This window comes from Collinsella aerofaciens (genome assembly GCF_015546965.1).
In the GTDB taxonomy this organism is placed as follows: Bacteria; Actinomycetota; Coriobacteriia; order Coriobacteriales; family Coriobacteriaceae; genus Collinsella; species Collinsella aerofaciens_X.
The window spans coordinates 288,358-346,028 of the sequence record NZ_JADMUF010000001.1; the positions used below are offsets into that span (position 1 = coordinate 288,358).

Sequence of the window (57,671 nt, forward strand, 5' to 3'; positions counted from 1 at the left end):
GGTGACTTTATCGATCGACGCCATCTGTCAAAGCTCATTGAATGCATCTATCCATCAGCCGCCATTGCATGGTTTCTCTATATGTGGCTTTGCCTGGGGAAGCCCCATCCCGCATGGGCCATCCTCATCACGATTCCCGTCATAAAGGCGCTCATGCGCTGGTGCCGCAAACAATGGAAGCACCGCAAGCGAGCCTAAACCATCCCAGCCCGACAGCAGCATCCAACTAGTACTCCCCCGCCCATCCCCCCTAAGTTGCGGTGATATAGTTCCGGTTTTAGCCTTGAGTAATCGAGTTTAGGAACTATTCCACCGCAACTTACGAATGATCGGAGCGGCTACAGCACAAGCGTCGGCGTTCGTTTGATGGTCCGCCACGAAAAGGGGCTATCTACTACGTTTAACTCGATGGGGCCAACCATGACCGCCTTTTTCGAAAATCGACAGGCCTTCTACCTGCGGTTTTATTTTTCGTTTTCCCGGCATGGTTGAGGGTATCCAATTAAACGTAGTAGATAGGCCCGTTTTGTGGCATACGACCCATTCAAGCTCAATCTCGAAGGCTGAAGAGAGCCTCTCATCCATGCCTGCGAGCGAAAACCAAATAGAATGAAAGGCAAATGGAAAGCCCGTTTGACGAGCGGAGGACATATGCGCGACGTAGCCGAAAGCGACTGGAAGCTGTTTAAGAAAATGCTTCCCCAATGGCAAGAACGTTATATGGAAAAGCTCATCGGCCAGTACGTTGAGATGCTGAACGGCGACAGCGAAGCGTCCAGTAGATTTTGGGCACTGGAAGAGCGCCTCAATAGAGACAAGCTGTCCTCAGGCGTAATTGCAAACGACATTCGCCGCAGCACAATGCACCGCGAGATAGCCAATTTGCTTATCGACAGCGTGATCACCCTTGACGACCTTGACGGTTTTACCGAGGACATTAAGAGCTGTGCGCAACACTGGATTGGCCAGTAAGAGCACTGAACGACAGACATCCCCAGCAAAAACGGGGCAAACGCCGGGTCGCCCGTAGGTGCCCGGCGTTTGGCCAGGTAAAACCTGCCAAAATAAACCTGTCCCTTTTTTGCAGGCTACTCGGCACTCTTGAGGGCGCCGACCATGTCGATCTTGTTGAGGGTACGATTGGTGGCGAGGTTGACGATAAACGTAAAGCCAAAGGAAAGCACCACGGCGAGCACGAAGCTCAGCGGCTCGACTTCAACGTCAAAGTACAGCGACGGCATCTGCAAAATGTAGGTAAAGCTCTCGGCAAGCAGGCCACCCAGTGGCACGCCCAGTGCGGTGCCAATCGCCGTGAGGATCAACGTCTCCTTGTTGACGTAGTGGTGCACCTCGCCGCGACGGAAGCCCAGCACCTTAATGGTCGCCAGCTCGCGCTCGCGCTCGGAGATATTCGTGTTGGACAGCGTAAACACCACCACAAACGATAGGCACGCTGCCATAAAGGTCACGAGCACCACGACAGAATTGATAATCGTAAAGTTCGCCTCGTAGTTCTGCCAATGTTCGGCCGTGCTCGAGATGGTGAGCCAACCGTCGCTCTTAATTTTCTTGCTAAACACAATCTGGTCGGCCGACGAACCCTTAAGCAGCACAAAGACGCCGTTGAGGCGTGCGCTTCGACCGAACGCACGCTCATAGGTACTCTGCGTCATGTAAAGCGTGTTGCCCAGATAATTGAGCGAAATGTCGTTGACTTTGACCTTGGCGACGTTGAGCGACGAATCCTGGACGTGTGCTGTATCGCCCGGCTGAATCCCCAGCACCAGCTGCGAGCTCTTGCTTAAATACACGTCCCCGTCACGCAGGGCGAGCGGTTCTTTGGACTCATCCTCCAGGCGCACGTAATCGCCCAAGTCACCCGTGCGGTCGTCGGGAATCACGATCAGCTGCACGGTCTCGCTCTTGCCGCCAAATGTAAAGGTGACGTTGTCGGTCATAATCGGCAGGGTCGAGGTCACGGTCACGTCGGAATCCTTGGCCGCGCTGCGCTCATCCAATGCCGCGCACGTCTGCGAAAAATCGTCGGGATTGGCGACCGCCAGCAAGTCATAGCGCGTGACGTGGCCGTACTGCTTGGGCGACAGCGCGACCGACGTATCACGAATGCCCATGCCGCAAATCACAAGCGCCGTGCAGCCCGCGATGCCAAAGATGGTCATAAAGGCACGTTTTTTATAACGGAACAGGTTACGCGCTGCCACCTTGTTCAAAAAGCCCATGCGGCGCCAGATAAATCCGATACGCTCGAGCAGAATGCGTGAGCCGGCACGCGGCGCCTTGGGACGCATGAGCGAAGCCGGCGTCTCGGCCATCTCGTGGCGGCAGGCGATAATCGTGGCGCCCACCACGCCCACAGCAAACAGCGCCACAGAAACGATTGAGGACACGATGTCGTACGAAAGCAGCATCTGGGGCAGTGAGTACATGTCGTCGAACACCGTAAACAAGAACAGCGGCAGGCCCACAAAGCCGATGATGTTGCCGAGCACGCCGCCGATCAGACAAGCCCACAGCGCATAGTCCACGTATTTGGACAGGATGCGCCCGCGCGAATAACCGAGCGCCTTATACAGGCCGATGAGCGTGCGCTCCTCCTCAACCATACGCGTGGCGGTGGTGAGGCTGATGAGCACGGCGACGATAAAGAAGATGAACGGGAACACCGTGGCGATGGCCTCAATTGACGAGCTATCGCTCTCGACGCTCGAGTAGCTTGCGATATTGCCGCGATCCTGGATGTACCAGGTGCATTCGCCCAGGTCAGAGAGCTCGGCGCGGGCATCGGCAAACTGTTGGTCGGCGGCGGCGCGGCGCTGGTCCAACTCGGCCTGAGCCTGGACGCGCTCCTCACTGCCCTCGGCCATACGATCGATGTTGCCCTGTTCAATCCCAAAGAGCATATTCGCCTGGCGCTCGGCCGCATCCAAGCTTGCCGGCGTGTCGACCGTCAACTCCTGAGCGCGCGCCTTCTCACGCTCCTCGCGGATCTTCTCGATATTGCCCTTGACCTCATTGATCTTTGCCGCGTAGGAATCCGAATAGGAGTTGAGGCTCTTGGCTCCCTCGACGATCACGTGGACCGCGGAGTAGGAAGAAGATGTCGCGGCATCCTCGCTCACATAGAACTTATAGTCCGCCGCCGAAGCAGCGCGAAAGGCGTTGACTGTCGAGTCAGAACTTACATCAGTGGGGTCGAGGACCTCGGCCGTAATGGTGTAATCGCCCGCGGCAAACTGATCCTTGGCACTTTGGTTCGACGAGCTTGCGTCATTGGCGGCAAAACTCACGGTATCGCCGATTTTCTTGCCCGATGCCTTCAGGAACTTCGAAGTCACCGCGACTTCATCGGCGCTCTCGGGCAAATCGCCGTTCACGAGCACCGGCTGATCGATGTTCTCCTTGGAGAGACTCTGCACGACCACGCGCTCGCGCGTTGTACCCACGGCGGTGTAGGCGGTCTCGGTGTAGATGCCCTCGGCCGTCTCGACACCATCGACCTCTTGGATGGAGGCGAGATCATCGTTGGTCAGGCCATAGGTCGACTGGACGTTGATATCGTAGACATTCTGCTGGTCAAAGTAGGCGTCGACCGAATCGCACAGATCCTCGCAGCCCGCCTTAAGACCGCACATCACACTCACGCCGAGCGCGGTGATGACCACAATGGACAGGAAGCGCTTAAGGCTGCCTCGGATTGTGCGGTAGATGCCACGGCGAAAAACCGTCGGCACCATATCGTTTGAGCTTTGGGCAGTGCGGTAGGTCGTAAAATCCTGCTCGCGCTCCGTGTTCTGCGCGTCGCGGCGTAGGCTGTTTTGGCGGTCCTGGTCCATGGGCGCTACCACTCGATCGTCTCGATCGGCACGGGATTTTGCTGGACCGTCTCGCTCTCCACGCGACCGTTCTTAAAGCGGATCAGGCGATCGGCCATGGGTGCTAGCGCGGAGTTATGGGTGATGATGATGACCGTAATGCCCTGCTTGCGGCAAGTGTCCTGTAGCAGCTGCAAGATCTGCTTGCCGGTTTTATAGTCAAGTGCGCCCGTGGGCTCGTCGCACAAAAGCAGCTTGGGGTTCTTTGCCAGTGCGCGGGCAATGGACACGCGCTGCTGCTCGCCGCCCGAAAGCTGTGCCGGAAAGTTGCCCAGGCGCTCGCCCAGGCCAACCTGGCAAAGCGTTTGCTCGGCATCGAGCGAATCGGGGCAGATTTGCGCCGCAAGCTCGACGTTTTCGAGCGCCGTCAGGTTGGGGACCAGATTGTAGAACTGGAAGACAAAGCCGACATCGGCGCGGCGGTATTCCACGAGCTGAGCCTCGTTGGCGGAGCTCACGTCGCGCCCGTCCACCGTCACGGTGCCGGAGGTTACCGTATCCATGCCGCCCAGGATGTTGAGCGCCGTGGTCTTGCCGGCACCCGAGGCGCCCAGGATAATGGCGAGCTCGCCACGCTCAACGGTAAAGCTCGCGCCGTCGAGTGCATGAATGCGGGCATCGCCCTCGCCGTATGCTTTGATGACGTCTTTGAATTCGATATAAGCCATCGATCGGTTCCCATCTGGTCGGATAACTCTTTAGTATTACCCATTTCGCACCGACCAAAAAGGGACAGGTTCATTTTGGCAGGTTTTATATGGGGAAACGAAGGTATCGCGTCGCGCAGGCGGGCGTAGGGCTGTCCAAGGCGATTGACCCAGACCTCGCCCACCGCTATGATGCCGCTGCGGAATGAATGTCTCCGCTGGGTGCGCCAGCCAAGCTGCAACGTCACCCTAAACCGCCTTGTTGCTGATGACTTCTGCTGTTACGTGGTGCCTCTTAGGCATCGCGCCGCGGCAGGAGTCTTTTTTGTTTTGGAGGAGAAATGTCGGGAAGCGGCGAATCGAGCAGAATTAAGCGACTGGTCAACAGCTATGGTGGCCTCGTGCTTATGGGTGCCGTCGGAATCCCCATCGGCGTTATCGTTGGCGCCATCTGTGCCCTTTTTGGTCGCGTGCTTCTGACAATCGGCGCCTTCCGCGATGAGCACATTACGCTGCTCCTTCCCTTCCTCGCTCTCGCGGGCCTTGCCATCGTGTTTGCCTACCGCACTTGGGGCAAAGGCACCGACCGCGGCATGAGCCTGGTGTTCGACGTAGGCCACGGACGCGAGGACGCTATCTCTCCGCGCCTGGTGCCGCTCATTATGCTGAGCACGTGGGGGACGCACCTCTTTGGCGGCAGTGCGGGACGCGAGGGCGTGGCCGTGCAGATCGGTGCAACCGTCTCACATTGGATTGGCCGACGCCTACCCTTCCGAGATCCCGGCAACACGTTTTTGCTTATTGGCATGGCCGCCGGCTTTGCCGGGCTCTTTCGAACGCCCTTCGCCGCCACGGTCTTTGCCATCGAGGTACTGGTCGCAGGACGCCTGGAATACCGTGTGCTGCTTCCCGCACTCGCAGCCTCGCTCGCCGCAAGCATGACCTCCGGCGCCTTGGGACTCGAAAAGTTTCAGGTCGCCGTTGCCGCCTCATACGCGCTTGACCTCCCCGGTCTTGGACGGCTTGCGGCGCTGGGCATCGCGTTTGGCATGGTGGGCGGCGCCTTTGCCTGGTGCCTTGCGCACGCCAAAACCCTTGCGGCGCGGCTGCTCCCCAACCCCTATGCCCGCATCGCCGTTATGGGCATCGCGCTTTCGGCGATTCTGTTCGCACTGTGGCAGGGTCGATATTGCGGACTTGGTACCAACCTGATATCGGCAGCGCTCAGCGGTGACGGCAAGGCCACCATCATGCCCTGGGACTGGGCGCTCAAATTTGCACTCACCATTGCCACGCTTGCCGCAGGCTATCAGGGTGGCGAGGTAACGCCGCTGTTCTCCATCGGGGCCAGCCTTGGTGTCATACTCGCCGGGATTCTCGGCATGCCCGTCGAGCTCTGCGCCGCGCTGGGTTATGCCGCCGTCTTTGGCAGCGCCACTAATACGCTGCTCGTGCCCATCCTTATTGGCTGCGAGGTCTTTGGCTTTGGCAATCCGCCGATGTTCTTTATTGTCTGCGTCGTGGCTTACCTGTTTAACATGGACAAGTCGATCTACGCTCTGCAAGAGCGAGCGTAGAGGGCCACTCTCCCGCCGGCGTTTCCCCAGATAAAACCTGCCAAAATAAACCTGTCCCTTTTTGGCAGGTTTTAGAAGCGGACGGTGAAGGTAATCTGATTGCCGTGGCCGCAGACAGAAGCGCTCCCGCCATGAGCCTCGGCGATAGCACGCACAACGGATAGTCCCACACCCGAGCCGCCCGTCTTGGAGCTGCGCGACACGTCCGCACGATAGAAGCGGTCGAACAATCGATCCGGGTCGCCTTCGGGCAGCTCGTCCACGGCGTTCGATACGACAAGTTCGGCGACGCCCTTACCCTGACCGCGCGAGACGGCACGCAAGCTCAACTCAATTACACTGTCCTCGCTCGCATAGCGCGTGGCGTTGTCCAGCAGCAGCTCAACAACCTGCGCCACTGCCGCGGCATCGGCATGGGCCCGCACGCCACTCGCAATCGACGTCGACAGCCGCTTTCCACGCGAAACCGCCACCGACTCAAACGGCGCCGCAGCCTTGTCCACGGCCTCCGAAAGATCGATCGCCGCCATGGTAAAGCCGGCTGAACCCTCGTCCATACGTGCCAGGAACACTAGACGCTCCGTGAGCGCCGTCAGCCGCGCGACCTGCTCGTGAATGCTCTGCGTCCACTCGCTCGCGCCGCTTTCAATCTCTTGTACCTCGTTCGCGGCATCAATCACAGCCAGCGGCGTCTTGATCTCATGGCTTGCATCGGTAATGAACCGCTTTTGCTTGCTGTAGCTCTCGACCATCGGTCGAATCACCGCGCCCGAGGCACCCGCCACAATTGCCAGCACCGCCAGCCAGCCAATGCAACTGATTGCCACGCTCGCGCTCAAAAACGAATGAAAGCTTGCAAGCTCGCGCGAGCAGTCCACGAACACATAGGTTGTCTCGTCGCCCTGAACCGTAACCGTATAGCGGTAGTTACCAGAAAAGCCCGAGTTCCAGCCCTTGGAATATAGTCCTGCAGCGATGCGGGCGGCACGCTTGGCACCCACCGCGGCAATGCGGGCCGTGTTGACATCGGTCACCTGCCCGCCGGCAATCGACACCGTAAAGTAGCGCGTGTCGAAGGGAGACTCCGCCGTCATGCCTTCGAAGTGCCTGATGCGAACGCCCGCCTGACTATCGCCGGCATCCTTGCCATTAGCGGGATCGTCTTTAGGCTCGTCTCCCCAATCGATACCGTCCTTGCCCGCCAGGATATAGTCCAGGCGAGCATCGGCCATCTTGCAGACATGCGAATAATTGACGATGTTGATGCCGACGATGATGAGCGTGAGCACGACGGTCACGGCACCCATGGCAACCAAGATGAACTTGCGACGCAGGCGGCGGCCCATTGCACTGGCAGCATCGGCGCGCCCCGGATTGCCCGAGTCCGCGCCCATGCCGAGCTTTGCCGCCATGCGCTTCCACCACGCGCTCGCGCTCACGCTTATTCGCCTTCCTCGACAACCTCGAGCGAATAGCCCTGGTTGCGCGATGCGCGAATGGCCACGTCGGCACCAAGCGCCGTCAGCTTTTTACGCAGGTATGAGATGTAGACCCACACCACGTTGGCACCTTCGAGCGCGTCCTCGCCCCAAACCTCGAGCATCAGACGCTCGGTGGGCATGCGCGTCCCGGCGTTGCGCATAAAGAGTTCCATAAGCTGAAACTCACGATTGGCTAGGTGTTCCTCGCCCAAGGGACCCACAAGCGTGCAAGCCGCCGTGTCGAGGCGCACGTTGCCCACGCTGAGCGTCGTGGCGTCAATTGCCGTCGCGGCACGCGTCATGGCACGGATGCGAGCGAGCAGTTCCTTGGCGGCGAACGGCTTAGTCAGGTAATCGTTGGCGCCGGCATCCAGACCCTCGACCTTATCGGACACCTCGCTTTTTGCCGTGAGCATGATGATGGGCAGGCGTTTACCGGCTTCACGCGTGCGTTTGAGCACCTCGATGCCATCCATGCCGGGCATCATGATATCTAGGATTGCGGCGTCATAGTCGTTGGCGAGCAGATATTCGAACGCCGTCAGACCGTCGAGCGCCGTATCGACCTCGTAGTCGCTATGTTGAAGAATCGCGGTGAGGGCGCGGGAGAGGCCGGGTTCGTCCTCGGCAAGCATCAGCTTCATGGTTGTTCCTTTGGCGCACGGCTCTACAGGTTTCGATACCGCCGATGATAGCGCACCGCCAGCCGTCTTAGCGCAGCCTTAGCTGCTCAACCTGCGCGTTTTCAAATACGCAGGATTTGGCTTAACCAAACTTAAGGCGCAGATGCCGAGCGCTTGGACACATGCCGGTCGCGAAAGGACAGCGACTCGTCCCTTCGCGGCGCCTTCGTCATGCAAAGTGCCCTGGCGTTATTCCTCGTACGCGCCCTCAAGCCGCAGCAGCCACTCCTTACGGTCGAGGCCGCCGGCATATCCGTTAAGCGAGCCGTCGGCGGCAACCACGCGATGGCACGGCACAATGATCGAAATGGGATTCCGCGCGACCGCAGCCCCCACGGCACGGGGAGACACAACAGGTGCTTCGTTTCCCGGTACACGATGTCGAGCCGCAACACGCTGGGCGATCTCGCCATACGTAGCGACCTCGCCACGCGGGATAGAAAGCAGCTCAAACCAAACCTCGCGCTGAAACGCCGTACCAATCATATGCAACGGCGGCGTAAACCGAGGCTCCTGCCCCGCAAAATAAGCATTCAGCCACGCCCAAGAACGCTCAAGCACCGAAGAGGCAGCGCCATTCGCTGGATTCACCGAAGACATTCCCCCAGCTCCGGAAACCGCATCGGCACCTTCGACATGCTCCACATCCTCTTTGAGCAACGTAGAGCCAAAGTGCTCCTGTCCCTCAAACCAAAGCCCCGTCAAACCGCGGCCATCAGCGGCAAGCAGGATTTCGCCCAAAGGCGAAGCAAACGTCGTCGTGACCACCAGCGGCTCCTTTCAAAACTCCGCACCATAATACCGCGAATTGTGCAGACAACCCCAATCGACCCCAAAGTCACCTTAGGCAGCAGGCGCGACAGCGCCGCCGCTGCCGCACGATCCCAAAGTCACCTAAGGCAGCAGGCGCGAACGCGCCGCAGCTGCCGGCCGCGCTCCACAGTCCCCCAAGGCGGCAGGCGCGAAGCGCCGAGGCCGCTGCCGGGATCAGGGCCCGCAACGGCCACGTGCTCCCCATCAGCCCAGCGGCCCCAACCAACAACGGCCCCATCGCAGGCCGCTCGCAGCAGCGTCACCGCAGGCGGGGGCCGGGCTTGGTTTTCAGAACACTCCGCAGACCAGTGTGGCGCCTTGTCCGCGGCTCCGAAGGAGCAGGACAAGGCGCCACACATGGTCGAGGACGTTCTGAAAACCAAGCCCGGCCACCGCCGGACAGGTCACACTACTCGCAGAGCAGCTTAGCGATCTGGACGGCGTTGGTTGCCGCGCCCTTACGGATTTGGTCGCCGCAGCACCAGAAGGTGATGCCGCGCGCAGCCTCGGGGTTCGAGATGTCGCGGCGCACGCGACCGACCCAAATCAGGTCCTGGTCGGACGTATCCATCGGCATGGGGAAGCGGTCGTGTGCATCCTCGGCAGCCATATCGTCAACCAGCTTGACGCCGGGAGCGGCAGCCAGCGCAGCACGAGCCTCCTCGACCGTAATATCGCGCTCAAACTCGAGCGTAATGCTCTCGGAGTGCGAACGCAGCACGGGCACGCGCACGCAGGTGCAGTTCACGCGCAGCTCGGGCAGGTGCATGATCTTGCGGCCCTCGTTTTGCAACTTCATCTCCTCGGAGGTAAAGCCCTCCTCCTTGACGCCGCCAATTTGCGGAATCAGGTTGCTCGCGAGCTGGGCGGCAAATGCGCGCGGCTCGGGAATCTCCTCGCCACGGCCCAGGGCGGCCAGCTGAGCCTCGAGCTCGGCCATACCGGGAGCGCCAGCACCCGAAGCCGCCTGGTACGTCGAGACGATCATGCGCTTCACGCCGGCGAGCTGATGCAGCGGCCACGTGGGAACCAGGCCGATGATGGTCGCGCAGTTGGGATTGGCGATAAGGCCGTGATGCCACTTGATATCGTCGGCATTGATCTCGGGCACGACCAGCGGCACCTCGGGATCCATGCGGAAGGCATGGCTGTTGTCGACCACGACGGCACCGCGCTTGACGGCCTCGGGCAGCAGTTCCTTCGCGATATCGTCGCCGGCGGCTCCGAGCACAATATCACAGCCCTCAAAGGCCTCGGGGCAAGCCTCTTCGATCACGATCTGCTCGCCGCGGAACTCAACGGTCTTGCCCGCGGAACGCGCACTCGCCAGCAGCTTGAGCTTACCGACCGGAAACTCCTGCTCGTTGAGGCACTCAAGCATCTGGGTGCCCACGGCTCCCGTCGCGCCCAAAATAGCAACCGTGTACTGTTTCATGCTTCCCCCTTTAAAGGTTGTGGCTTTTGCCCGCACGCCGAGCAGGCCGATTATTGTTGCCAGTGTATACAAGAACGGGGCAGGCACGAAACCCGCCCCGTCGAAACGAAACCGAAACGAAACGCCCCGCCGTAGATTTTTGAGGCGAGTCCCAAAAATCTAGCGAGATAGCAGCTACTTGTGGAGCGCAGCCAGAGCGGGATCGACCGGCGCGGAAGCCTCCAGGTCGGAGACCTTCACAATGCCGTTCTCATCGGAGAAGGCACGGTAAATGGTCCGAATCGCCAGGTCGAAGTCCTTCTCCTCGACACCGATAATGATGTTGATCTCGTCGCAGCTCTGCGAAATCATGCGCACGCTCACGCCGGCCTGACCAAGCATGCCAAACAGATGGCCCGAGATACCTGCGCGGCCGCGCAGGTTACGGCCGACGGTCGCGATGAGCGCCAAGCCCTCGACAACCTCGATCTCGAGCGGCTCGACCTCCTGCTGGATGTCGCCCACGAGCGAGTACAGCGAGTCGTGCACATCCTGCTCCTGCACCACGGCGCCAAAGCGATCGACACCGGTGGGCATGTGCTCGACGGAAACGTCATAGCGTTCGAACACCGAAAGCGCACGGCGCATAAAGCCAACGCGGGGCTTGGTACGGTCGCGGGCGACGTTGATGGCAACAAAACCGCGCTTGCCGGTCACGCCGGTAATGATGGGCTCCGCCTCACCCTCGTCAGCCGTCTCGCTAATGATGGTGCCGGGGTCCTGCGGCGCATTGGTGTTCTTGATGACCAGCGGAATACCAGCCTCGCGCACGGGGAACACGGCCTCCTCGTGCAGGACGCTCGCACCCATGTACGAAAGCTCGCGCAGTTCCTCGTAGGTAACGCGGGCGATGGGCTGAGCCTCGGGAACAATACGCGGATCGGCAGAATAGAAACCCGAGACGTCGGTCCAGTTCTCGTACAGATCGGCGCCCAGGCACTTGGCCAGAATCGAGCCCGAGATATCGCCGCCGCCACGGTCGAGCAGCTTGATCTGGCCCTCTCGCGTCGCGCCGTAGAAACCGGGCATAACAAAGCCGCCCTGCTGGCCGTACTCCTGCACCAGCTCGGAGGTGCGATTCATGCTGAGCGTACCGTCGTGATGGAACGCCACAACCGTCGCGGCGTCCAGGAACGGCAGGCCCAGGTACTCGGCCATCAAGCGAGCGGTGAAGTACTCGCCGCGGCTCACGAGCTCCTCGGTAGAGTAACCGCCCGAGCGGGCGCGCGCGGCAAAGGCCGCGAACTCCTCGCGGATGGGATAGGTGAGCTCCAGCTCGTCAGCGATATCAAAATAGCGCTGGCCAATGTCCTCGAGCAGTTCCTCGCACGACACGTGATACTTAACGTGCGCGTTAACCAGGTAGAGCAGGTCGGTCACCTTGGTGTCGCCCTTAAAGCGGCGGCCGCAGGCGGAAACCACCACAAAACGGCGGGCAGGGTCGGCATCGACGATGGCCTTGATCTTCTTAAAGTGTTCGGCGTCGGCGACCGACGAGCCGCCAAACTTGGCAATCTTAATCATGGGCTTGAGGTTACCTTTCTAAAAGCCTCTGCAAACCTGTTTTGCGCGCTCTGATACCATGGTTTCACCGATTGGGACCAAGGCATCCGAGGAGCAGTGTTATATGGGAACTTATCATAGTACACGAGGACGCACTTTATCGTGCTCAAGTAAGGTGGCAATCCGCACCGGCATCGCTCCCGACGGGGGTTTGTTTGTCTCGGACGAGCTCGGCACCCAGCAGGTCGATATCAGCTCGCTTGCAGATAAATCGTACTTTGAAATCGCTCAAGATGTGTTGGGAATGTTACTGAATGATTACACGGCCGAAGAAATTTCGGCGTGTGTCGACGAGGCATACCGCGGCACGTTCGCGAGTGAAGAGGTTACGCCGCTCGTCAAACTCGACGCTGCGCCGGGCGCTGACGCCCCTCAGACCTATGTGATGGAGCTCTTTGGCGGCCCCACGAGCGCCTTCAAGGACGTCGCCCTGCAGATGCTCCCCCGTCTGATGGCCCGCACTTCCGCCAAGGACGGCGGCGCCGAGCGCATCATGATCGTCACCGCCACGTCGGGCGACACGGGCAAGGCCGCACTCGCCGGTTTTGCCGACGCTCCGGGCACGGGCATCACCGTCTTTTATCCCGAGGGCAAGGTCAGCCGCGTCCAGAACCTGCAGATGTCCACGCAGGAGGGCGACAACGTCGCCGTCTGCGGCATCCGCGGCAACTTTGACGACGCCCAGAGCGCCGTCAAGCGCATCTTTGCCGATAAGGAGCTTGCCGAGCGCCTGGAGGCTGCCGGCACCGTGCTTTCGAGCGCCAACTCCATCAACGTCGGCCGCCTGGTGCCCCAGGTCGTCTATTACTTTGCCGCCTATGCGCAACTGCTGCGCGCTGGCGCCATTACCGCTGGCGACGCCGTTGAGTTCTGCGTGCCGACCGGTAACTTTGGCGATATCCTGGCCGGCTACTATGCCAAGCGCATGGGTCTGCCCGTCGCCAAGCTCGTCGTGGCAAGCGACAAGAACAACGTCCTTGCCGACTTCTTGACCACCGGCGTCTACGACCGCAACCGCCCGTTCTTCACGACCATCTCGCCGTCGATGGACATCCTCATCAGCTCCAACCTGGAGCGCATGCTGTACTTCCTGTCCGATGGCGACTGCGAGCTCGTTGCCGGCCTTATGGAGCAGCTGGCGCAGACGGGTCGCTACGAGGTGCCCGCCGAGCTGCTGGCCAAGATTCAGAGCGTCTTTGGCTGCGGCTGGGCCAGCGAGGACGAGGTCCGCACTGCCATCAAGAGCTGCTGGGATGCGAACGGCTACGTAATCGACCCGCACACCGCTTGTGGTTATCACGTCTTTGAGCAGGTCGCTCCCGCCGAGGGCGCCAAGGCCCGCGTGCTGCTTTCGACCGCCAGCCCCTACAAGTTCCCGCGCGCCTGCTGCGACGCCCTGGGCCTCGACGTTCCCGAGGATGATTTTGAGGCTATGCGTGTACTCGAGCAGGCCACCAACACGGTCGCCCCGACCCAGCTCGCCGAGCTCGAGTCCAAGCCCGTCCGTTTCGAAGACGTCTGCGACGTCGATGAGATGGCAAGCTACGTCGAGTCTGCAGCAAAACGAATGAGCACCAACTAGATCCCTTATTAAGCGCCGGCGAAAGCCGGCGCACCTTCTTTTTATTTAGCTTTCGGGATGATGACGAGCATGCGAGCGGGTCTGGCCGTTTAGTTCGTCGCGAGTTCCGCACGAGCCGGAAAGCACTTAATGTGCTTTCCGAGCGAGCCAGGACTGCCCGAGCAGCGAACTAAACGGCCAGACCCGCCCAGGAGGACCCACATGATCAAAATCACCGTCCCAGCAACCAGCGCCAACCTAGGCATCGGCTACGACACCCTCGGCATGGCCGTCAGCCTCTACTCGCACTTCACCTTCGAGCGCGCCGACAAGCTCACCATCACGGGCTGCCCCGAAGAGTTCCAAAACGAGAATAACCTGGTCTATGTGAGCTTTGTCGACGCTCTGGCCGCCTGGGGCGAGCCGGCTTTTCCCGTTGCTATCGACATTCAGACCGACGTGCCCGTCGCCCGCGGCCTGGGTTCCAGCTCCACCTGCGTCGTCGCCGGCATCATGGCTGCTGCCGCGCTGACAGGCCACACCGTCGACCGCGCCGAGCTCGTCCGCATCGCCACCGAGGTCGAGGGCCATCCCGATAACGTCGCCCCTGCCATCCTGGGCGGTGCCGTCTGTTCCTTTACGCCGACTGATTCGCTCCCCCAGTGCCTGCGATACGAGGTAAGCGATCGCCTGCGTTTTATTACCGTGATTCCGCCCTACGAGGTGCATACGAGCGAGGCGCGCAAGGTTGTGCCGCAGGAGATTCCACTCTCCACCGCCGTATGGCAAATGGGCCGCATCGCCGGCATGACGCGCGGCCTGGAGACTGGTGACCTCGACCTGATTGCCGCCGCCAACGACGACCGCATCCAGGAGCCTTATCGCCGCCGCCTCATCCCCGACTACAACGCCGTGCGCGACACCTGCCTTAACGGAGGCGCAAAGACCATCTGGATCAGTGGTTCGGGCTCGACCCTCATGGCCGTGACTGACGACACCATCGTGGCAAAGTTCCTACAGGTCAAGCTGCGCGAGCAGTTCCCCAAGTGTGACACGCACATTCTGACGTGCGACACGGAAGGCGCCCAGATCGAATACCTGTAGCGTCCTGCCTCACTGCTCTCACCGGTCCCCTTGGGGCTTCCCCTGAAAACGTCCTCGATCATGAATTGCCCCGTCGTGCGCTTCGCGCGACGGGGCAATTCGATCTGCGGATTGTTTTCAGGGGAAGCCCCAAGGGGGCCTGCGCAGCCTCGACAGGATATCGCATTCGCTGATTTAATCTTGCGTTCCTTCGGAGCAGCGGACGAGAGGCCTTCGCGCTGCGGAATAATTTTGAGGGGAACACCCCGACCATCCCTGCGTTTACCTTGCTGAGGATGTCTACAGGGACCCACGCTTTGAAGGGGCGCCGGGCAGATAGGGGCTTTTTAGGTTACATAATCAACTGTTTATCTATGCTACTATTTAACTAGGCATCGCAGTATGGAGGTGGTCAAAGTGTTACGCACACTCCAAGCTTCGTTTTTCCTCTCGATACTTTTGATATTACCGATATGTTTCTCGTTTAGCCCTTCGACTGCTTATGCTGCAGAAAGCGATGCTGTCGCAATTTCTGGCGCAACCCAAGATTTTGATTTAACGAAAGGTCCCGAGCAGTCTCATCAAATCAAGCTTAAGGATGGGACCGTTGCAGTAATAGGAATTAAAAAAACTAATGAGCCCAGCCTGATATGGGACAGTTACTACAACAATGCATCTGGAACTTGGACTATCTATTACAACAGTCCTTTTATTTATCGCGAATTCAAGATCAAGATAGCGAACTCGCTCATTACCAGCGCTTGGGGACAAAACTATTCGACTTTCGGTTGCACGGTAACAAACGAGTCCTTTAAATGGAACTCTAAGCAGGCGACATATCGACTCAATTATGAATCGATGGGGGTTGCGTCCAGCGTCGCCGTGTTGCAAGCGACCATGGAAGGCAGCACGCTCCACACCTATGCAAACTAGACTCACATCAATTGAGGAAGTTCAATGATCCCAATTCCTGCACGCTCAGACATTATGATCGCTCTCGTTTGGATTCTCATCGGAGTGCTTATTTGGCGTATCTGCAAATGGGTTAATAACAAGAAATAGTTGATAAAACGTATATGCCATTTATGCGATGCTTGGGGCCGTTAAATCGGCCCCTATTTCTATAGCTTTTTAAGCAGCAGTCACCCATTTGGAAGTCGCAATGCCATTCATACGATTTCGGCCCTTTAAGCCGCTTTCTATTGGTAGGGACTCTTGCTGGTAAGGAGCGCTTACTAGATATAAACCTTGGCAATATATTGGGTTACGCTGCGCTGGTTTCTTTGTATTCGAAAACTGGTTCTAGGAGGTCTTCGATATTGCAGTGGAGGGCTTTTGCTATAGCTCTTACGGTTGTTACTGAGGCTTCGTTGATGTTTCGTTGGCGCTGTTCGTACATTTGGATTGAGCGGAGTGATACGCCCGATTCGTATGCCAGGTCTTGCTGGGTTTTCTTAAGCCTCTTCCTTGCTAGCGCCAGTTTGGTTTGACGAGGTGTTTTCTTCGCTATATCGCAAACAAGACTCGCCACGCGTTCCTCCGAGGCTTCGTGCCAGGGATAGTACAGGCTGTGCAGCGTATCAAACGGAGCAACATGCAGCAGATCTTCAAAAGACTCTCCAAGACGCCACTGTAGATACGCCAATATCCAGCCCGTCCAGTATTCCGGCGTCTTCTCAAATCGATAGGTACGATCTGGCATCGAGCCTACTTGGTAACCAGCCCTTTCGGCAATGAGCGCGAATAGCTCAACACCCGATTTTCCCGATACGACCCATGCGTTTCCGCGCTCAAATTCACGAGCTACGCCACTTAGGCAAAAGAGCTCCGCAACTTCTGATCCTTCTGCACCATAGTCGTTTACGGCATAGTCAAAGCAGTCGCCGAGATTGTTCATTGCGTCTTCAAGATAATAGACGGGATAAGTTCTACTCGGTCCACAATCCGTTAACTCTTGGATCATTTAATCAACCTTCCCCGCCATTAAATCCCTGATATAGATAAGAGCTTTTAACGGGCTAAAACCTGATTAGAGGCAGGCCTCGGCGATGCGCTTTTTGAGTTCGTCGATGCCGGTGCCGGTCTGGGAGCTTGTGATGATCACGTTCTCGGCCGGCACGTTGAGCTGCTTTTTGATGGCTGCTGCCTGGCGGGCCTGCTGGGTGCGGCTGAGCTTGTCGGCCTTGGTGAGGCAGACGATAAAGTTGAACTCGTTGCCCTGCAGGTAGTCGATCATGTCATGGTCGAGTTTGCTCGGGTCGTGACGAATATCCACCAGCGACACGACCAGGTTAAAGCTGCGCTCCGAGTCGAAGAAGTCGCCGATAAGTTCTGCCCAGCGGTCACGCTCGGCCTTGGAACGACGGGCGAAACCATAGCCCGGCAGGTCGACGAAGTGCACGTCGTCGGCCTCGAAGAAGTTGATGTTGCTCGTCTTGCCCGGCGTGCTCGAAACCTTGACGAGGTTCTTGCGGCCAAAAAGCTTGTTCATGATCGACGACTTGCCCACGTTGGAGCGGCCGACGAAGCTCACCTCGGGGCAGGTGGACTCGGGAATCTGCGAAACCTTGCCATAGCTGGCAACGAACTTGGCAAGCTGGTAGTTAATGGAATCGGCCATGGACACTCCTTGGTCGTAGGTTCTTACAAAAGAGCGCGCTAATAAATAGCAGCGATACGGCGAACGATATCGAGCGTGATGCCACTCGCGGTACGGGCATACTCAAACAGGTCGAACTCGCGGTCGCAAATCGCATCGTACGCCTCGTCACAATTATCGCTGATAGCGCGCAACACCAGGCAATCGACACCATTTTTAGTTGCGACATGGGCAATCGCCGCGCCCTCCATGCCGACACAATCGGCATGCGTCGCCTCGATAGCGTCGGTGCGCATGGCAGCGCCCGTCACAAAACGGTTGCCCGTGGCAATCGTACCGACCAGGAACTGCTTTGCGCCCTCGTTCGAGGCGGCTGCATTTGTCGAGGCGTTGACAAAGCCACGCTCAGCAAGCACATCGGCAGCAATATCGACCAGCGCAGGCGTCGAGCCAAACTCCTCGAGCCCCGGTGCAGACTCGGCGATAAGCGCGGTATCGGTATCCAGATAGCGTAGGCATTTGCCGATAACCACGTCGTCGATATGGAGCTTGGGGTTCAGGCCACCTGCGATACCCGAAAGCACAACTGCCTGTGGAGCATACTTGCTAATGAGGTGCTGCGTCGCAGCAGCGGCGTTCACCGTGCCCATGCCCGCCGTTGTGGCGACAAGCGTCAGGCCGTCGAACTCACCGCTCACAACGGTCAAGCCTGCCTCCTGTGCCTCGCAAACGTCGCTCAGCTCTTCCTTAATCTGCATGATCTCTTTTTCGAGTGCACCGATAATCGCGATGGTAGCCATGCCATTCCCCAAACCTATACGAAATTCTCAACCACGGTATGGTACCAGCATTTTGTTTGACCTCGTCAAACGAACACGCTAGGCCAGTGCAGCTCGCGTATCAAACAGAGCCTTTGCAATCGCAGCCGTAACCTCGCTCGAGCGGTCGCTCCACGGCATCGATGTCATGATGCTCATGACATAGGTACGGCCATCGATGTCGATAAGGCCCGCATCGCATGTCGAAAAGCAACCATCCTCGCTAATCCAGCCTGCCTTATTGCGCACCAAGGCTTGGTCGTCCGCAATGCCATCACGAATAAACGATCGGGCCGTAGAGGCCAGAAGGCCCGACAGCCATTGCGACGTCTCGGTATCATGGCTCAGATACTCGCTCATCTCGCGCCACAACTTGGCCGAGGTGCGCGGGCAATAAGTGGGAAAATCACTCATCGGATCGAGTGCGACCTCGTCTTCGACGCCGAGTGCGGCAATCCAATCCTCGTAACCGACACGATCAAACGCCGCACGTAACGCAATAAACGAATCGTTGTCCGAATTAACGACCGCGGCCTCGATCAGGTCGCGCACCGCCTGCCAGCCCATGTTGTAGCCACCATAGGTGCCAAGGGAATCATCGAGTGAGACCTGCCCCGTCTCGACCAGAGATTCGCAGATGTACAACGCATAGAGTGCCTTGTAGCCACTCGCACCGTAAACCTCGACATCGGCGTTATACGTCACGCCCTTGCCACTTGACAGGTCGTAGAACACCACGCCCACATCGCCCAATTCCTGGGCCTGATCAAGGGCATCTTGGAGCGCGGCGAGGCTCTCATCCTCCAGGGCGGGGATCTGGCCATCAACCAGTGAGAAGGTCTGCACGGTATCGCCTGAGGGAATATCGTTAAAGTCCGCCTTCGAAAGCCTCGTCTTGAGGCTCGCTGTCGACAGGGTTTGGCTTGCGGTGGCTTTAGATTCAGAGCCCTTTTTGTTTTGCGTCTGTACCGTTGACGCATCTGAGTGTGCCATTCGCTCCGACGCGTAGGTTTTGGCGGTAATTCCGAGGATAATAACCGCCAACGTTAACATCCCAATGGCGGCAATCTTCGTCACGCGGATGCGAGCGTCGGCAAGGCCACGCGAAGACGTGCCCTTCGTCTCATATCTGCTGCTATGCTGCGGCACATACTCGTCCCGCGATGCGTTGTTTCGCACGTGGTCTCCTGACTGCTACCGTTCATATACGAGCAGCATAATACCGAGCAGGCATTTCTTTCCAAAGATATTCAGCGGCGTTTAAGGTGTCTTTAAAGAAACCACAAGCGTATTTATCCAAATGCCACGATTCTGTTGCGCATCTCCGCCCAAAACGCAGTTGCGGTGGAATAGTTCCTATTTGGGCGGCATAAGCCGAAAAACAAGAACTATTCCACCGCAACTTGACGGAGCTCTTTGGCAATCAACTTGGTGCCCAGGGGCACTCATTTAAGTCTGTCCCCAATGAGTGCCCTTAGGGAGCGAAAATGGCTCGCTAGCCGATGGCGTTTTTGAGTTCCGCGCGGCGCTTTTTCATGCCCGTCATGACGGCGTTGCGCAGCTCGGGCATGCGCGCGGTATCCATCTGGGGCACGCCCTCGAGCTTATAGGGAATGCCCAGTTGCTCGTACTTGACGACACCCATCGTGTGATACGGCAGCATTTCCAGGCCGACCACGTTATGCCACGGGGCAATCAAGCGACCGAGTGCCTCGCACTCCTCCACCGTATCGGTAATACCCGGCACTACCACGTGGCGGATAACAACCTTAATCTTGCGACGCGCGAGCTCATCACCAAACGCCAGAATACGTGCGGGATCGCAACCGGTCAGCTTTTTATGCTCGACGGGATCGGCGTGTTTAATGTCGAGCAGCACCATGTCGGTCTCGTTGAGAACGGCATCGAACTTCTCAGAGTGGTTGGGGTCAAACGCATACCCGCAGCTGTCAAGGCAGGTATGCACGCGACCATCGGGGTTGTTGTGCATTGCAAGGAATAGATCAGCCAAAAACTCAGGCTGCAGGAGCGGCTCGCCGCCGGATACCGTAATACCACCGCTGCGGTAAAACTCATGGTTGCTCTGGAACTCGTCCATCAGGTGCTCGACGGTCACCATGGTGCCGCCGTTAACCGACCAGGTATCGGGGTTGTGGCAATACGCACAGCGCATGGGGCAGCCCTGAACAAACACCACAAAGCGGATGCCGGGTCCATCGACCGTTCCCATCGTCTCAATCGAATGTACGCGGCCCAGGGCAAACGCAGAGTCCTCGGGACGAGCGTCCACACCCTCGAGCGTCATCTCAGCCATTCCCGCTACCTCGCCTCTCATTGGTTTTAGCTACATAAATGCCAGAGTCATTCTAGCCCATATGCATGATGGCGAAACGGTTTAGCAGTCAATTGGGTTGTTCTATTTGGCCCCACGCAAGAGCGGCGGGAAGGTTATCGCAACCCGCCCGCCGCCGAGGCAATAGAAATCGATAGACGCTAGGCCTTACGCTTTAAGCGTGAGCACCGCACCGAAGGCGGTCGGGCCGCAATGGCTCGAAATGACCCCGCCGACCTGAGTCCAGGTAACGTCCTTAAAGCCCAGGTCGTGCGCATAGACTTCCATGTCGTCGCGCAGCTCCTGGGAAAGGCCTACCGAATACGCCAGGCCAATGTGCGAGTAGTCAATCTCGCCCTTCGCAACCATGTGGTCGATAAAGGCGCGGGCGCACTTGAGCATAGAGCCGCGGAACTTCTTGGTCGCTACGAACTTGCCGCCCGTTACCTCAATGCAGGGCTTAATCTTGAGCAGATGGGCGCCTAGGAACGCGACGTTGGACAAGCGACCACCTGCCTTAAGAAAGGCAAGGTCGGTAGGAACAAAGCCCAGCAGTACACGGTCCATGACGGAATTCGTAAATGCAAAGATTTCGTCGACGGTGGCATCTGGATGGGCTTCAATATACTTAGCGGTCTCGACGGCAACGAGCGACTGGCCCACCGAGACAAAACGCGTATCCATGGAGAACACGTAGTCGCGCCCCTTAGCTGCAATCTTGGAGGACTGATGTGAGCAGGTCGTGACTTCGGAATACGCGAGATGCAAAATGGTCGCGTCGGGCCGCTCAGCGTGAATGCGGTCGTACACGTGAGCAAAATCCGCAGGCGCGCAGCCACTGGTCTTGGGCATCACGCCAAACTCATTGCAGCGCGAATAGATCTCGAGCGGATCGATTGAGCCGTCCTCAACCGTCTCATCGCCCATCGTGACGTGCATGGGCACGCGCACGATACCGTAGCGCTCACAAAGCTCCGGCGTCACATCCGAACCAGACTCAACCACGATTACGTACTTGCCCATTATTATCACGACCCATCTCGTCGTTGTCATGTTCACTGTTCGACACGCTGCTGCCGCACTGTTGTGCAACGGCATATAAGCGCCAGAAAGACGCCGCCCTTCGCCTATAACAAAGGACAGCGTCTCCCTGAAACATTCCGTGCTTGCGAGAGATTTTACACGGTTCAGAAAAATCTGTTACTTACTCCGCAAACGGTCGCTATATGAGATAAACGGTAGCCGACATGCGCACTAGTTGCCTCCTGCAGCCTACTGAGCCAGTCGATAGATCTCCATCTCGGCCGAACCCTCGGCATGCAGCTCCATCGTGGATACCGCAGGCGAATACGTACGGCTTGTGAGCGCAGCCTCTCCACCGTTGGCAAAAATCTCAACCAGGGTCGTGTCCGATAGCACGCGCAAATCACGCAGCTCATCGACCTCAACCGACCTTACGTCACGTCCGTAGCCCTCATCGTCCATGTCGAGCGTAAGCATGCCATCCGCATAGCGCACGGTAACGCCCTCACGGATCCTAAGCTCGACGGTCTTCACTTCCGAGCAGGAGACGACGGCATCAAATAGACGACCGGGCTCCGCGGCGCCCTCACCGGCATGAACGTGCACGCCCGCACCGCGCAGCTTTTCGAGCTCACGGGCAGGCCACTGGCAGAGTTTGCCGTTGTGCATGCTCAGTTGGCGCGGCACCGTCAGCGCGCACTGCCATCCGCGCTCGACCGTTGGGTTTTTCACCGTTGCATCGGGGCAGCCCACCCAGCCGATCATCAAGCGTCGCCCGGCGGCGTCCTCAAAAGATTGCGGGGCATAGAAGTCGAAGCCCGCATCAACCATCGGCGGCATGCCCTGGTCGGCAATCTTAAAACTCCGGGCATCCCAATCGGCCTCGATGCGGAACCACACGCACTGGTGCGGATTGTGGTAACGCCAGCCCTCGGCGGGCACACCCTGTGGACAGCAGACGAGCACGAGCTCGCCATCCAGCTCAAACAGGTCGGGGCACTCCCACATAAAGCCAAACTTCTCGTCCAGCTCAATGCGCGTCGCATACGCCCAAGATTCCAGATCGCACGACGTGAACACGAGCACGCATCCACGGTCATCTTTCGTGCGCGCGCCCAGCACCATGTAGTACACGCCATTGTGCTCAAGAACCTTGGGATCGCGCACATGTGTGCCAATGTCGCTAGGATAATCGAGCGGGCCGATGGCCAGCTGCTTCTCGCCCAGCTCGTCGGGGTTATCGGTAACCATATGGATCTGGTTTTGCTCACGGCCCGTCAACACGTAGTCGTAATCATCGCGGTCAAAATGCTTGACGTTGCCGGTATAGAAGTAGTGAATCTTGCCATCACGTACAAAGGCAGAACCAGAATACGCTCCGCTCGAATCCAAATCGGAATCGGGGAACAGCACGGGGCCGTGATTCTCGTACGTCACAAAATCCTTTGTCGTCAGATGGTTCCAAAGCACTGGACCGCCATGCGCAGCATCGAAAGGATCGTATTGATGATAGATGTGATACGTATCACCAATCTGAACCAAACCGTTGGGGTCGTTGAGCCAGCCAAGCTCAGGCTCCACATGGAACAGAAGCCTATCGGGGTCGGACGCGATGCGAGCCGCCGTCTCATCCTGTCCGGCACGCCACTGCTCATAGTCCGCGCGTGTCACCTTGTTTTTTTGATTTAACATCGCCGTTGACTTTCTCGTCTATGGGGAAGGACGCTCGACTCACACGAGTCGAACGCCCTTCCTCAAATGAACTTATCCTCAGATTACACTGAACGGCTCAACTAGAAGCTAACGTCGAAGCCAGCGCCAGCGCCCTCTTCATCGGTGGTCGGCACGCCCTTTGCCTTGTTGTAGGCAAAGATCAACACGATCGGCACGATAAAGGCGATGAGATTGCCAGCCACATACCACACGAGGGTCTCGGGCGTGACGATGAGCAGGCCAAGCACGCCGGTCAGACCCTGACCGATAGCGCGCACCTCAAAGAGCTTGACGAAGGCACCGCCGCAGCCTGCACCGATGCATGCGCAGATGAACGGAATGATCGAATAGCGCATGTTTGCAGCAAAGATAGCGGGCTCGGAGATACCGACCAGCGTCGGGATAAAGGAAGACATGCAGATGTTGCGCTCTTTGGAATGCTTCTTGTGAATGAGGTACATGCCGATGGCGCCGCCGCCCTGGGCGATGATGGAAACCGACCAGATGGCCTGGATGTAGTTGAAGCCGGTCGTGGCAACGAGGTTGGCCTCGATACCCTGGATGAACTGATGCGTACCGGTAACGACGAGCGGCTGCAGGAACGCGGCGAAGACAAAGGCACCAAAGACGCCCATCCTGTTGTACAGGATATCGATTACGCCGGCGAGGACGTCACCGATCAGGTTGCCGAGCGGGCCGAACACGGTGAACAGGGCAACGTTAGCAAGAATCAGGGTAACGGTCGGGACAAAGACGAACGAAACGACCTCGGGGATGTACTTCTGGGCAATCTTCTCGACCTTGGCCATAAACCAGGCAGTCAGGATTGCGGGGAACACACCGCCCTGGAAAGCAACCATGGGAATGGATAACGGACCGAAGTTCCAATAATCAGCACCCGACGGATCCATAACGAACGCGTTGCGGTTCATAAGGTTCGGGTGAACCATGACGATACCGACGAGGATACCCAGAATCGGGTTACCGCCAAAACGCTTAACCGCGCTGTACATCACAAGAACAGGCAGGTAGTCGAAGGTGGTAGCGATGATAGCGAAGAAGCTTGCAAGATTCTTGAGGAACTCACTGTGATCAGCGAGGCTGCCTTCCATACCGAAGAGGCCGTTGGCAACAATCAGCGACTTAAGGCCGATGATGATGGCCGCACCGACGAAGGCGGGAATGATGGGGATAAAGATGTCCGAGAATACCTTGAGGACCGAGAAGAACTTGCCCTTCTTGTCTGCCTCGGCGCCCTTGACCTCGGAAGCACTGATCTCCTTAACGCCCGTCAGAGCCATAAACTCATCGTAAACCTTGTTGACGGTACCGGTACCGAAGATGATCATGAGCTGGCCGCTGTTGTACAGCACGCCCTTGACGCCATCGATGTTCTCGAGCTCGGCCTTGTTGTATTTGCTCGTATCCTTGAGCACCAGACGCAGACGGGTCACGCAATGCGTGGCGCCCTCGATGTTCTCCAGTCCGCCGACGTTGTCGACGACTTGCTGGGACACTGCCTTGTAGTCCATGTTCCTCTCCATTCCTTTTCTAAATCATAAAACGGTTCGTTGCCGCTACAGAGACGCGATCGTTGCGTTTGCGCACTTGAGCGCACCGTCGGTGACGGTAAGCGCCACACCCTGGCCCTGCTTGTTGCAGAAGCGAGCGTTGAGCGCAACATCATCGACAAAGATGGTCGCGATGTCGTCGTCGACGACCAGACGCACATGGTGAGTGCCCTCGCCCTTAAAGAACAACGGACGCTCGAGGCCCATGTTGTTGACCTGGAACCACGGGTACTGGGGAGCCGGCGTGAACTCGAGCTTGCCCTCGCGCAGGTTGGCGCGGAACTCATAGGCAAGACCGGTCTCGGCGTCCTCGGCGAACTTGACCGAGAAGCCGGCAGCGTTACCGCCGAGCTCAATGTCGGCATCGAGCAAGTAGGTGGAGCCGGCATCCGCGGCGAGCACCTGCTCGACCTTGCCCGACTCGCAGGAAAGCTCAAAGGTCTCGACTGCCTTAGCCTCGCCAAAGGCGCCAAGCATGCTGTCGGGGAGCTTGGTGCCGAGCGTTCCGTCGGCACGCTGAACGATCTCGAGGGGCATAAAGGTGCCACCCCATAGGTAAGAGCTGGGGTCGCCGCCCTCGTCACGCGTAGGAACCCAACCAAAGAGAACGCGACGCTCGCCATCGAATGCGGTGCGAGCGGCGTAGTACGCGCGGCCGTCGAAGGAGTCGTCAGCGGGGGTAATCCAAGGACCGTTGATGGACTTGGACATGCGGTAACGGGTCTTGTTGCCGTCGCTGTACTCGGAAAAGACGAGGTACCACCAGTCGCCCATCTTAAAGAGATCAGGCATCTCAAACATGGTGTACAGGCCCGGGTTCCACCAGTCGCCCTGGAACTCCCAGTTGGTCAGATCCTTGGAGGTGAACTTGACCAGGCGGCCGGTCATCAGACGCTTGTCCTCGCCCACACGCGTGCCGAGGATGAGCATGTACTCTTCGTTCTCCTCATCCCAAAGCACAAAGGGATCGCGCCAGTTGCGGTCATCGTAACCCTCCTGGGGCGGAAGCAGCGTCTCGGCGATGTTCTTCTCCCACTTGACGGCGTCGTCGCTCGTTGCATGAAGAAGAACCTGCTTCATCAAACGTGCGCGGACCTTATCGCGATTGCAACCAGTGTAGAGCGCATGGTACTTGTCGCCCACCTTAAACACCGTGCCGGCATAAATGTACTGGTCGACTTCCTCGTCGCCGCCACGCTCAAGGCTCTCGCCAAAGTCCTTGTAGTTGACGAAATCCTTGGTCGTAGCGAGTGCCCAGCCAAACGGCTCTCCGAAAGGTTCGGGGTTACGCGTGTCACGCTGATGATAGAGATAGAACGTGCCGTCCTCGCCGTACGGCATGATGTCGCCTACCCAAATTCCCTCAGGCTGGTAATACACCTTGTGCATCCGAGACTTCCTTTCCACGACATACTAACTCGGTACAATGGCAAGATATGTCAATCGTTTTCATATGTCAAACGTTTTCACACCAATACGTCTTTTCGCAGTTCCAGTCGTCGGCAAACGGTTGACATATGCCGGTGAACGGTCATCAGAGGCGTTTGAGGAATTCTTTTGGCACGGGATGAACTACGCGGTTTTGCCCTCAATGAGTTCAACGGGGAGCTTGATATTCGATTCGGGATTATCGCCGTTAATAAGAGCGATGATGGATTGCGCCGCGAGCTCTCCGATGCGATCGATATCTTGACGTACGGTTGTTAAGTCAGGCATAAACGTCATAGTGCGGCGGGCACCATCCGCGCCCACGACCTTAATGTCGTCTGGAGCGCTCAAGCCGCGCTGCTTCATCACGTTGAGACAGATGGCCGCCATCGTATCGTCTCCCGCAAAGATGCCGTCAATATCGGGGTTCTCATCGAGGATCCTCGCAACGACCGCGCCCTTTTCGTCGTCGGGCTTAACGAACTCAACCTCACGGACAAGCGCGGACAAACCGGACTGCTCAACAACATCGAGGTAGGCATCGGTACGCTTATTGGCAGGCATGCGCATGCGGCTATTGCTGCGCAGGCACAGGATACGCCTGCAGCCGTCATCAATCAGACGGCGCGTGGCGAGCTCGCCAATGCCATAGCTGTCACTTGCAATCTGGACAGAGCCCTCGCCAAGATCGCAGTCGATGCCAACCAGGCTCAAGCCCATCTCGGCATATGCCTCGGCACCGATATTGAGGGAATTGACGATGACGCCGTCGACCATATTGCGGCGGAGCATGTCAATATAGGAACGCTCAAGATCGGGTCGATTGGCACTGTTGCACAGCAACATCTTAAAGCCGTTTTCCGCTAACGTGCGCTCGACCGCCTGCACAACCTGAGCATGGAACGGGCTGCTCACAAAGGGAACGATCATACCGATAAGATTCAGGCGACCGTTGAGCATGGCACGGGCGATATCGTTGGGCGTGTAATTGATGCGCTCCATCGCCGCATGGACTTTATCGCGGGTTTCCTGGCTAATGTAGCCGCGATTATTAAGCACGCGAGATACCGTAGTAGGCGAAACCCCCGCCACCGCTGCAACTTCCTTGATACCAGGCTTAGCCGTATCCTTAGAACGAGCACCCTCGCGAGCCATAGCACCCTCCCCCATCAACATGTCATACGTTTACATACGAACAAAGCATACCCCAACAACAGCGGGAAGACGGTAACAGCACAAGTAAGTAAACGACTCATCCAAATAATTAGGAGAGTTCCGCCTAAAGGGTGACTACACAGGACCCCCGCCGGGCCGCTTTGGGTTACTTTCCAAAACATTTCCGCAGAACGCAAAGGGCTCCGCCGCGCGAAGCGCGCAGCGGAGCCCTTTGCATGTCCGAGGACGTTTTGGAAAGTAACCCAAAGCGGCCCGGCGATCCTGCGGGAGTTAAACCCCTTTAGAACTTGTCGTGGAAGGTACGCGAAATGACCTCGTCCTGCTGCTCCTTGGTGAGCGTGTGGAAGTTCACGGCATAGCCGGAAACGCGGATGGTCAGCTGCGGGTACTTCTCGGGGTGAGCCTGAGCATCGAGCAACGTCTCACGGTTGAAGACGTTGATGTTCAGGTGATGGCCACCCTTCTCGGCGTAAGCGTCGAGCATGTGGACCAGGTTATCGGCCTGAGTCTCGGAAACTTCAGAAACCTTCATAATGTGTCTCCTTCGATCGATAGGCGCCGGCCGAAACCGGCGCGCTAATCAGTAATCGTTATTGTTAGTATAGCACTAACAATAGTTACTCGCCCAGCTGATCAAGGTCGATATCGCCAAAGAACACCTGGTCCTCCTTACCGAGCGCACTCGGGATGATGGAGAAGGTGTTGGAGATGCCGTCCTGAGCGTCGCGGAACGGGAGCTTGGAAACCGAAGACAGCGAAGCGATGGCGCCGTGGCTATCGCGCTTGTGCATGGGGTTAGCACCCGGGGCGAACGGCTGGCCAGCCTTGCGGCCGTCGGGCGTGGAGCCGGTCTTCTTACCGTACACGACGTTGGAGGTAATGGTCAGAACCGAGGTCGTGGGCACGGAGTTGCGGTAGGTATCGTTCATGCGAATGTACTCCATGAACTGGTGCACAACGTCGTGAGCGATCTGGTCGACGCGGTCGTCGTCGTTACCGTACTTGGGGAACTCGCCCTCGGTCTCGAAGTCGACGATGATGCCGTTCTCATCACGGACGGGGTGGACCTTGGCGTACTTGATGGCGGACAGGGAGTCAGCCACGACGGAAAGGCCAGCGATGCCCGTAGCGAACCAGCGGTGCACGTGCTTGTCGTGCAGAGCCATCTGGATGCGCTCGTAGCAATACTTGTCGTGCATGTAGTGAATGATGTTCAGCGAGTTGACGTACACGCCAGCGAGCCACTTCATCATGTCGTTGTACTTGGCCACAACGTCGTCGTAATCGAGCGTATCGCCCTCGACGGCGCGATACTTGGGGCCGACCTGCTTCTTGGAGACCTCGTCGACGCCGCCGTTGAGTGCGTACAGCAGGCACTTGGCCAGGTTGGCGCGGGCACCGAAGAACTGCATCTCCTTGCCGATGCGCATGGAGGACACGCAGCAGGCGATGCCGTAGTCGTCGCCGTGGTAAACGCGCATGAGGTCGTCGTTCTCGTACTGAATCGAGGAGCTGGCGACGGAAGTCTTGGCGCAGAACTTCTTGAAGTTCTCGGGCAGACGGGTCGACCACAGAACGGTCATGTTGGGCTCGGGGCTGGTGCCCATGTTCTCGAGCGTGTGCAGGTAGCGGTAGCTCATCTTGGTAACGAGCGTACGGCCGTCAACACCCATGCCGCCGATGGACTCGGTGACCCACTGCGGATCGCCGGTAAACAGGGCCTGGTACTCGGGGGTACGGGCAAACTTGACCATGCGGAGCTTCATGATGAAGTGATCCACGAACTCCTGGATCTGCTCCTCGGTGAAGGTACCGTTGGCAAGGTCGCGCTCAGCGTAGATGTCGATGAACGTAGAGGTACGGCCGATGGACATAGCGGCGCCGTTCTGCTCCTTGACGGCAGCGAGGTAGGCGAAGTACATCCACTGGATGGCCTCCTGCGTGTTGGTAGCAGGGTTGGAAATATCGAAACCATAGGTCTCGGCCATCATCTTGAGCTCGCCGAGGGCGCGAATCTGCTCCTGCAGCTCCTCACGATCGCGGATGTTGTCGGCGGTCATGACCGTCGGGGTGGAAGCCTTCTGGGCCTCCTTGTCCTTGATCAGGTAGTCGACGCCGTACAGGGCAACACGACGGTAGTCGCCGATGATGCGGCCGCGGCCATAGCCATCGGGCAGACCGGTGATGATGTGGGCCGAACGGCAAGCACGCATCTCGGGGGTGTAGACATCGAAGACGCCGGCGTTGTGAGTCTTGCGCTCGAAGGTGTAGCGCTCGACAACGTTCTCGTCGACCTTATAGCCGTGCTGGCTGGCAGCCTGGCAAGCGATGCGGATACCGCCGTTGACGTGCAGCGCGCGCTTGAGCGGCTTGTCGGTCTGGAGGCCGACGATGGTCTCCTTCTCGCGGTGGGCGTTATCGATGTAGCCAGCGGGGTGGCTCACGATACCCGTGACGGTCTTGGTGTCCATATCGAGGACGCCGCCCTGCTCGCGCTCCTTGAGCAGCAGGTCGAGAACCTCGCCCCACAGCTCCTTGGTACGCTCGGTCGGGCCGGCGAGGAACGACTCGTCGCCCTCGTAGGGGGTGTAGTTCTTCTGGATGAAGTCTCGGACGTCAACCTCTCCCGTCCAGATGCCTTCCTTGAAGCCTTCCCATGCCTTCTGCATTGTGTAACCACGCTCCTAGTTACGTGTAATGCGGCGCTCTCTCACACCGCTGCTTATTGAATTCTTGAATTATCGGCTTGCACTACCGGCTTCTTCCGTTCTTCACCACACGTTGGTACAGGGAAAAACGTTTGTCCACCTTGGAACTGCAACCCAAAACCCAAGATTTCACCCGTTTGAGAAGGATAACATAGCTACCCCCTTCATCAGGGCTGTTATATGTTTCTTTTTTTATACCATTAGGGCGTTTTTAACAAATCCGCAGGAAATGCGAGCGCGAACAACTACCGTTCACCGATTTGTTTGGTATTTTTCCTTGCCTTTGTACGACGTTCACTCTAGCTGTTATGCCAGCTTTAGCAGGGTAAAGTGCCTCTGAGTAGGCTTTGGGACATGCCTAACGATCTGCCCCAAACTTTACTGGCACCGACGGTGTACGGAGGTCGCCTAAAGGTAGTTTTCTAGGCATGTCCCAAAATCTACGGTATGGGTCGTGCGGACGGGGGTATCATCTTTCACCGAAAATAGTTTCTAGTGTTAGGGGTTTTCGGTGGAAGAAACCGATTTCCATGAGCTTGGGCGTCAGCTCCTTACCGAGTTTGGCGGCATTCACCAGCGCGTTTCGCGCTTTGTGGACAAAGCTCTCAGCGGCGAGATGGCTGTCATGCGCGCCCTTATGCTCGCTGGCGGTTCGCTCACGCCGAGCGAACTCGCTGATCGCGCCTGGGTCTCGAACGCCCGCATTGCCAATATCCTACGCGCTCTCGAAGCCAAGGGCTGGGTTGAGCGTGAGCACTCAAAGACCGACCGTCGTCGCGTACACGTCATAGTGACCGACAAGGGATTCCAGGATCTCGAAATCAAACGCCGGGAATTCGAGGACCGCACCGCGGCTTTCCTCGAACAGCTCGGCGAAACAGATACCCAAGAGATGGTGCGTCTTCTAAGGCGTGCCAACGAAATTATCGACCACAATCAAGAAAGGAGAAATGCCGAGTGAGGATTCTCAAGCTCTTTAAAAAGCATATCCTGGCACTGTTCACAGCTATCGTACTCATCGTAATCAGCTGCAACGCCGACCTGGCACTGCCTACCTATATGAGCGATATCGTCGACGTGGGCGTGCAGCAAGGCGGTATCGCCTCGCCCGTGCCCGACACCATTCGCGCCGAATCGCTCGACGACCTCGAGCTCTTTATGAGCGCCAAGGGCGCCAAAGCTGTGGAGGCCGTGTTTAGCAAGGCGGACAATAACGGCATTCGAACGTACAAGGGCACCGAGAAGGAGCGCGCCGACGGCGGCAAGATTGCCGACATCATGAGCCTGCCTGAGACCGTCGTGCTCGCCTTCAACCAGGGCATCGACGCCGACTCCATGGGCGACATGACCGGCGCATCCACCGAGGCAAGCGATGGCGGCGCCGCTCAGGCCATGCCCACCCCCGAGCAGATGGCAGCGATGACGCCCGAGCAGCTCGCCGAGATGCAGCAGAAGGCCGCAGCCGCGCAGAGCATGCAAAAGCAGATCGACGCCGACGGCGGTAAGATCACCATGAAGAGCCTGCGCCTAGGCGTTGAAGGCGGTCTTATCGATCAGGGCAAGCTCGTCGAGGGCGCCAACGATATGGCTGACAAAATGGGCTCCATGTCGGGCTCCATCGTCACCCAGCGCGCCGTGAGCTACGTGCAAGAAGAGTACAAGGCGCAGGGTATCGACCCCGCCGACGTGCAGAACGCCTACCTGGGCCGCATGGCGACCACGATGTTTGGTCTGTGTCTGGTGTCGCTGGTCGCCACCATCCTGACCGGCGCCGTGGCTTCGCGCACCGCCTGCTCCATCGCCCGCGACCTGCGCCGCGAGACCTTCAACAAGGTTATGCACTTCTCGCCGGCCGAGGTGGGCAAGTTTAGCCAGGCCTCGCTCATCACCCGCTGCACCAACGACATTCAACAGATCCAGATGGCCGCAACCCTGTTTATCCGCATGTGCCTGATGGCCCCCGTCATGGGCATCGTCGCCGTCATGCGCGTCCTGGCCAACCACACCGGCCTGGAGTGGACCATCGCCGTGGCCATCATCGCCGTCTCGGCCGTCGTCGGCGTGCTTATGGGCCTCACCATGCCCAAGTTCAAAAAGATGCAGAGCTTTGTGGACCGCGTGAACCTTACCGCCCGCGAGCTGCTCGATGGCCTGATGCCCATCCGCTCGTTCAACCGCGAGGAGCATGAGCTCGAGCGTTTTGACAAGGCTTCGCTCGACCTGATGACCACGCAGCTCTACACCAACCGCGCCATGAGCTTTATGATGCCACTCATGATGCTCGTCATGAACTGCATCACCGTGCTTATCGTCTGGTTTGGCGCGCAGGGCGTGTCCGACGGCGTGATGCAGGTCGGCAACATGATGGCGTTTATCTCCTACACCATGCAGATCGTCATGGCGTTTATGATCCTCACCATGGTGTCGGTCATTCTGCCCCGTGCCGAGGTCGCAGCCGAGCGCGTGGAAGAGGTCATCACCTGCCCCACGAGCATCAACGACCCTGCCTCGCCCAAACTGCCTGCTGCCAGCGCGCCGCGCGGTGAGCTCACCTTCCGTGACGTAAGCTTCCAGTATCCCGACGCCCGCGCCGATGTCATCAGCGGCGTGAACTTCACCACACATGCCGGTCAGATGCTCGGCATCATTGGCTCCACGGGCTCGGGCAAGTCCACGCTCGTGCAGTTGATTCCGCGCCTGTACGACGTCACGGGCGGCAGCATTTCGCTCGACGGCATCGATGTGCGCGATATGACCCTTTCCGAGCTACGCCGCCGCATTGGCTATATCCCGCAGCAGGGACGCCTGTTCTCGGGCACCGTCGAGAGCAACCTTAAGTTTGCCGGCGACATGGTGAGCGACGAGGACATGTACCGGGCGGCACGCATCGCCCAGGCCGAGGACTTTATCGCCGAGCGCGAGGGCGGCTACGACTCCCCCATCAGCCAGGGCGGCTCCAATGTCTCGGGCGGTCAGCGCCAGCGCCTGGCCATCGCCCGCGCCCTGGCCAAAAAGCCCGAGGTCGTGGTGTTCGATGACTCGTTTAGTGCGCTTGACTACAAGACCGACGCGCGCCTGCGCGAGGAGCTGGCCAAAAACGTCACCGACGCCGCACTCGTGGTCGTGGCACAACGCATCGCGACCATCATGCACGCCGACCAGATCATCGTACTCGACGACGGTCACGTAGTGGGCACCGGCACGCACAAGGAGCTACTGCGCAGCTGCCCGGCGTACCTGGAAATCGCACAGTCGCAGCTTTCCGCCGAGGAGCTGGGGCTTACCCAAGAAGAAATTGCAGCCGTTATGGAAGGAGGCGAGCGCTAATGGCAGACGAGACCAAGACCCAAATTCCCAAGCCCACCCGTCAGCGTGGACCCATGGGCCGCATGGGCGGCATGCGTCGCGGCGAAAAGGCCAAGGACTTTAAGGGCACCATGAGGCAGCTGCTCGGCTATATCGGCCAGCACAAGATTGCCGTGTTTGTCGCCGTCGCCTTTGCCGTGTGCTCGGTCATCTTTAACATTGTGGGGCCCAAGGTGCTCGGCCAGGTTACGACCAAGCTGTTTGAGGGCCTGGTTGCCAAAGTCAACGGTACCGGCGATGTCGACTTTAACTGGATCGCCAAGACGCTCGGCTTTTTGCTCTGCCTGTACCTGGCGAGCTCTATCTGCAGTCTGATCCAGGGCTGGCTCATGACCGGTGTCACGCAAAAGATTTGCTACCGCATGCGCAAGGAGATCGCAGCCAAGATTGCCGTCGTGCCGATGAGCTACTTCAACGGTCACAGCAAGGGCGATGTGCTCAGCCGCATCACCAACGACGTCGATACACTCGGCCAGTCGCTCAACCAGAGCGTGACGCAGCTCATTACCTCCGTGACGCAGATCATCGGCGTGCTCGTCATGATGCTGTCGATCAGCCTGCCGCTTACCGGCGTCACCGTGCTCACGCTGCCGGCAGCCGCGATTATCTTGATGGTGATGATTCACTTCTCGCAGCCGTACTTCCGCGAGCAACAGCAGGTCCTGGGCACCGTCAACGGCATTATCGAGGAGGACTTTGCCGGTCAGAACGTCATCCAAGTGTTCGACCGCGCCGAGGCCTCGATCGAAGAGTTCGACCGTCAAAACGACCGCCTCTTTATTAGTGGCTGGCGCTCGCAGTTCCTGTCGGGCCTGATGATGCCGCTTATGAGCTTGGTGGGCAACATGGGCTACGTGGGCGTCGTCGTGGTGGGCGCGCAGCTCGCGCTGACCGGCAATGCAACGCCCGGCGACATTCAGAGCTTTATCCAGTACGTTCGCAACTTTACGCAGCCCGTGCAGCAACTGGGCAACGTGAGCAACACGATGCAGTCGATGGCTGCCGCCACCGAGCGCGTCTTTGAGTTCCTGGCCGCGCCCGAGGAGGAGCAGAAGGCCGACGCGCAGATTCCCGAGAAGCGCCCCGGTCACGTGGAGTTCGACCACGTCAAGTTTGGCTACACGCCCGACAAGACCATCATCCACGACTTTAGCTGCGAGGCGCAGCCCGGCCAGACCATCGCCATCGTCGGTCCCACCGGCGCCGGCAAGACCACGCTCATCAAGCTGCTGCAGCGCTTCTACGATGTGGACGACGGTTCGCTGCGTGTCGAGGGCGTCGACGTGCGCGACTGGGACCGCGCGGCGCTGCGCGGCGAGTTTGCCATGGTGCTGCAGGATACCTGGCTGTTTAACGGCACCATCCGCGAAAACATCCGCTACGGACGCCCCGATGCGAGCGATGCCGAGGTCGAAGCCGCTGCACGTGCCGCACGCTGCGACCACTTTATCCATACGCTCGCCGGCGGCTACGACTTTATGATCAACGAGGAGGGCACCAACCTGTCGCAGGGTCAGCGCCAGCTCGTGACCATCGCCCGTGCCATTTTGGCCGACCGCCCGGCGCTGATTCTGGACGAGGCGACCTCCAACGTTGACACTCGTACCGAGGAGCTTATTCAGCGTGCCATGGATGCGCTGATGCAAGGCCGCACCAGCTTTGTTATCGCACATCGCCTGTCCACGATTCGCAACGCCGACGTGATCTTGGTGATCCGCGACGGCGACATCGTCGAGAAGGGCACACACGACGAGTTGCTCGCCCAGGGTGGCTTCTACGCCGACCTGTACAACTCGCAGTTCGACGAGGCGGCGTAAATTCTGCCGCAGGGAACGAATAACGCCCGAGAACGGGGGCGCAGGGCAACCTGCGCCCCCGTTTTGTGTCCTTCGAGCCTCGAAGCGCCTTCCCTGAGACCTCATTGACGGCGTTTTCCAGACCCCGTGGGCAAAAAAGAGCAAATATGAGTACTGTTACCTTTTTAGTAACAGCCAAAACCGCCTCAAACGACCTCTTTGCGGCCTCTATACGCCTTCGAATTAATCAAAACGCCCGTTAGCAGACTTCTGTCTGCCAACGTTAATGAACGTATTTTTCACTTTGTCTATTATCTCGCTAGACCGATATGTTACTAGGTTAGCAACCGTACTCATATTTGGCATTTTTTGCCCACGGGGTGTTTCCTGGGGGTAGCGACAACAGCCTTACGGTCCCGCGCGGCGCAGCTCCCTCCCGGCATCCGCCGACGTTTGCCCAGATAAAACCTGCCAAAATAAACCTGTCCCTTTTTGGCAGGTTTCGGGGTGACAAGGGCTTGCACTTTAGCGTGCGACAGCGGATAATTCCGGACACTCGACAATACGCTTATTGCTCTTTCTATAGATTGAGGAGGCCCCTATGGCCATGGAATTCAAACGCAAGTTGCCGATCCCCATGGAGATCCGCGAGGAAATGCCGCTTTCTGCCGAGCTTACCGCCAAAAAGCAGGCATTTGACGCCGAGGTCGCCAAAGTCTTTACCGGCGAGGACGCACGCAAGGTGCTCATCATCGGCCCGTGCTCTGCCGACCGCGAGGATTCGGTACTTGAGTACATGAACCGACTGGCCAAGACCGCCGAGGAGGTCAAGGACAAGCTCATCATCATTCCGCGCGTCTACACAAATAAGCCGCGTACCAAGGGCACCGGCTACAAGGGTCTGCTGCACAACCCCAATCCCGAGGCTCCCGACGACCTGCTCGAGGGCGTCAAGGCCATCCGCCACATGCACCTGCGCGTTATTAAGGAAACGGGCTTCTTCACCGCAGACGAGATGCTCTATCCGTCCAACTACCAGTACCTCGTTGACCTGCTGAGCTATGTTGCCGTGGGCGCGCGCTCGGTCGAGAACCAGGAGCACCGTCTAGTGTCGAGCGGCATTTCGGTACCCGTCGGCATGAAGAATCCCACCGCCGGCTCTACCACCGTTATGCTCAACTCCATTTACGCCGCGCAGGCGCACCAGAGCTTCATCTTCCGCAACTGGGAGGTCGAGTGCGACGGCAATCCGCTCGCACACGCCGTTATGCGTGGCTACATCGGTCTCGACGGTCGCACCTACCCCAACTACCACTACGAGCACCTGGAACGCCTGGCCGAGCGCTATACCGAGCACGCCGGCTATGCCAATCCGGCAGCGGTCATCGACTGCAACCACGACAACTCGGGCAAGCGTCCGTTGGAGCAATATCGCATTTGCAAGGAGGTGCTCGACAGCTGCCGCCGCAACGAGTCCATCTCCAAGCTGGTCAAGGGCTTTATGATCGAGTCCTACCTGGAGGACGGCAACCAGCCGGTCGACGGCGGCGTCTTTGGCAAGTCGATCACCGACCCGTGTCTGGGCTGGGAAAAGACCGACTACCTCATCCACGAGATCGCGGAACGTATTTAGTTACGCGGGCACGAGAGCGAACAACTTGTCATTCAAAGAGGACGGCATGACCAGAAGGTCTATGCCGCCCTCTTTTCATAGTCGTTAGGGACGTTCTTGAATGACTAGTCGTTTAAGAACGTCCCTAACGACTAACCAAAAGCTCCGCGGAGATTTCTTTTTACCTACTTTGTTAATGGGTATTGCACTGCAAGCGCAGACACGCTAAGGTGTTCTACCAATGAGCGCAGAGATGCCGCGCCGTCCAGCTACACCGCGAAGGGAGCGAACATGAACGGATTCATTTCCAACAACTCCATGATGATGTGCATGTGCGCGGGCATGATGATGCCCCCTGTCTCCTCGCCCGCCGGCAGCGCCCGCTGCCCGCGAATGATGTAGCCCGCGCATAGTCTCGGACTTCAAGGCGAGGAACCCACAACCGGGTCCTCGCCTTTTTGTTTGGCACGCCGCGGGCGCCAACCATCAGCAACACTCAACCGAAAGGCTGTACCGTGATAGAACTCACCAACATAGTTAAGGAATACCAAGGGGCGGGCGGGGCGTTTCGCGCCGTGAACGACGTGACGCTCACCATCCAGACCGGCGAGGTCTTTGGCATCATCGGCTACTCCGGCGCCGGCAAGTCCACGCTCGTGCGCTGCATCAACCTGCTCGAACGCCCCACCTCGGGCACCGTGCGCGTGGACGGCCGCGACGTCACCGCGCTCACCGGCGCCGAGCTGCGCCGCGAGCGCCAGAGCATCGGCATCATCTTCCAGCACTTCAACCTGTTTCCCTCGCGTACCGTGGCGCAAAACGTCGCGTTCCCGCTGGCCAAGCTCGGCCTCTCCCGCGAGGAGATCGACGCCCGCGTGACCGAGCTGCTCGCGCTTGTGGAGCTCTCGGACAAGGCGGCCGCCTACCCCGAGCAGCTCTCCGGCGGCCAGAAGCAGCGCGTCGCCATCGCCCGCGCGCTCGCCACGCGCCCCAGCGTCCTTCTGTGCGACGAGGCCACCAGCGCGCTCGACCCCACCACCACGCACTCCATCCTCTCCCTGCTCAAGCAGCTCAACCGCGACCTGGGGCTCACCATCGTGGTCATCACCCACCAGATGAACGTGGTGAAGGAAATCTGCGACCGCGTGGCGGTGATGGAGCGCGGCCGCGTGATCGAGTCCGGCCCGGTCTACGACGTGTTCGCGAACCCGTCGCACGAGCTCACGCGTGAGTTTATCTCCTCCACCTCCACGCTCACCCGCGTGAACGAGCTGGTGGCCGAGGGCAGCCCCGTGGTGGCGCTGCGCCCCGGCGAGGTACTCGTGCGCCTCAACTACCAGCGCCGCGATGTGAACGAGCCCATCATTAGCTCCATCTCGCGCAGCTTCGACATCGACGTGAACATCATCTTCGCCGACGTCGAGGTGGTGGCCGATGCACCCATCGGCGGCACCGTCGCCATCCTTTCCGGCACGCGCGACCGCGTGGACGCCGCGCTTGCCTACCTGCCCCAGAACGAAAACGTTCGCGTCGAGGTGATCGCTGATGCTCGCTAACATTTCCGCATTCATTCCCAACGTCGTGGCCCAGTGGGACACGTTCATCTCCTCCATTTGGGAGACGCTGCTCATGCTCGCGTGGTCCGGCGTGTTCGTGTTCGTGCTCGGCGGAGTGCTGGGCGTGGCGCTCACCGTCACGCGCGCCGGCGGCATCTTGGAGAACCGCCCGCTGTGGCAGGTGCTCGACAAGGTGACCAACGTGTTTCGCTCCATCCCATTCATCATCCTGCTGGCGGCGCTGCTCCCCGTTTCGCGCCTCATCATGGGAACCGCCATCGGCGTGCCGGGCGCCATCGTGCCGCTCGTAGTGGGCGCCATCCCATTCTTCGCCCGCCAGGTTGAGGTATCGCTCGCCGAGGTTGACCCCGGGCTCATCGAGGCGGCCGACGCCATGGGCCTGGCCCCGCTCGACATCATCTGGCGCGTATACCTGCGCGAATCCGTCTCGAGCCTGGCGCGCGTAACCACCGTGACGCTCATCTCGCTGCTCAACCTTACCGCCATGGCCGGAGCCGTGGGCGCCGGCGGCCTGGGCAACTTCGCCATCCAGTACGGCAAGGACCGCAACCAGCTCGACGTAATATACGTGACCGTGGTGGTGCTCGTGATCATGGTCTCGCTCATCCAGATTGTGGGCAACGCAGTGGCCAAGCGTTCGAGCGCCGAGTATCGTGCCGCCGCAGCGGCAGCGGCCGGCAACGGCACGGCCACGGGCAACGGCGCCACAGGCTCGCACACGCGCCGCAACGTGATCATCGGCGCGGCCGTCTTCGCCGCGGGCTTTGGCCTCTACTTTGTGGTAAACGCGCTCACCGCCGTGCCCGCCACCAAGCGCGTGACCGTGAAGATGGGCGTTACCGGCACTATCTACGAGGAGCTTTATGCACCGGCCAAGGAGAAGCTCGCCGCCGAGGGCATCGACCTGGAGATCGTGCAGTTCTCCGACTACACCACGCCCAACGCCGCACTGGCCGACGGCGACATCGACCTCAACAGCTTCCAGCACCGCATCTTCTTCGCCACCGAGCTTGAGAATAAGGGCTACAAGCTCTCCAACATCGGCAACACGTTCGTGCAGCCCATGCACCTGTACTCGGCGAACGTTGCGTCCGTGGACGAAATCGCGGACGGCGCCAAGGTTGCCATTCCCGACGATGTGACCAACGGCGGACGCGCGCTCAAGGTTCTCGAGGCCGCGGGGCTTATCCAGCTTTCGGACGCGGCGGGCTTCAACCCCACCGTGGCCGACATCACCGCCAACCCGCGCGGGATCGAGATCGTGCAGCTCGCCGCCAACAACATCCCCTCGGTGCTGCCCGACGTTGCCGCGGCCGTGGTGAACGGCAACTACGCCATCGACAACAACCTGTCGCACGACGACATCATCTTCGAGGACACGAGCATTGACGATGAGCAGTACTGGAACCTCACCGCCGCGCGCACCGAGGACCTAAAGGATCCCGAAAAGGTGGAGGTGTACCGCAAGGTTATCGAGGCGTACCAGTCCGCGGATACCGAAGGCGTGTACGACAACACCTACGGCGGCAACTTTATCGCCGTAGGCTGGGACCAAGACCTGCTCTCCGAGGCCGTAACGAACGCGAAGTAGCCAGCGAGCAAGATTTCCGCTCCCGCACACACCCAAGCGAAGGGCCTCCCGGCACGCGACTCAGCCGGGAGGCCCCATTCAGTTTTTTCTGTCCCGCCGCAACCGGCAGCAAAAGCTGTCTACATCCCTTACCCTCTGGCGAGCTTCACAAGAAACAACCCCACGGGCATATTTCAAGCGACCCTCAAAAAAGTTTTGGCAAACGTCGACCGCCGTGAGGGAGCCGCTTTCCCTCACAGCGGTCTTCCAACAGAAAAAACCCAAGTGAGTAGACTTTTTGCAGAAGGCCGAGCACGCCCCAAAACGCCACCGCTCTGACCTGCGGTTTTACCGGGCATTTGTCACGATGTACTCGGCAAATCCAAAAAAGTCTACTCACTTGCATCTGTGACGCGCCAGATAGGCAAAAAACCGCCGCGAATGGGACCGTGAACTGTGAACTGCGCCCTTTGTGGTGGTTTGGAGCTCTCCTCGACGGGATGCTAGACTTGCGGCGTATACATTCGCGCCAAAACACGAGTCGCATGCAGGAAGGGAGATGCCGTGGCGCCGATCGCACCACTCGAGATGCTTGTTGCACCCGCCGCCAGGGCCATCACCCACTTGAGGGACTCCTTAACCTACGACGATATTCCCTGCGCCGCCCAGGCACGCCCGGACAGTCGCCCTTACCTGGGCCATGTCCCCTACTTTGCGCCCAAGCTCGCTTCCGATTCCGAGCACCGCGAGCAGTAACCCCAGATGCACCAGGCGCCACGCTGCCCGTGGCGCTACTCTTTTGGTGCATAGTAACCTGTCCCCCTTGCACCAACGCCGGGGTTGTCGATGCTGCGACCGCGACGCGACACGAGACGCGACACCTCGCCCAACAGCACGCCGATCACCACGCCCACCAGAATCGGCAGCTTGGCCATCTCGGCCGACGAACTGTTGAGTGGCACTACCGTCGCCACAATCGAAAGCGCGAGCTCGATCGCCGGCACCGCAAGCGCTACGGCGAGCACCTTGCCCTCGAAGGGCGCACGGAACACACGCGGTCGGCCGTCGTACTTACGCAGACGCCAAAACGCCGGAAACATGGGGATATAGCTCATGAGCAAAAAGACGACGTTCATCGAGAAGAAGACCCAAAAGACGTCGGAGCCCTCACCCAGCGGAATCTGGAGCAGTAGCACTAGGCTGGCAAAACAGCCGTTAATGAGTGCCGAGCCGTTGGGCATGCCGGTCTTCTTGGACACCAACGCAAAGCGGCGCGGCATGTTGCCATGGCGCGCGGCATAGCTCGCCACGTTGTTGACGCCAAAACTCCAACAGATCATGTTGGCGAACAGCGTCACCATAAAGGCTACACCCACCAGCATCGTCAGCGGATGACTGCGCCCAACCATGGCGACCACCGCGTCCACAATGCCCGAGTCGAGCGAAAGCTGCTCGGTAGGAACCGCAGCTCCAATGCCAATGCCGCAGATAATATAGATTGCCGCGATGGCAACGCCACCGGCGATAACCGCCTTGGGGATATCACGTGACGGGTTTTTCATCGTGCTGGCAAAGGTCGCAACGACCTCAAACCCCATAAAGTTGAACAGAATGATCGACAGATACGTCAGCGAGTTAGCATCATCCAGATTGGGGATGAAGGTCTCAAACGACATATCGTTGGCAAAGCCGTTATTGCAGGCAAACCAGATGCCAACGATACCCACCACGGCGGTAATGAGCACCTTGATGATGGCACCGCCGTCCATGACCCAATCGGCCTCCGATACCGGCTGCATCGCCATAAGCGTAACGCCCCACACAAAAACGAGCTCAAGGACGATCTTGGCACCCATCGAAAACTCGATGCCCCATACCGCGTTGATCACGCTGGGGAACATACAAGCAATGCTTGCCACCCACAGCGGAAAGTTAACCCAGTAGCACCAGGAGCAGCGGGCGCCCCAGCGATCGCCCAGACCCAGGCGAACCCAGTCGTACAGACCGCCCTCGGAATCAAACGCCGTGCCCAGCTCCGCCACCACCAGACCGTAGGGCAACAAAAACGTAATGATAAGGAAGATCCACCAGAAGAACTGCACGTTGCCCATGGCAGACGCCGGAGCTGCTGCCTCAATGGTAAAAACGACGCAGATAACCGAGAGGATGACCTCGAACAGGGAGAACTTTTTACCTGCCATGGCACGCTCCCCCTGCAGCAAAAAGGATGGCATCTGTACCGAAGGCGCAGCTCAAGGTAGGGTTGCAGGCCGCGTCACCGGTACAGGTGCCATCCCAAAGAGAGGACAGGATGCAATTGTTAGACCAACGCTCGCGGAACAGGCGCGTGTAGATAACGATGCGCTGGTACATAGATACTCCGATCAAAACGGCCGTGCTCACGACCGGAAACTTTCAGCAATTGAAAACGCGTCTGACCTGGAACATTCAAGCGAACAATTGGCCTAACCCGCAAAAAATCCCAGGTCAGACGCGTACTCAATCAAAGAAAAGGGCACTCCGAAGTGGAGGCTACGAAGTGCCCGTTCCGCGCCGCTGCGCCAAATAACCCAAAAACCAACGCAGCAGACAAAGAGGGAGAAAAGCAAATCTGCTCAAACAGAAAACCCGGATCCGGTCCGATTGATCGGCTGGGTTTTCGAGGTGCCCCAGGTCGCCGCGAAAGAGGAGCGAAGCGTACTTTGGTACGCGAGCGACGGTTTGAGCGGCGAGATGGGGTGCCTCGGAAAGTCAGGCGATTAAGCGTCTGCGTAATTGGCTGGGTTTCCGAGGTGCGGCAGATTGCCCTGAAAGAGGAGGGCATTGACCTTAAGGGTCATGCCCGACGATTGAAGGGCAAGGTGCCGTGGCTCAGGAAGCCAGACGATTAAGCGGACGGCTCCTGCTGCGTGATGCAGTGGATATTGCCGCCGCCGAAGACGACCTGCTCGGACTGAACGCCGACGCACTTGTAGACGCCCTCGCCCCAGACCTCGTCATAGATCTTCTGGAGCGTGTCAACAGCCAGCTGGTCGTTCTCGTCGCCGTACTGCGGGACGATAACGCCGTGGTTGGTGACCAGGTAGTTCATGTAGGAAGCAATCAGCGGCTCGTCGGCAACGCGCGGCTCGGCGTTCTCGTCGGCGTCGATGGCATCGCAGGAAGCCTGATCCATGAACAGCGGGTTCACGGGCATGCAGAGCTTGTAGACCTTCATCTTGCGGCCCTTGGCGTCAACGGCGTTGGAGAGGGTCTCGTAGGCAGCGTGGCACTGCTCGTAGAACGGGTACTCGGGATCATCGGTCCAGATGCAGGCCATGACGCCCGGGGCGATGAACGTGGCGACGTCATCGATGTGGCCGTTGGTCTCCTCGGGGTCGATGCCCTCCTTGACCCAAATGACCTTCTCGACACCCAGGTAATCCTTGAGGTGCTCGTCCATATAGGCGCGAAGCTCCTCGCTCCAGGGCTCAAACTTCTTGTGGAACTTGGGCCAGATGGACTCGGGATCCTCTTCCTCCTCCAGAACCGCAGAGCAGGTGCGGCCCGGGGAAAGCAGGCACTGATCGGTCACAACAAGGGTGCCCTCGCCGTCGACGGTGATGGAGCCACCCTCGAGAATCATGTCATCGGGACGATAGCGACGGCAGCCGGAAAGCTCAGCCATCTTAAGGGCGATCTGCTCGTCCTTATCCCACGGGAAATAGAGGCCGTCGACGAGGCCACCGTAGGCGTTGAAGTGCCAGTGGTTGGCGCGCTTCTCGCCCTTGCCGTTGATGACGTAGGTGGCGGCGGTGTCGCGGAACCAAGCGTCGTCGGTGGTCATCTCGATGACGGTGACGTTCTCGTCATTCTCGAAGACGGCCTTGCAGTTGGCGTAGTCGGCCTGGTTGGCGCACATGGTGACCGGGGTGAACTCAGCGATGGCGCGAGCGATGGCGGCATACTGCTTCTGAGCCGGCTTGGCACCGTGGGCCCAGGTGTCGGTGCGGTGGGGCCAACCCATCCACACGCGATCCTGAGGGGCGAACTCAGCAGGCATAAAGAAGCCGTCGGCCTTGGGGGTGGACTCGGACTCGGTGATCGTACGCATAAGATTTCCTCCAAATCGAACGATCGCTTGCTGCGGGCGGTTTACCCGCAGCCTAAAACCAAGAAATGGTGGGCGCCCGTCCCCCGGCAAAGGTCGGGGCGCCCGGTACCTGTTTTCACGGGGTCGCACCGGCGAGCGACGACGTAGCCAGGTGCGCGGAGACAATACGCACGAAGGATACGAAAGAGAGGCTGGGGCAGGCGCTGGTTACCGGAGCTATCGCTCGCACCCACCCCGGGGGATGGTTAAGTGACGAGGAGCGTTGGAGCCCCAAATCTGGGTGCCCTAGTTCTCCTCGGCCTCGGCGGCCTCCTCAGCGAGACGCTGAGCAGCCAGCTCGGGGGTGAGACCCATATACTCGGTCTCGCGGCCCTTGGCGCTGATGACGCGGACGACCTCGCCAATGAGCAAAAGCACGATGAAGATAACGATCATCGGAACCTTGTCACCAATCTCAGCGGCGGAGAACGGAATCAAAGTCGCGACGATGGCCAGGACCAGCTCGATGCAAGGAATGGCCAGCATGACCTTCATCATGGTGCCCTTAAACGGGAACGTAAAGATGCGCTCACGGTTCGGGTCGTTCTTACGAAGGTTGAGGAACGCCGGGAACATCGGGATGTAGGTGAGCAGCAGGAAGACGACGGAGGTGCCGAAGAGCATCCAGAAAACCCCGTTGGAGATGGCGTCGATGGGAACCAGCTGCAGGCACAGCACCAGGGAGGCAACGATGGCGTTGACCAGGTTGGCGCCGTTGGGCATGTCGTCATCCGAGATCATCGAGGCGAAGACCTTGGGCATGTTGCCGTGCTCGGCAGCATAGCGGGCAACGGAGTTAACGCCGAAGGACCAAGCAGCCATGTTGGCGAACAGGGTGATCAGGAAGGCGATGCAGATGATCTCGAAAATCATGGAGTCGCCCACCATGGTCTGAACGGCAAAGATCATGCCGTAGTCGGGGTCGATGGCATCGGCCGGCACGGCAGCGCCGATGCCAAAGCCAGCGAACAGGTAGATCACAGCGATGGACAGGCCACCGACGATGATTGCCTTGGGGATATCGCGAGCGGGATCGGCCATGTCGTCGGTCATGGTGCAGATGACCTCGAAGCCCATGAAGTTAAAGATGATGATCGACAGGTAGCCCAGAGCGTTGGTGTTGGTGAGCTCGGGCAGGAAGGTGGTAGCGGACATATCGTTCGCAAAACCGTTCTCCATGGCATACCAAATGCCCAGAGCGCCGACGATAACGGCAACGGCGACCTTGATGATGGCGCCACCGTTGAGGACCCACTCGGAGTCGGCCGCCTTGGAGCGGCCCATGAGGTAGACGATCCACACAAAGGCAAGGTCGATACCCATCTTGGCGATCAGATTGAACTCGACGCCAAAGACCATGCCCAATATGTCGGGGAACATGGTAGCCAGCGAGGCAATCCACAGCGGGTAGTTAACCCAGTAGTAGTACGAAATGCGGGCGCCCCACTTGTCGCCCAGGCCATCGCGTACCCAGTCGTAAATGCCGCCCTCGCCGTCATAGGTGGTACCGAGCTCGGCGACAACCATGCCATAGGGAAGCAGGAAGGTCAGAATCAGGAAGATCCACCAGAAGAACTGCTGGTTGCCAATGGCGGCAGCAGGAGCGGCGGCCTCGCAAACGAAGACGACGCAGATGATGGTCGAAATGACCGTCAAGAAGGAAAGCTTTTTCTTTCCGTCGCTCATAATGAGCTCCTTCGCTCAGTCTTGGACAGATCCGAGGCCCTAACCCCAAGGAACTAAGGCCATCCTTGGGCCTCGGTGAGCGGGCGACAGGAGACGAGCATCCGCCGCCCGCAAACGTGCTTTTAAAAGCCCTGAGGCTTAGAGCTGCTCGAGAGCCTCGAGAGCGGCGTGGAGCTCGGCCTTAGCGGAGTACTCGACACCCTCATCGTTGAGCGGGGTGCGCTTGCCCAGAGCGGCAAGAAGAGCGCGGATGGAGTGCTTGCGGTTCTCGGCCTCGACCCAGCACAGGGAACGCTCGGGATCGTCCATGACCTCGTCGACGACCTCCTCGTTGCGGGTGGCCGGCAGGCAGTGCATGAACTTGGAGTCGGGACCGGCGAAGTTCATCATGTCCATAGTGACCTGATACTTGGGATAGAACACGTCCATGTAGTTCTCGCCCGAGACCTCCTCGTCGTACAGGCCATACCACACGTCGGTGTAGATGAAGTCGGCGCCCTTGATGCACTCGATGTCGTCGGAGATGACGATGGAGCCGCCGGAGACCTTGCAGTTCTCCTCGGCGATGGCCATCATCTGCTTGCCGAACTCGGCACGCTCCTCAACGGTGCCAACGTGCAGGCCGCCGTCGGGGATCTGATGGCCCTTAGGTCCAAACTGGACAAACTTCATGCCGATCTTGGAGGCGATGAACATAAGGGAGACGCAGACCTGGGTGGCGTCGCCGATGAAGGCCAGGGTGCAGTCCTCGATCTTCTTGCCCTCGGGAAGGTTCTCGAGCATGGTCATGAGGTCGCCCATCTCCTGCGTGGGATGGTTGAACTCGGACATGCCGTTGATGACGGGAACAGCGGAGCCCTCGGCCAGACCGACGACGTCCTTGTGACGGTCAACGCGGGCCATCATGATGTCGAGCAGGGAGCCCATGACGCGAGCGGTGTCGCCCAGGGACTCATGGCCACCGAGCTGAATGGTGCCAGGGCCGTAGAACTGAGCGTGGCCGCCGAGGTCGGTCATAGCGGTCTCGAAGGAAAGGCGGGTGCGGGTGGACACCTGCTGGAAGATCATACCGAGGGACTTGTTACGGAGCAGGTGCGGATAATAACCGTCAACCTTGATGGCCTTCTTCATTGCCAGACCAAGATCCTCGATAGCCAGGATCTGCTCTTTAGTGAAGTCGTTGGTGTCGATGAAATCCTTAGGCAGTGCCATGTCGATTTCCTTTCCGCCGGTCTTGCCGACTTATTGCTGAGAGGCGCTCGTACATCACGCCTCGTGTTGACAAGACCATCATTCACCCGTCTGTAATTTTTACCTAGTTTATTCGGGATTAAAGACCGTTCACGGAGTTACACCCCCTCTAAACCAATATAAACCCGCAGGTAGCTGACTTGGAGGGGGTTTACCATCTAGAACCGCGAACGGTATACGGCTATCCTATAACTTGGCGCCTAATCCGCAGTGAAACGACTGGCTGGGGCATGTACACCCCCGGGGATTATATGGTGTCAATCCCAGACTAAATGAGACAGGACGGTGACAGATGAACACGCTCATGTTCTTCTATACCTTGGCAATACTGGTTATCTGTATTGTGACGGCGGTGCTTTCACTTGCCACCTACGCCTCGTCCCGTCGACGCTTCTTTATCTATGGCAGCGGCGTTTTTATTTGCTATGCCATCGAGATGACCGAGATCTTCTTTTTTGAATACACGTTGCAAAACCAGAGCTTTCCGGCCAGCGACTATTACTCAATTACCATGCCTGTGTTGCGGACCCTTGTGGCGACCGCTTCACAGGCTTTTATTTGGCTGATTGCCATGGATCTGCTCGACAAGCATTCCAAGAAGCTGTTCGTCATTCCCGTTGCAACCTTCTTGGTAAGTGAGCTGCTGATTATCGTCGCCGTCCCCTATGGCCCCATGCACCAGTGGCTTTACTACACCATGCGCCAGGTGTTCCTTGTCTTTGTGGGGCTGTATATCTTTTGGACGGCCCGCAAGAGTACGAAGGTTGAGCTGAAGGCGCGCGTCAACAACCAGCGAAAGCACCTGATTGTCGGCGCTATTCTGGTCGCCTGCATCGTTGCCGAGGACTTCTACAACATTCTGGTGGTTCCCATGAGCCTGGCGCCTTCCTGGCTGCAGCTGTATCTGTCCGAGCGCAACTTTAGCGAGAACGTCTTTGCGTGCTACTTTGCCGTCCTGCTGATCATCTACGCCTATCACGTGCTTTCGATACGCATGCAAGAGGCGCCCGAGGAAAAGAACGTCAGCGATCTTGATCGACACATCGAAGAGCAGATGCCCTTCTATCGCAACGCCTATAAGCTCTCCAACCGCGAGGCCGAGGTCATGCGCCTGGTCGTGCTGGGCAAGTCGAACCAAGAGATCGCTGACGAGCTATTCCTTGCCGTGGGCACCGTCAAGACCCACATCCACAACATCCTGGTCAAAACCGAGCAGCAAAACCGCACCACGTTGATCCTCCACTTCTGGAAGCGCTAACCTGCCAAAAAGGGACAGGTTTATTTTGGTAGGTTTTATCTGGGCAAACGCCAACCGCCGCGAGAGAGCTGTTTTCCCTCGTGGCGGTCTTCTAGCAGAAAAACCAAGTGAGTAGGCTTTTTGCAGGAGGCCAAGCACGCCCCAAAACGCCACAGCTCTGACCTGCAGTTTTTATAGATCATTTGTCGCGATGTGCTCGGCAAGTTCAAAAAAGTCTACTCACTTGCATCCGAAACGCACCAGATAGGCAAAAATAACCGCCACGAGAGGGCCCCAGCCCCTTCGCGGCGGTCATACGCCTCTGATTTTGCGACGATTTTGCCCGCTTGTTACTCGCTGTAGCGGGTGGCGATGGCAGCTTGTACCATGCCGGCGCTCATGAGGTAGGTCACCAGGAAGTAGCCACCGTATGCTGCCAGGAAGATTGCACAGGTGAGGCCCACGGTGCCGCCGATGCTCATATCTCCGAATATGCTCACCAGCTCGATAATCACCTTGAGCGCCACAAAGGAGTGCGCCAGGCCCACTGCCAGCGGGAACAAGAAGAATACCGCTTGCTGCGCCATCACCGAATGGCGAATCTGGCGGTCGTCACAGCCGATCTGTGCCAGCACACGATAGCTGCGGCTGCCGTCGGCCACATTGGAGAGCTGCTGGATCGACAGTATCGCCGCGCACGCAACGACCAGTACAAAGCCAATGTAGATGGCCAGATAGCTAATCATGCCGTTCATTTGCGCTGCTTGCGTGTACATCTCGGAGCGTGTGAAGAAGATTCCCCATGACCCTGGCTCCTTGCCGTCAACGAGCAGATTGTCGAGCAAAGTGTATTTAATGCTCTCGTCTGCCTCGGTCGTATCCATCCCCTGTTTGTAATTAACGAGCAGGCTACTGGAATACGGCTGCAGATTAAGTTGGGACAACAGCTCGTCGGCAACGACGACGGTACCCGGGTTACTGCCCATCGCCGAGTTGGCGATGGCCGCCGCGTCCTTGTCCGACTTATCGGTTGCGGGCTTGAGCTCATGCCCGCCCAAGGTGAGGGTATGGCCGCCGGCCATGTACTTGGTGTACAGGTCGCCCAGCTCACCGCCCATATCACACGTAAGCAGGTACTGGTCGCGGCCAATGCTCACCGGCTCCTCGCCCATCATCTGGCGCAGTTTGTTGTACTGGCTCGCCGGCGTCACAAACAGACCCATCGTATCGGCATTGCTACCCCCGAGCGCCTTGGGGAGCTTTTCGCCCATGGTCTTGCACATCTCACCCGCAGACACCGAAGGATTCGAACCGCCAAACGGGAAACTCAGATACGAATCGATCTGAACATGCTCACCGGCAACATCGGCGATATTGACCTTCTTGCCGGTCTCGTCGTTGTTGTCCGCCGACTTGCCCTTGCCGTGCCATGCGGAGTACAAATCGACCGTTGTATCGGCTAGCACCATGCGGTCGGCTTCAGACGGATTGACATATTCTTTGTAGTAGTCGAGCGTATCGGGCGTGTAATAGACATACGTCTGAGACACATCAACAGGGTTATAGCGCTCCAGGTTTTCGTTCATCACATTGGCAATCGACATACCACACGTCACCGAGGTGATGGCCAAAAACAGGAGCATCGCGATGACGCCCATCGAAAAGCACACCGTGTTGACCTTGGCCGCAAGCTGGCGCACGGTAAACATGTTGAGGCCGCGCCAATACACGCCGCGCAGGCTCTGCAGCAGCTTGATGAGCATGCCTGAGAGTCCCCAAAACAGGGCAAAGGTGCCCACGGTAACCATAGCGGTCGTAATACCAAACTGGTTCATGGCCTCTTGCAGCTTGCTGTCCGTCGCGGTTAGCGGGAACCCATCACGTAGCAGACGGTAATAGGCCACGCCCACAAGCACCACGCCCACGGCAAAGATGGCAATCGCGATCCAGGGGTTGCGTGTCTTGATGCTCTCGTTGCGACGCTCGGCACCCATAAGCTCGATAAGTTTGGTACGACGCACGGCGCGAAGGTTCAGCAGTAGCGTGAGCACAAACATTACGAGCATGCAGGCAAGGGTCAGATTGAACGCATGCACCGAGAAAAAGAAGTGGAAATTGGCGATCTGTGTCTTAAAGAGCGAGGCCGTAAAGAACGTCATGAGCTGGGAGAGTCCCACACCCAGCACAATGCCGGCGACAAAGGCCACGACCGATACTATCACGGTCTCGAGCGCCATGATCGTGGCGACGCGCCCACGCCCCATGCCGAGCACCTGGTACAGGCCAAACTCCTTCTTGCGGCGTTTCATGATGAAGTTATTGGCATACACCATCAAAAAGGCCATGACACCGGCCAAAAAGTACGTCAGGTCGCCGAGCATGCTGCCCATTACCTGCGCCAAGCCCTTTTCATCGATTCCGGCGATGTCGACCTGCATCGAGATGGTGTTAAAGGCGTAGAAAACCGTAACGCCCAGGGTGAGCGTCAAAAGGTAGACGAGGTAGTCGCGGCCGGCACGGCGGACGTTGCCCCAAGCGAGTTTACAGAGCATCGGAGCCCTCACCGCCCATCATGGCAACGACCTCCATAATGCGGTCGAAGAACTCGCGACGGTCGGTGTCGCCGCGGCGCAGCTCGGTGAAGATCTTGCCGTCGCGGATAAACAGCACGCGGCTCGTGTAGCTGGCGGCAAAGCTGTCATGCGTGACCATGAGCACGGTGGCGCGCAGGCGGCGATTGAGGGCCTCCAGGCTCTCGAGCAGCAGGCGGGCGCTCTTGGAATCGAGGGCGCCGGTGGGCTCGTCGGCCATGATCATGGTGGGGTCGGTGACGAGCGCGCGAGCCGCGGCAACGCGCTGCTGCTGACCGCCGGACATCTGGTAGGGATACTTGTCGAGCACCTGACTGATGGACAGGCGCGCTGCCACATCCTGCACGCGGGTCGAGATCTCTGCCGAGTTTGTGCGGGCGATGGTGAGCGGCAGGGCGATGTTCTCGCGTGCCGTGAGCGTATCGAGCAGGTTGGAGTCCTGGAAGATAAAGCCGAGCTCCTCGCGGCGGAACTGCGAAAGCTTAGCCTGCTTCATACGCGTCACGTCCTGGCCGTTGATGCGGATGGTGCCGCTCGTGGCGCTATCGATGGTCGAGACGCAGTTGAGCAACGTCGACTTGCCCGAGCCCGAAGCGCCCATGATGCCAACAAATTCGCCGCGGTTGACGGTAAAGCTGACGTCGTTGAGCGCGCGGGTCACGTTGCCCAGCGCTCCATATACCTTTTCGAGATGCGCGACCTCCAGTACCGGGGTCGCCATGTGCGTGGTTTGCATACCGAGTCCTTTCTTGCGATTAGTCTACGGCATCTATAGTCGCAAGAAGACGAGTCAGCTACCATCGATATGGCTTACGCTTGCCTTACCGTTGTGTAAGGTACGGGTAGCTACCCTGTCACGTGTTGATGTTGAGAGAGGACTCCTGTTGAAGACTGTTCATGTTGCCGCTGGGATCATTCGCAAGGAAGGATCTGACGAGCTGCTTGCCGTGCAGCGCGGCTACGGCGACATGCAGGGACTTTGGGAGTTTCCCGGCGGCAAGCTCATGCGCGGCGAGACACCCGAGGACGCCGTGCGACGCGAACTTATGGAAGAGCTGCAGGTAAAAGTCACCAACCTGCGCGATTTCTATACCGTTGAGTATGACTACCCCGATTTTCATCTCTCCATGGAGTGCTACTACTGCTCGCTCGCCGATGAATCCGATGAGCCTCAGAAGCACGACCGCCAGCTCGATATCCGCTGGATTCCGCGCACCTCGCTTGCCACGGTGGAATGGATGCCCGCCGACAAGGGGCTTATCGATGCCCTGATTGAGTTGAAGGAAGATCGGCTTGAGGCTAACGCCGCCAACGACACCGAGTCCACCACAGCCGACGAGCCCGTTACCAAACCCAAGCGCAAAGCCAAGCGCCGCAGCAAAAAGCGCCCCAAGCCCGGCCTGCTGGACGGCATCGACACCTCGGACCTTTCCGCCGACGAGCGTGAACTCGTGCGCCGTCGCGCCGCTATAAAAAAGTCCATGAAGGGCAACAAGCGCGCCAATACCAAGCCAGAGCTGCTCGTTCGCCAGCGCCTGCGCGCAGCGGGCCTCACCGGCTATCGCCTGGAATGGAAGGTTCCCGGCAAGCCCGACATCGCCTTTCCTGGGCGCAAGATCGCCATCTTCGTCAACGGCTGCTTTTGGCACCGCTGCCCCAAGTGCAACCCCAGCCAGCCCAAGCGCAACGTTGAGTTTTGGGAGGCAAAGTTCCGTCGCAACGTCGAGCGCGACCGCGCTGCCGTGGCAGCACTCATTCAAATGGGCTGGACGCCCATAACCATCTGGGAATGCGAGCTCAAAAAAGACCGCATCGACGCCACGATGGAAAAGGTCATCGAACAAGTACGCGCCGCAGAACCGCAGCGCTAGAAACGAGCCATCCACACGCCCCACACAGGCGAGCCACATCCGCGCCACAAACCTTAGAAAGCCCTTAAGCTCAAAACCTTTCAAGAGTGTTACTCAGTACCTTTGACCTGCGGTTTCATCGTAATTGCAAACCTCATTAAGCCTTTCTTTAGCGCTTCTTTGTAACGGCCGCGGCATAATACTGCCAACGCACGGGACCTAGCAGCACACCCCGTGCGCAACCTTTTGGTGGACATCGAGGAGGCCGCATAAGCATGCATTCTTCCAATGACGCAGCACAGCAGCCATCCCTAAAACATGCAAACCTTTTCTCCTTCCCCCCGACACAGAGAAACGGCTTCCTCGACTCCCCCACCACAAAAGCCAAACGCTCAACCAATCAGAGCCTCAACTTGCGAGCATCCTTCGAAAAGCTCCAAGCATCCCTAGACAAGGCGTTCCCCAACCAAGCCCGGGCATACTAACCCCTCATCAACAAAGTAGCCCTCACGCTCCATTATTTCCGCCCTAACGCCACAAGGGCGATCGAGCAGGACGGCTTGGGCGGGTCCCCGTACTCAGTTTCCAAAATCATTCCGCAGCGCGAAGGCCCCCGTTGTCAACGCTTCGAAGAAGCGAGACAACGGGGGCCTTCATGCGCGAGGACGTTTTGGAAACTGAGTACGGGGACCCGCCCAAGCCGTCCGGTGGGATCAGAGTACCCTTGCTGTTACTCTGCCTTGCCCACAGAGTTGAGGTTGGTCATGCGGATCTTAACCAGCTCGGTGATCTCACGCATACCCTCCTTGGCCGGCTTCTTGGGATCGAAGCAGGCAGGGTTCTCGGCCATGTAGGCCATGAAGCCCTTGGTGTAGGCCTGACGCAGCTCGGTGGCGTAGTTAACCTTGCAGATGCCGTTCTTCACAGCCTCGGCGACCTGCTCATCGGGCACACCGGAGGTGCCGTGCAGAACCAGCGGCACGTCGACGGCGTCGCGGATGGCCTTGACCACGGACTGCTCAATGTGCGGATCGCTCGTGTACACACCGTGGCTGGTGCCAACGCCAATGGCCAGCGAGGTGCAGCCGGTACGCTCGACGAACTCCTTGGCCTCGGCCGGATCGGTGTAGGGGCTCTCGCCCTCAACCGCGGGACCGTCGTCCTCCTTGCCGCCAACCTTGCCGAGCTCAGCCTCAACGGGCACACCCATGGCGCGGCCAGCATCGGCGACGGACTTGGTCAGCGCGATGTTGTCCTCGAAGGACTCGTGCGAGCCGTCGATCATGACAGAGGTGTAGCCCGTGCGGAAAGCCTGCATGCAGCGGTCATAGCCATCGCCGTGATCGAGGTGTAGGGCGACGGGCACGGAAGCGCGCTCGGCGGCAGCCTTGACCATGCCGTAGAAGTAGTCCAGACCAGCGGTCTTGATGGTGCCCGGGGTGGTCTGCATGATGACGGGGGACTTGGTCTCCTCGGCAGCGGCCAGAACGGCCATAACAAACTCGAGGTTCTCGACGTTGAACGCGCCGACAGCGTAGTGACCGGCCTGAGCGTCCTTGAGCATCTTTTCGGTGGTAACAAGTGCCATGAGCGTTTGCTCCTCTCCCTCGCCCGCATCTGGACATCGGGCGTAGTTGTTCACAAGGCGTTTTACCTTGCGTTTTGCTGCGCTCATTGTATGAAATTCAGCAGCTTTGCACGTGCGAGATATTGAGCCCATGCAGGTCAATACAGTCATTTTTGAAAAGCAAACGGAAGGAATTTGAGCCGAGTGGACATGTTCGATATTGAATTTTGTGCGTTCAGCGTCTTTCTTTTATAGAAAAGATAAGTAATCGAAAGGCGTTTTCTTACTCAAAAAGAAAATGAACGAAAATAGACTCAACACAATTCCTGCAAATTTCAGACGATGATGGAGCAACTATGGCCCATGCAACAACCCGAGCTTTCGCCGATGAGCGTCGTGCCGCCATCATGGAGATGCTCGAGCATAATGCCTCGGTGCAGGTAGCAGAAATCGCCCAGACCTTTGGCGTGTCCTCCGTCACCGCCCGCGCCGACCTGGACGCGCTCGCCGAAGCAGGCAAGCTGCGCCGCACGCACGGCGGTGCCGTATCACTCCACAAACGTCTGACCGTCTCCACGCAGGATCGCCGCATCAATGTCAACGTCGCCGCCAAGCAGGCCATCGCGCAAAGCGCCATCGAGCTCGTCAATGACGGCGACACGCTGCTCGTCGACTCGGGCACCACGGCGCTCGAGTTCGTCCGGCTCCTCGATCAGCGCGACGGTATCACCGTCATCACGGCCGACATTACCATTGCCGATTACATCGACGAGAGCATGCCCTCAGTCGATGTCGTCATGCTGGGCGGGGCGCTGCGCAAAGGCCATCGTTATTTGTACGGACCGCTCACTATGCAGGCGCTCCAAATGGTCCATGCCGATCTGGCCGTCATGTGCCCCGGCGCCTTTGTCCCCAGCTGCGGCTTTACGACCGACTTTCCCCAGATGGCCGAGACCAAAACGGCTATGATCGCCGCGGCCCATCAAAGCGTCGCCCTCATGGACGCCAGCAAGGTTAACGGACGCGGCATGTATCGCTTTGCCGAGCTGACCGATGTCGACACCGTCGTGATGGACCGCGACCCCGACGATGCCGTCGCCACCTCAATCGCCGAGATCGCCGACGACGCCCGCCCGAACCTCATCATCACCAGCGCGTAAAAACAAAAACCACCACAAAGGTGCCTGTCCCCTTTGTGGTGGTTTGCGCGTTAAAAGTGAACGTATTGCTACTTGGCGAGTTCGTCGGCGAGCGTCTCGATCTGAGCGCGCGAGGCGTCGTTGAGCGAACCCAGGACGGTCACCTTGTTCTGCGCCAGGGTGATATCCTTCATGCCCTCGAGCTCCTTGGTCATAACCTTGGCAGCAGCGGGCGCCCAGGAGCCAGCCTCGACAAGTGCCACCGTGCGATTCTGATAGGCATGCTCGGCAAGCGTGTGGATAAAGGTGTTCATGCACGGGAAGATCTCGCCCTGATAGGTAATGGAAGCGAGCACCAAACGGTCGTAACGGAACGCATCCTCAACGGCCTCGGCCATGTCGTCGCAAGTCAGATCGAAGGTGGAAACCTTCTGGCCGCGAGCCTCGAGCGCGGCGGCGAGCTCCTCGACGGCAGCCTTCAGATGGCCGTACACGCTCGCGTAGGCAATCGTAATGCCCTCGTCCTCGGGCTGATAGCTCGACCAGGTGTTATACGTATCGAGGTAGTAACCCAGGTTCTCGGTGAGCACAGGACCATGAAGCGGGCAGATGACCTGAATGTCCAGATTGGCAGCCTTCTTGAGCACGGCCTGCACAAACTTGCCGAACTTGCCCACGATGCCAAAGTAATAGCGGCGAGCCTCGCAGGCCCACCCTTCCGGATCCTCGATGTCGTTGGCGCCAAACTTGCCAAAGCCGTCGGCACTAAAGAGAACCTTGTCGGTAGCCTCGTAGGAGAAGAGCACCTCGGGCCAGTGCACGTTGGGGGCACCGACAAACGTTAGGCTGTGGCCACCCAGGTCGAGCACGTCGCCCTCTTTGACGACCATCTTACGCTCGGGGTAGTCGGTGCCAAAGTAATTGACCATCATGCGGAAGGCGCCCATGCTGGCTACAATCTGTGCCTGGGGGTAGCGCTCCATAAAGGCGGCGATGCCAGCAGAGTGATCGGGCTCCATGTGATGGATAACCAGGTAGTCGGGCGTACGTCCATCGAGCGCGGCCTCGAGGTTGCCAAGCCACTCGTTAACAAAACCACCGTCGACCGAATCGGCAACAGCGATCTTTTCGCCCAAGATAACGTAGCTGTTGTATGCCATACCGTTCTCAGACACATCGTACTGGCCCTCGAACAGGTCAATGTCGTGATCGTCGACGCCAATGTAGCGGATATCCTTGGTGATCTCCATCAGGCAAAGCCTCCTAGATAGACAAAATAACCCGTCTATCATAGCACTCGGCAGCATTCCAACTGTTATCTGCCGGCATCCTTACCGATTGTTATTGAAATACGATAAATCGCCGTTTACCTGCGCAAACTATGAGCGTGGTATCGCCGTGCTATGTCGAATAATGAGCTGGCCGGGAATACGAATGGCAACGGTTTTGCCCGCCGTACCCGCCTCGGGAACCGCATGCTCAAACACCTCGCGTCCGCGCTGATGCAAATCGAATCGAACGGTCGTGAGCTCGTTATGCGCGACAAAATCATCGAGCGAATCGTCGACACCCACCACGCTCACGTCCTCGGGCACGCGCAGGCCGCTATCGCGCAGCGCTGCAATCGCGCCATTTGCCATCTGGTCGTTTGCCGCGTAAATCGCCGTCATGGTGCGATCGTGCTCGGCCAGGTACCTGCCGGCCTCGTAACCGCTGTTGGCAGACCAGTCGCCCTCGAGCGGCGCCTGCGGCTGAATGTGCTTACGCTCGAGCGCATCCTGCCAGCCAGCACGACGAAATTGCTCGTCGACCGAGAACGACGGGCCGCCAATATAGCGAATCTGCTCGTGCCCCAGCTCAAACAAGTGATCCATAAGCAAGAGCGAGCAGCCGTAATGGTCGGAGTCGACCGTGGTCACGCGCGGGTGCGCGTACATGGTAACGATGACCGTGCCAATGCCCGGCAGTGGATCAAACGTCTCAAAATCGGGCGCCATGCGGCTCATGCCGATGATGATACCGTCCACGGGCAGCGCGGCCATACGACGTGTGGCCTCGGCAAGCGAGAATTCCTCGGTCTTGGACATCTCGACCAGCGTGATGGCGCAATTATGCTCGCGAGCAGCGCTGGCGATGCCGTCGATCATCGTCAGG

At 58.6% G+C, this 57,671-nt stretch carries 44 protein-coding genes (2 of these 44 only partly in view); 16 read left to right on the forward strand and 28 right to left on the reverse strand.

Features of this window, described 5'->3' with window-relative positions:
• Positions 1-198, forward strand: the end of a protein-coding gene (locus I1M21_RS01260) for a helix-turn-helix domain-containing protein (protein WP_195192102.1). The gene continues 717 nt to the left of window position 1, outside the view; 198 of the gene's 915 nt are visible here — the last part of the coding sequence; its start codon lies off the left edge, out of view; its stop codon occupies positions 196-198.
• A gap of 453 nt (positions 199-651) precedes the next feature.
• Positions 652-972 carry a multidrug transporter gene (locus I1M21_RS01265; protein WP_195192103.1) on the forward strand — a complete coding sequence of 107 codons (321 nt, stop codon included), beginning with the start codon at positions 652-654 and terminating at the stop codon, positions 970-972.
• Positions 973-1,088: 116 nt separating this feature from the next.
• Here the strand turns inward: I1M21_RS01265 and I1M21_RS01270 are convergent, their stop codons facing one another.
• Together I1M21_RS01270 and I1M21_RS01275 are read right to left on the reverse strand one after the other, a co-directional pair.
• Positions 1,089-3,854 (reverse strand): FtsX-like permease family protein, encoded by a 2,766-nt coding sequence (locus tag I1M21_RS01270; protein ID WP_229025495.1) that lies wholly within the window; start codon positions 3,852-3,854, stop codon positions 1,089-1,091.
• 5 nt (positions 3,855-3,859) lie between these two features.
• Entirely contained in the window at positions 3,860-4,561 is a 702-nt protein-coding gene (locus I1M21_RS01275; RefSeq protein WP_195192104.1) for an ABC transporter ATP-binding protein, read from the reverse strand.
• A gap of 320 nt (positions 4,562-4,881) precedes the next feature.
• Here I1M21_RS01275 and I1M21_RS01280 point away from each other — a divergent pair, with 320 nt between their 5' ends.
• Complete coding sequence (locus I1M21_RS01280) at positions 4,882-6,117, forward strand: chloride channel protein (protein ID WP_229025496.1); 1,236 nt, start codon at positions 4,882-4,884, stop codon at positions 6,115-6,117.
• A gap of 71 nt (positions 6,118-6,188) precedes the next feature.
• On the opposite strand, the gene I1M21_RS09950 is transcribed toward I1M21_RS01280, so the two are convergent.
• The 5 genes from I1M21_RS09950 to I1M21_RS01305 all read right to left on the reverse strand — a co-directional run bounded on the left by I1M21_RS09950 (position 6,189) and on the right by I1M21_RS01305 (position 12,092).
• Positions 6,189-7,556, reverse strand: a complete 1,368-nt coding sequence (locus tag I1M21_RS09950; protein WP_195192105.1) for a sensor histidine kinase — start codon at positions 7,554-7,556, stop codon at positions 6,189-6,191.
• Positions 7,557-7,558: 2 nt separating this feature from the next.
• On the reverse strand, positions 7,559-8,242 hold the full coding sequence (locus I1M21_RS01290) for a response regulator transcription factor (RefSeq protein ID WP_195192106.1): 684 nt from the start codon (positions 8,240-8,242) through the stop codon (positions 7,559-7,561).
• 228 nt (positions 8,243-8,470) lie between these two features.
• Positions 8,471-9,049, reverse strand: a complete 579-nt coding sequence (locus I1M21_RS01295) for a methylated-DNA--[protein]-cysteine S-methyltransferase (RefSeq protein WP_271762571.1) — start codon at positions 9,047-9,049, stop codon at positions 8,471-8,473.
• Positions 9,050-9,503: 454 nt separating this feature from the next.
• Entirely contained in the window at positions 9,504-10,529 is a 1,026-nt protein-coding gene (locus I1M21_RS01300; RefSeq protein ID WP_117766544.1) for an aspartate-semialdehyde dehydrogenase, read from the reverse strand.
• A gap of 174 nt (positions 10,530-10,703) precedes the next feature.
• Positions 10,704-12,092, reverse strand: a complete 1,389-nt coding sequence (locus I1M21_RS01305; RefSeq protein ID WP_195192107.1) for an aspartate kinase — start codon at positions 12,090-12,092, stop codon at positions 10,704-10,706.
• Between the two features lie 103 nt (positions 12,093-12,195).
• Between I1M21_RS01305 and thrC the strand changes: the two genes are divergently transcribed.
• The 3 genes from thrC to I1M21_RS01320 all read left to right on the forward strand — a co-directional run bounded on the left by thrC (position 12,196) and on the right by I1M21_RS01320 (position 15,708).
• Complete coding sequence (gene thrC / locus I1M21_RS01310) at positions 12,196-13,713, forward strand: threonine synthase (protein ID WP_195192108.1); 1,518 nt, start codon at positions 12,196-12,198, stop codon at positions 13,711-13,713.
• Positions 13,714-13,914: 201 nt separating this feature from the next.
• Positions 13,915-14,796 (forward strand): homoserine kinase, encoded by an 882-nt coding sequence (gene thrB / locus I1M21_RS01315; RefSeq protein WP_006234874.1) that lies wholly within the window; start codon positions 13,915-13,917, stop codon positions 14,794-14,796.
• A 381-nt stretch (positions 14,797-15,177) separates the two neighbouring features.
• On the forward strand, positions 15,178-15,708 hold the full coding sequence (locus I1M21_RS01320) for a DUF5626 family protein (protein WP_195192109.1): 531 nt from the start codon (positions 15,178-15,180) through the stop codon (positions 15,706-15,708).
• A 331-nt stretch (positions 15,709-16,039) separates the two neighbouring features.
• On the opposite strand, the gene I1M21_RS01325 is transcribed toward I1M21_RS01320, so the two are convergent.
• The 12 genes from I1M21_RS01325 to pflB form a co-directional block, all read right to left on the reverse strand.
• Complete coding sequence (locus I1M21_RS01325; protein ID WP_229025497.1) at positions 16,040-16,738, reverse strand: helix-turn-helix transcriptional regulator; 699 nt, start codon at positions 16,736-16,738, stop codon at positions 16,040-16,042.
• Between the two features lie 66 nt (positions 16,739-16,804).
• On the reverse strand, positions 16,805-17,395 hold the full coding sequence (yihA, locus tag I1M21_RS01330; RefSeq protein ID WP_006234871.1) for a ribosome biogenesis GTP-binding protein YihA/YsxC: 591 nt from the start codon (positions 17,393-17,395) through the stop codon (positions 16,805-16,807).
• A 38-nt stretch (positions 17,396-17,433) separates the two neighbouring features.
• A complete protein-coding gene (mtnN, locus tag I1M21_RS01335) occupies positions 17,434-18,174 on the reverse strand; it encodes a 5'-methylthioadenosine/S-adenosylhomocysteine nucleosidase (RefSeq protein ID WP_195192110.1) in 741 nt (246 codons plus the stop codon).
• Positions 18,175-18,252: 78 nt separating this feature from the next.
• Positions 18,253-19,038, reverse strand: a complete 786-nt coding sequence (locus tag I1M21_RS01340) for a serine hydrolase (RefSeq protein ID WP_195192111.1) — start codon at positions 19,036-19,038, stop codon at positions 18,253-18,255.
• Positions 19,039-19,687: 649 nt separating this feature from the next.
• Positions 19,688-20,506 carry a pyruvate formate-lyase-activating protein gene (pflA, locus tag I1M21_RS01345; protein ID WP_195192112.1) on the reverse strand — a complete coding sequence of 273 codons (819 nt, stop codon included), beginning with the start codon at positions 20,504-20,506 and terminating at the stop codon, positions 19,688-19,690.
• A gap of 186 nt (positions 20,507-20,692) precedes the next feature.
• A complete protein-coding gene (locus I1M21_RS01350) occupies positions 20,693-21,547 on the reverse strand; it encodes a DegV family protein (RefSeq protein ID WP_195192113.1) in 855 nt (284 codons plus the stop codon).
• Between the two features lie 249 nt (positions 21,548-21,796).
• On the reverse strand, positions 21,797-23,239 hold the full coding sequence (locus tag I1M21_RS01355) for a glycoside hydrolase family 32 protein (RefSeq protein ID WP_195192114.1): 1,443 nt from the start codon (positions 23,237-23,239) through the stop codon (positions 21,797-21,799).
• A 101-nt stretch (positions 23,240-23,340) separates the two neighbouring features.
• The gene (locus tag I1M21_RS01360; protein ID WP_195192174.1) at positions 23,341-24,792 is read right to left on the reverse strand and encodes a PTS transporter subunit EIIC; all 1,452 of its coding nucleotides are present in this window, start codon (positions 24,790-24,792) and stop codon (positions 23,341-23,343) included.
• 45 nt (positions 24,793-24,837) lie between these two features.
• The gene (locus I1M21_RS01365) at positions 24,838-26,220 is read right to left on the reverse strand and encodes a family 43 glycosylhydrolase (protein WP_035137642.1); all 1,383 of its coding nucleotides are present in this window, start codon (positions 26,218-26,220) and stop codon (positions 24,838-24,840) included.
• 183 nt (positions 26,221-26,403) lie between these two features.
• Entirely contained in the window at positions 26,404-27,414 is a 1,011-nt protein-coding gene (locus tag I1M21_RS01370; protein ID WP_229025499.1) for a LacI family DNA-binding transcriptional regulator, read from the reverse strand.
• Positions 27,415-27,715: 301 nt separating this feature from the next.
• Positions 27,716-27,967: an autonomous glycyl radical cofactor GrcA3 gene (gene grcA3, locus I1M21_RS01375; RefSeq protein WP_117583521.1), complete on the reverse strand. Its 252-nt coding sequence runs from the start codon at positions 27,965-27,967 to the stop codon at positions 27,716-27,718.
• 85 nt (positions 27,968-28,052) lie between these two features.
• Positions 28,053-30,104 (reverse strand): formate C-acetyltransferase, encoded by a 2,052-nt coding sequence (gene pflB / locus I1M21_RS01380; protein WP_195192117.1) that lies wholly within the window; start codon positions 30,102-30,104, stop codon positions 28,053-28,055.
• A gap of 550 nt (positions 30,105-30,654) precedes the next feature.
• Between pflB and I1M21_RS01385 the strand changes: the two genes are divergently transcribed.
• From I1M21_RS01385 to I1M21_RS09745, 7 genes are all read left to right on the forward strand, one after another.
• Positions 30,655-31,104: a MarR family winged helix-turn-helix transcriptional regulator gene (locus I1M21_RS01385; protein ID WP_195192118.1), complete on the forward strand. Its 450-nt coding sequence runs from the start codon at positions 30,655-30,657 to the stop codon at positions 31,102-31,104.
• The gene (locus I1M21_RS01390; RefSeq protein WP_195192119.1) at positions 31,101-33,470 is read left to right on the forward strand and encodes an ABC transporter ATP-binding protein; all 2,370 of its coding nucleotides are present in this window, start codon (positions 31,101-31,103) and stop codon (positions 33,468-33,470) included. The genes I1M21_RS01385 and I1M21_RS01390 overlap by 4 nt, the downstream gene beginning before the upstream one ends.
• Positions 33,470-35,326 (forward strand): ABC transporter ATP-binding protein, encoded by a 1,857-nt coding sequence (locus I1M21_RS01395; RefSeq protein ID WP_195192120.1) that lies wholly within the window; start codon positions 33,470-33,472, stop codon positions 35,324-35,326. The genes I1M21_RS01390 and I1M21_RS01395 overlap by 1 nt, the downstream gene beginning before the upstream one ends.
• Positions 35,327-35,906: 580 nt before the next feature.
• Positions 35,907-36,938, forward strand: coding sequence for a 3-deoxy-7-phosphoheptulonate synthase (locus I1M21_RS01400; RefSeq protein WP_117797480.1), 1,032 nt, complete (start codon positions 35,907-35,909; stop codon positions 36,936-36,938).
• 494 nt (positions 36,939-37,432) lie between these two features.
• The gene (locus I1M21_RS01405; RefSeq protein ID WP_195192121.1) at positions 37,433-38,473 is read left to right on the forward strand and encodes a methionine ABC transporter ATP-binding protein; all 1,041 of its coding nucleotides are present in this window, start codon (positions 37,433-37,435) and stop codon (positions 38,471-38,473) included.
• Entirely contained in the window at positions 38,463-40,085 is a 1,623-nt protein-coding gene (locus I1M21_RS09740; RefSeq protein ID WP_229025500.1) for a MetQ/NlpA family ABC transporter substrate-binding protein, read from the forward strand. The genes I1M21_RS01405 and I1M21_RS09740 overlap by 11 nt, the downstream gene beginning before the upstream one ends.
• 543 nt (positions 40,086-40,628) lie before the next feature.
• Positions 40,629-40,820, forward strand: a complete 192-nt coding sequence (locus I1M21_RS09745; protein ID WP_229025501.1) for a hypothetical protein — start codon at positions 40,629-40,631, stop codon at positions 40,818-40,820.
• 35 nt (positions 40,821-40,855) lie between these two features.
• Here the strand turns inward: I1M21_RS09745 and I1M21_RS01415 are convergent, their stop codons facing one another.
• The 4 genes from I1M21_RS01415 to ptcA all read right to left on the reverse strand — a co-directional run bounded on the left by I1M21_RS01415 (position 40,856) and on the right by ptcA (position 47,094).
• Positions 40,856-42,265 (reverse strand): APC family permease, encoded by a 1,410-nt coding sequence (locus I1M21_RS01415; protein WP_229025502.1) that lies wholly within the window; start codon positions 42,263-42,265, stop codon positions 40,856-40,858.
• A 686-nt stretch (positions 42,266-42,951) separates the two neighbouring features.
• Positions 42,952-44,157 carry an agmatine deiminase family protein gene (locus I1M21_RS01420; protein WP_195192122.1) on the reverse strand — a complete coding sequence of 402 codons (1,206 nt, stop codon included), beginning with the start codon at positions 44,155-44,157 and terminating at the stop codon, positions 42,952-42,954.
• A gap of 285 nt (positions 44,158-44,442) precedes the next feature.
• Entirely contained in the window at positions 44,443-45,882 is a 1,440-nt protein-coding gene (locus I1M21_RS01425; protein WP_195192123.1) for an APC family permease, read from the reverse strand.
• A gap of 138 nt (positions 45,883-46,020) precedes the next feature.
• Positions 46,021-47,094, reverse strand: coding sequence for a putrescine carbamoyltransferase (gene ptcA, locus I1M21_RS01430; protein WP_195192124.1), 1,074 nt, complete (start codon positions 47,092-47,094; stop codon positions 46,021-46,023).
• 331 nt (positions 47,095-47,425) lie between these two features.
• Between ptcA and I1M21_RS01435 the strand changes: the two genes are divergently transcribed.
• The gene (locus I1M21_RS01435) at positions 47,426-48,391 is read left to right on the forward strand and encodes a response regulator transcription factor (RefSeq protein WP_195192125.1); all 966 of its coding nucleotides are present in this window, start codon (positions 47,426-47,428) and stop codon (positions 48,389-48,391) included.
• Between the two features lie 329 nt (positions 48,392-48,720).
• On the opposite strand, the gene I1M21_RS01440 is transcribed toward I1M21_RS01435, so the two are convergent.
• Complete coding sequence (locus I1M21_RS01440) at positions 48,721-50,922, reverse strand: ABC transporter permease (RefSeq protein WP_195192126.1); 2,202 nt, start codon at positions 50,920-50,922, stop codon at positions 48,721-48,723.
• Positions 50,912-51,697: an ABC transporter ATP-binding protein gene (locus I1M21_RS01445; protein WP_006234847.1), complete on the reverse strand. Its 786-nt coding sequence runs from the start codon at positions 51,695-51,697 to the stop codon at positions 50,912-50,914. Before I1M21_RS01445 ends, I1M21_RS01440 begins: the two co-directional genes overlap by 11 nt.
• A 148-nt stretch (positions 51,698-51,845) precedes the next feature.
• Here I1M21_RS01445 and vsr point away from each other — a divergent pair, with 148 nt between their 5' ends.
• Entirely contained in the window at positions 51,846-52,832 is a 987-nt protein-coding gene (vsr, locus tag I1M21_RS09750) for a DNA mismatch endonuclease Vsr (RefSeq protein ID WP_229025503.1), read from the forward strand.
• A 709-nt stretch (positions 52,833-53,541) separates the two neighbouring features.
• Here the strand turns inward: vsr and I1M21_RS01460 are convergent.
• Positions 53,542-54,399: a class II fructose-bisphosphate aldolase gene (locus I1M21_RS01460; protein WP_022095149.1), complete on the reverse strand. Its 858-nt coding sequence runs from the start codon at positions 54,397-54,399 to the stop codon at positions 53,542-53,544.
• Between the two features lie 335 nt (positions 54,400-54,734).
• Here I1M21_RS01460 and I1M21_RS01465 point away from each other — a divergent pair, with 335 nt between their 5' ends.
• Positions 54,735-55,538: a DeoR/GlpR family DNA-binding transcription regulator gene (locus I1M21_RS01465; protein ID WP_195192127.1), complete on the forward strand. Its 804-nt coding sequence runs from the start codon at positions 54,735-54,737 to the stop codon at positions 55,536-55,538.
• Between the two features lie 68 nt (positions 55,539-55,606).
• On the opposite strand, the gene I1M21_RS01470 is transcribed toward I1M21_RS01465, so the two are convergent.
• Together I1M21_RS01470 and I1M21_RS01475 are read right to left on the reverse strand one after the other, a co-directional pair.
• Positions 55,607-56,767 carry an FprA family A-type flavoprotein gene (locus I1M21_RS01470; RefSeq protein WP_195192128.1) on the reverse strand — a complete coding sequence of 387 codons (1,161 nt, stop codon included), beginning with the start codon at positions 56,765-56,767 and terminating at the stop codon, positions 55,607-55,609.
• A gap of 129 nt (positions 56,768-56,896) precedes the next feature.
• A protein-coding gene (locus I1M21_RS01475) for a LacI family DNA-binding transcriptional regulator (protein WP_195192177.1) crosses the window boundary here: on the reverse strand, positions 56,897-57,671 show its 3' portion. It continues 212 nt past the right edge of the window; only the last 775 of its 987 coding nucleotides appear in the window; the start codon falls outside the window, past its right edge; its stop codon occupies positions 56,897-56,899.

Excerpts from the sequence above, each read along its gene's own strand:
- I1M21_RS01265 (WP_195192103.1), top strand. The coding sequence starts at position 652 with ATGCGCGACGTAGCCGAAAGCGACTGGAAGCTGTTTAAGAAAATGCTT.
- I1M21_RS01270 (WP_229025495.1), bottom strand. The coding sequence starts at position 3,854 with ATGGACCAGGACCGCCAAAACAGCCTACGCCGCGACGCGCAGAACACG.
- I1M21_RS01275 (WP_195192104.1), bottom strand. The coding sequence starts at position 4,561 with ATGGCTTATATCGAATTCAAAGACGTCATCAAAGCATACGGCGAGGGC.
- I1M21_RS01280 (WP_229025496.1), top strand. The coding sequence starts at position 4,882 with ATGTCGGGAAGCGGCGAATCGAGCAGAATTAAGCGACTGGTCAACAGC.
- I1M21_RS01290 (WP_195192106.1), bottom strand. The coding sequence starts at position 8,242 with ATGAAGCTGATGCTTGCCGAGGACGAACCCGGCCTCTCCCGCGCCCTC.
- I1M21_RS01300 (WP_117766544.1), bottom strand. The coding sequence starts at position 10,529 with ATGAAACAGTACACGGTTGCTATTTTGGGCGCGACGGGAGCCGTGGGC.
- I1M21_RS01305 (WP_195192107.1), bottom strand. The coding sequence starts at position 12,092 with ATGATTAAGATTGCCAAGTTTGGCGGCTCGTCGGTCGCCGACGCCGAA.
- thrC (WP_195192108.1), top strand. The coding sequence starts at position 12,196 with ATGGGAACTTATCATAGTACACGAGGACGCACTTTATCGTGCTCAAGT.
- thrB (WP_006234874.1), top strand. The coding sequence starts at position 13,915 with ATGATCAAAATCACCGTCCCAGCAACCAGCGCCAACCTAGGCATCGGC.
- I1M21_RS01320 (WP_195192109.1), top strand. The coding sequence starts at position 15,178 with ATGGAGGTGGTCAAAGTGTTACGCACACTCCAAGCTTCGTTTTTCCTC.
- I1M21_RS01325 (WP_229025497.1), bottom strand. The coding sequence starts at position 16,738 with ATGATCCAAGAGTTAACGGATTGTGGACCGAGTAGAACTTATCCCGTC.
- yihA (WP_006234871.1), bottom strand. The coding sequence starts at position 17,395 with ATGGCCGATTCCATTAACTACCAGCTTGCCAAGTTCGTTGCCAGCTAT.
- mtnN (WP_195192110.1), bottom strand. The coding sequence starts at position 18,174 with ATGGCTACCATCGCGATTATCGGTGCACTCGAAAAAGAGATCATGCAG.
- pflA (WP_195192112.1), bottom strand. The coding sequence starts at position 20,506 with ATGGCTGAGATGACGCTCGAGGGTGTGGACGCTCGTCCCGAGGACTCT.
- I1M21_RS01350 (WP_195192113.1), bottom strand. The coding sequence starts at position 21,547 with ATGGGCAAGTACGTAATCGTGGTTGAGTCTGGTTCGGATGTGACGCCG.
- I1M21_RS01355 (WP_195192114.1), bottom strand. The coding sequence starts at position 23,239 with ATGTTAAATCAAAAAAACAAGGTGACACGCGCGGACTATGAGCAGTGG.
- I1M21_RS01360 (WP_195192174.1), bottom strand. The coding sequence starts at position 24,792 with ATGGACTACAAGGCAGTGTCCCAGCAAGTCGTCGACAACGTCGGCGGA.
- I1M21_RS01365 (WP_035137642.1), bottom strand. The coding sequence starts at position 26,220 with ATGCACAAGGTGTATTACCAGCCTGAGGGAATTTGGGTAGGCGACATC.
- I1M21_RS01370 (WP_229025499.1), bottom strand. The coding sequence starts at position 27,414 with ATGGCTCGCGAGGGTGCTCGTTCTAAGGATACGGCTAAGCCTGGTATC.
- grcA3 (WP_117583521.1), bottom strand. The coding sequence starts at position 27,967 with ATGAAGGTTTCTGAAGTTTCCGAGACTCAGGCCGATAACCTGGTCCAC.
- pflB (WP_195192117.1), bottom strand. The coding sequence starts at position 30,104 with ATGCAGAAGGCATGGGAAGGCTTCAAGGAAGGCATCTGGACGGGAGAG.
- I1M21_RS01395 (WP_195192120.1), top strand. The coding sequence starts at position 33,470 with ATGGCAGACGAGACCAAGACCCAAATTCCCAAGCCCACCCGTCAGCGT.
- I1M21_RS01400 (WP_117797480.1), top strand. The coding sequence starts at position 35,907 with ATGGCCATGGAATTCAAACGCAAGTTGCCGATCCCCATGGAGATCCGC.
- I1M21_RS09740 (WP_229025500.1), top strand. The coding sequence starts at position 38,463 with ATGCTCGCTAACATTTCCGCATTCATTCCCAACGTCGTGGCCCAGTGG.
- I1M21_RS01415 (WP_229025502.1), bottom strand. The coding sequence starts at position 42,265 with ATGGCAGGTAAAAAGTTCTCCCTGTTCGAGGTCATCCTCTCGGTTATC.
- I1M21_RS01420 (WP_195192122.1), bottom strand. The coding sequence starts at position 44,157 with ATGCGTACGATCACCGAGTCCGAGTCCACCCCCAAGGCCGACGGCTTC.
- I1M21_RS01425 (WP_195192123.1), bottom strand. The coding sequence starts at position 45,882 with ATGAGCGACGGAAAGAAAAAGCTTTCCTTCTTGACGGTCATTTCGACC.
- ptcA (WP_195192124.1), bottom strand. The coding sequence starts at position 47,094 with ATGGCACTGCCTAAGGATTTCATCGACACCAACGACTTCACTAAAGAG.
- I1M21_RS01435 (WP_195192125.1), top strand. The coding sequence starts at position 47,426 with ATGAACACGCTCATGTTCTTCTATACCTTGGCAATACTGGTTATCTGT.
- I1M21_RS01440 (WP_195192126.1), bottom strand. The coding sequence starts at position 50,922 with ATGCTCTGTAAACTCGCTTGGGGCAACGTCCGCCGTGCCGGCCGCGAC.
- I1M21_RS01445 (WP_006234847.1), bottom strand. The coding sequence starts at position 51,697 with ATGCAAACCACGCACATGGCGACCCCGGTACTGGAGGTCGCGCATCTC.
- I1M21_RS01460 (WP_022095149.1), bottom strand. The coding sequence starts at position 54,399 with ATGGCACTTGTTACCACCGAAAAGATGCTCAAGGACGCTCAGGCCGGT.
- I1M21_RS01465 (WP_195192127.1), top strand. The coding sequence starts at position 54,735 with ATGGCCCATGCAACAACCCGAGCTTTCGCCGATGAGCGTCGTGCCGCC.
- I1M21_RS01470 (WP_195192128.1), bottom strand. The coding sequence starts at position 56,767 with ATGGAGATCACCAAGGATATCCGCTACATTGGCGTCGACGATCACGAC.